General features: G+C 71.9%; 33 protein-coding genes and 1 pseudogene. 21 read left to right on the plus strand and 13 right to left on the minus strand.

Annotated elements, in window-relative coordinates; translation table 11 throughout:
- Positions 1 to 242: 242 nt before the first annotated feature.
- From ABT106_RS13815 to ABT106_RS13840, 6 genes are all read left to right on the plus strand, one after another.
- Complete coding sequence (locus ABT106_RS13815) at positions 243 to 1,544, plus strand: MFS transporter (RefSeq protein WP_351276296.1); 1,302 nt, start codon at positions 243 to 245, stop codon at positions 1,542 to 1,544.
- A gap of 3 nt (positions 1,545 to 1,547) precedes the next feature.
- The gene (locus ABT106_RS13820) at positions 1,548 to 2,057 is read left to right on the plus strand and encodes a MarR family winged helix-turn-helix transcriptional regulator (RefSeq protein WP_351276298.1); all 510 of its coding nucleotides are present in this window, start codon (positions 1,548 to 1,550) and stop codon (positions 2,055 to 2,057) included.
- 132 nt (positions 2,058 to 2,189) lie between these two features.
- Positions 2,190 to 2,519, plus strand: coding sequence for a DUF3817 domain-containing protein (locus tag ABT106_RS13825; protein ID WP_351276300.1), 330 nt, complete (start codon positions 2,190 to 2,192; stop codon positions 2,517 to 2,519).
- A 106-nt stretch (positions 2,520 to 2,625) separates the two neighbouring features.
- Positions 2,626 to 4,326 carry a coenzyme B12-dependent isobutyryl-CoA mutase large subunit gene (gene icmA, locus ABT106_RS13830; protein ID WP_351276302.1) on the plus strand — a complete coding sequence of 567 codons (1,701 nt, stop codon included), beginning with the start codon at positions 2,626 to 2,628 and terminating at the stop codon, positions 4,324 to 4,326.
- 184 nt (positions 4,327 to 4,510) lie between these two features.
- Entirely contained in the window at positions 4,511 to 5,824 is a 1,314-nt protein-coding gene (locus ABT106_RS13835) for an AAA family ATPase (protein ID WP_351276304.1), read from the plus strand.
- Positions 5,821 to 6,474 (plus strand): hypothetical protein, encoded by a 654-nt coding sequence (locus ABT106_RS13840; protein ID WP_351276306.1) that lies wholly within the window; start codon positions 5,821 to 5,823, stop codon positions 6,472 to 6,474. The genes ABT106_RS13835 and ABT106_RS13840 overlap by 4 nt, the downstream gene beginning before the upstream one ends.
- Positions 6,475 to 6,524: 50 nt before the next feature.
- On the opposite strand, the gene ABT106_RS13845 is transcribed toward ABT106_RS13840, so the two are convergent.
- Entirely contained in the window at positions 6,525 to 7,175 is a 651-nt protein-coding gene (locus tag ABT106_RS13845; RefSeq protein ID WP_351276308.1) for a TetR/AcrR family transcriptional regulator, read from the minus strand.
- 237 nt (positions 7,176 to 7,412) lie between these two features.
- Here ABT106_RS13845 and ABT106_RS13850 point away from each other — a divergent pair, with 237 nt between their 5' ends.
- The 5 genes from ABT106_RS13850 (at position 7,413) to ABT106_RS13870 (ending at position 12,157) form a co-directional block, all read left to right on the plus strand.
- Entirely contained in the window at positions 7,413 to 8,414 is a 1,002-nt protein-coding gene (locus tag ABT106_RS13850) for a tetratricopeptide repeat protein (protein WP_351276310.1), read from the plus strand.
- A gap of 640 nt (positions 8,415 to 9,054) precedes the next feature.
- Positions 9,055 to 9,705, plus strand: a complete 651-nt coding sequence (locus tag ABT106_RS13855) for a DUF6230 family protein (protein WP_351276312.1) — start codon at positions 9,055 to 9,057, stop codon at positions 9,703 to 9,705.
- Between the two features lie 103 nt (positions 9,706 to 9,808).
- Entirely contained in the window at positions 9,809 to 10,399 is a 591-nt protein-coding gene (locus ABT106_RS13860) for a DUF6114 domain-containing protein (protein ID WP_351276314.1), read from the plus strand.
- Positions 10,389 to 11,744 carry a hypothetical protein gene (locus tag ABT106_RS13865; RefSeq protein WP_351276316.1) on the plus strand — a complete coding sequence of 452 codons (1,356 nt, stop codon included), beginning with the start codon at positions 10,389 to 10,391 and terminating at the stop codon, positions 11,742 to 11,744. Before ABT106_RS13860 ends, ABT106_RS13865 begins: the two co-directional genes overlap by 11 nt.
- Before the next feature lie 218 nt (positions 11,745 to 11,962).
- Entirely contained in the window at positions 11,963 to 12,157 is a 195-nt protein-coding gene (locus ABT106_RS13870; RefSeq protein ID WP_351276318.1) for a hypothetical protein, read from the plus strand.
- 111 nt (positions 12,158 to 12,268) lie between these two features.
- On the opposite strand, the gene pyk is transcribed toward ABT106_RS13870, so the two are convergent.
- From pyk to pta, 3 genes are all read right to left on the minus strand, one after another.
- Positions 12,269 to 13,699: a pyruvate kinase gene (pyk, locus tag ABT106_RS13875; RefSeq protein WP_351276320.1), complete on the minus strand. Its 1,431-nt coding sequence runs from the start codon at positions 13,697 to 13,699 to the stop codon at positions 12,269 to 12,271.
- Between the two features lie 62 nt (positions 13,700 to 13,761).
- Positions 13,762 to 14,976 (minus strand): acetate kinase, encoded by a 1,215-nt coding sequence (locus ABT106_RS13880; RefSeq protein WP_351276322.1) that lies wholly within the window; start codon positions 14,974 to 14,976, stop codon positions 13,762 to 13,764.
- 96 nt (positions 14,977 to 15,072) lie between these two features.
- Positions 15,073 to 17,157 carry a phosphate acetyltransferase gene (gene pta, locus ABT106_RS13885; protein WP_351276324.1) on the minus strand — a complete coding sequence of 695 codons (2,085 nt, stop codon included), beginning with the start codon at positions 17,155 to 17,157 and terminating at the stop codon, positions 15,073 to 15,075.
- A gap of 369 nt (positions 17,158 to 17,526) precedes the next feature.
- Here pta and ABT106_RS13890 point away from each other — a divergent pair, with 369 nt between their 5' ends.
- The gene (locus tag ABT106_RS13890) at positions 17,527 to 18,552 is read left to right on the plus strand and encodes an ATP-dependent 6-phosphofructokinase (RefSeq protein WP_351276326.1); all 1,026 of its coding nucleotides are present in this window, start codon (positions 17,527 to 17,529) and stop codon (positions 18,550 to 18,552) included.
- A gap of 142 nt (positions 18,553 to 18,694) precedes the next feature.
- On the opposite strand, the gene ABT106_RS13895 is transcribed toward ABT106_RS13890, so the two are convergent.
- A complete protein-coding gene (locus ABT106_RS13895; protein ID WP_502979351.1) occupies positions 18,695 to 19,387 on the minus strand; it encodes a helix-turn-helix domain-containing protein in 693 nt (230 codons plus the stop codon).
- A gap of 236 nt (positions 19,388 to 19,623) precedes the next feature.
- On the opposite strand from ABT106_RS13895, the gene ABT106_RS13900 reads away from it, so the two are divergent.
- Together ABT106_RS13900 and ABT106_RS13905 are read left to right on the plus strand one after the other, a co-directional pair.
- Complete coding sequence (locus ABT106_RS13900; RefSeq protein WP_351276330.1) at positions 19,624 to 20,031, plus strand: MerR family transcriptional regulator; 408 nt, start codon at positions 19,624 to 19,626, stop codon at positions 20,029 to 20,031.
- Positions 20,032 to 20,089: 58 nt separating this feature from the next.
- The gene (locus tag ABT106_RS13905) at positions 20,090 to 20,452 is read left to right on the plus strand and encodes a thioredoxin family protein (RefSeq protein WP_351276332.1); all 363 of its coding nucleotides are present in this window, start codon (positions 20,090 to 20,092) and stop codon (positions 20,450 to 20,452) included.
- Here the strand turns inward: ABT106_RS13905 and glgB are convergent.
- From glgB to ABT106_RS13925, 4 genes are all read right to left on the minus strand, one after another.
- Positions 20,436 to 22,730, minus strand: coding sequence for a 1,4-alpha-glucan branching enzyme (glgB, locus tag ABT106_RS13910; protein ID WP_351276334.1), 2,295 nt, complete (start codon positions 22,728 to 22,730; stop codon positions 20,436 to 20,438). The genes ABT106_RS13905 and glgB overlap by 17 nt on opposite strands.
- Positions 22,727 to 24,172: a maltokinase N-terminal cap-like domain-containing protein gene (locus tag ABT106_RS13915; RefSeq protein ID WP_351276336.1), complete on the minus strand. Its 1,446-nt coding sequence runs from the start codon at positions 24,170 to 24,172 to the stop codon at positions 22,727 to 22,729. Before ABT106_RS13915 ends, glgB begins: the two co-directional genes overlap by 4 nt.
- A gap of 174 nt (positions 24,173 to 24,346) precedes the next feature.
- Positions 24,347 to 26,068 carry a maltose alpha-D-glucosyltransferase gene (treS, locus tag ABT106_RS13920; RefSeq protein WP_351276338.1) on the minus strand — a complete coding sequence of 574 codons (1,722 nt, stop codon included), beginning with the start codon at positions 26,066 to 26,068 and terminating at the stop codon, positions 24,347 to 24,349.
- Positions 26,065 to 28,059, minus strand: coding sequence for an alpha-1,4-glucan--maltose-1-phosphate maltosyltransferase (locus ABT106_RS13925; protein ID WP_351276340.1), 1,995 nt, complete (start codon positions 28,057 to 28,059; stop codon positions 26,065 to 26,067). The genes treS and ABT106_RS13925 overlap by 4 nt, the downstream gene beginning before the upstream one ends.
- A 787-nt stretch (positions 28,060 to 28,846) precedes the next feature.
- On the opposite strand from ABT106_RS13925, the gene glgP reads away from it, so the two are divergent.
- Positions 28,847 to 31,483 (plus strand): alpha-glucan family phosphorylase, encoded by a 2,637-nt coding sequence (gene glgP / locus ABT106_RS13930; protein WP_351276342.1) that lies wholly within the window; start codon positions 28,847 to 28,849, stop codon positions 31,481 to 31,483.
- Positions 31,484 to 31,537: 54 nt separating this feature from the next.
- Here glgP and ABT106_RS13935 read toward each other — a convergent pair whose 3' ends face one another.
- Positions 31,538 to 32,575: an Lrp/AsnC family transcriptional regulator gene (locus ABT106_RS13935; protein ID WP_351276344.1), complete on the minus strand. Its 1,038-nt coding sequence runs from the start codon at positions 32,573 to 32,575 to the stop codon at positions 31,538 to 31,540.
- A gap of 155 nt (positions 32,576 to 32,730) precedes the next feature.
- Here ABT106_RS13935 and ABT106_RS13940 point away from each other — a divergent pair, with 155 nt between their 5' ends.
- From ABT106_RS13940 to ABT106_RS13950, 3 genes are all read left to right on the plus strand, one after another.
- Positions 32,731 to 34,269 carry an MFS transporter gene (locus ABT106_RS13940; protein ID WP_351276346.1) on the plus strand — a complete coding sequence of 513 codons (1,539 nt, stop codon included), beginning with the start codon at positions 32,731 to 32,733 and terminating at the stop codon, positions 34,267 to 34,269.
- 185 nt (positions 34,270 to 34,454) lie between these two features.
- On the plus strand, positions 34,455 to 34,583 hold the full coding sequence (locus ABT106_RS13945) for a hypothetical protein (RefSeq protein ID WP_351276348.1): 129 nt from the start codon (positions 34,455 to 34,457) through the stop codon (positions 34,581 to 34,583).
- A 93-nt stretch (positions 34,584 to 34,676) separates the two neighbouring features.
- Positions 34,677 to 34,910: a hypothetical protein gene (locus tag ABT106_RS13950; RefSeq protein ID WP_351276350.1), complete on the plus strand. Its 234-nt coding sequence runs from the start codon at positions 34,677 to 34,679 to the stop codon at positions 34,908 to 34,910.
- A gap of 19 nt (positions 34,911 to 34,929) precedes the next feature.
- On the opposite strand, the gene ABT106_RS13955 is transcribed toward ABT106_RS13950, so the two are convergent.
- Together ABT106_RS13955 and ABT106_RS13960 are read right to left on the minus strand one after the other, a co-directional pair.
- The gene (locus tag ABT106_RS13955; RefSeq protein WP_351276352.1) at positions 34,930 to 36,435 is read right to left on the minus strand and encodes a nitronate monooxygenase; all 1,506 of its coding nucleotides are present in this window, start codon (positions 36,433 to 36,435) and stop codon (positions 34,930 to 34,932) included.
- Between the two features lie 234 nt (positions 36,436 to 36,669).
- The gene (locus ABT106_RS13960; RefSeq protein WP_351276354.1) at positions 36,670 to 38,937 is read right to left on the minus strand and encodes a M4 family metallopeptidase; all 2,268 of its coding nucleotides are present in this window, start codon (positions 38,935 to 38,937) and stop codon (positions 36,670 to 36,672) included.
- Between the two features lie 382 nt (positions 38,938 to 39,319).
- Here ABT106_RS13960 and ABT106_RS13965 point away from each other — a divergent pair, with 382 nt between their 5' ends.
- The gene (locus ABT106_RS13965; RefSeq protein WP_351276356.1) at positions 39,320 to 40,795 is read left to right on the plus strand and encodes a sugar transferase; all 1,476 of its coding nucleotides are present in this window, start codon (positions 39,320 to 39,322) and stop codon (positions 40,793 to 40,795) included.
- An 18-nt stretch (positions 40,796 to 40,813) separates the two neighbouring features.
- Here the strand turns inward: ABT106_RS13965 and ABT106_RS13970 are convergent, their stop codons facing one another.
- Complete coding sequence (locus ABT106_RS13970; protein ID WP_351276358.1) at positions 40,814 to 41,758, minus strand: GDP-L-fucose synthase family protein; 945 nt, start codon at positions 41,756 to 41,758, stop codon at positions 40,814 to 40,816.
- Positions 41,759 to 41,996: 238 nt separating this feature from the next.
- On the opposite strand from ABT106_RS13970, the gene gmd reads away from it, so the two are divergent.
- Both gmd and ABT106_RS13980 read left to right on the plus strand, forming a co-directional pair.
- Positions 41,997 to 43,010 (plus strand): GDP-mannose 4,6-dehydratase, encoded by a 1,014-nt coding sequence (gene gmd, locus ABT106_RS13975; RefSeq protein WP_351276360.1) that lies wholly within the window; start codon positions 41,997 to 41,999, stop codon positions 43,008 to 43,010.
- Between the two features lie 247 nt (positions 43,011 to 43,257).
- Positions 43,258 to 44,849, plus strand: a pseudogene (locus tag ABT106_RS13980) (LamG domain-containing protein); the annotation flags it as partial.

A 44,849-nucleotide genomic window follows, 5' to 3' on the forward strand; every position in this document is an offset into this window, starting at 1 on the left:
CTGCCGCCCGTCGCTACTTATTCGGGGCGGGCGGCCCGGCCAGGGCGGCCCGGGGGGGCGTTGACCGGGACGGGCCTCCGCTTCGGGCCGCCGTACCGGCGCGGATCCGCCTCCCGCTCCTCGCAACCGCCCCGCCCAGGGCGCCGCCCCGCCCGCGGCCCTGCCGGGGGCGGGGGAGGGCCGTGGATTCGGGCCAGGGCGAATCGATACCGCCGCCACGCCGGGCCGGACAGGCTGCCGCCATGTCCACCCTCACCCCGGACGCCGGTCCGGCCCCCGACCCGGCCGACCCGATCGACCCGGCGCCCGCCGGATACCGGTCCGTCTTCCGGGTCCGGGAGTTCCGGCCCGTCTTCGCCGCACACCTGATGTCCGTGCTCGGCATCGTCGTCGCCGAGATCTCCCTCACCGTCCTCGTCTACCGCGCCACCGGCTCCCCGCTGATGAGCGCGCTCACCTTCGCCCTCGGCTTTCTCCCCTACGCCCTCGGCGGCACCCTCCTCGCCGGGATCGCCGACCGTCTCCCCGCCCGCCGGGTGCTCGTCGGGTGTGACCTGGTCTGCGCGGCCTGCGCCGCCGCCATGGCCCTGCCCGGCACCCCCGTCGCCCTGCTCCTCGCGCTCCGCTGCGCCATGGCCTTCGTCGCGCCGCTGTTCCAGGGCACGCGCAGCGCCTCCCTCGCCGACATCCTCGGCTCCGGTGACCCCTTCGTCCTCGGCCGCTCGCTCCTGCGCATGGTGGCCCAGAGCGCCCAGCTCATCGGCTTCGGCCTCGGCGGCCTGCTCCTCACCGTGCTGGCGCCGCGCGGCGCCATCGCCCTCACGGCCGCCGGGTTCCTCGGCTCCGCGCTCCTGCTGGGGCTCGGCACCCGCGCCCGTCCCGCCCGCGCCCCCGCCGCCCGCACCGCGCCGCTCGCCGGTCTGCGCGCCGTCCTCGGGAACCGCCGGCTGCGCGCGCTCACCCTGCTGTTCTGGCTGCCGCCCGCCTTCGTCGTGGTCCCCGAGGCGCTCCTCGCCCCGTACGCCCACGACATCGGCGCCGGCACCGTCGTGCTCGGGCTGCTGATGTGCGCGCTGCCCGTCGGCACCATCGCCGGGGAGCTCTGGGCCGGGGCCGCGCTCAGCGCCCGAACGCGTTCGCGGATCGTGGCCCCGCTCGCCGCCGTGGCGCCGCTGCCGCTCCTCGTGTACGCCGTCCGCCCGGGCCCGTACGCCGTGTTCGCCGCCCTGCTGCTCGCCGGGCTGGCCCAGGCCCACACCCTCGGCCTCGACCAGTGGTACGTGGACGCCGTCCCCGACGAGCTGCGCGGCCGCGCGATGACCCTGCTCGGCGCCGGCCTGATGACGGTCCAGGGCGTCGGCATGGCGCTCGCCGGTCTCGCCGCCGAGTTCCTCCCGGCGCACGCCGTCGTCGCCGGCTCCGGGGGCCTCGGCGCGGCCGTCGTCCTGCTCCTGCTCGCCGAACTCCGGGCGGCGGCCCCGCAGGAGAAAGGGCCGAATCATGAGACGGGGCCCGTCGTCAAATGGCCGCCCGGTAGGGTCTGAGGCGTGCCCAAGCCGCTCAGCCTTCCCTTCGACCCCATCGCCCGCGCCGACGAGCTCTGGCAGCAACGCTGGGGTCCGGTGCCCTCGATGGCCGCGATCACCTCGATCATGCGGGCGCAGCAGATCCTGCTCGGCGAGGTGGACGCGGTGGTCAAGCCGTACGGGCTGACCTTCGCCCGGTACGAGGCGCTGGTGCTGCTCACCTTCTCCAAGGCCGGCGAGCTGCCGATGTCGAAGATCGGCGAGCGCCTGATGGTCCACCCGACGTCGGTGACGAACACCGTCGACCGGCTGGTCAGGTCCGGGCTCGTCGACAAGCGGCCCAACCCGAACGACGGCCGCGGCACCCTCGCCTCCATCACGGACAAGGGCCGCGAGGTCGTCGAGGCCGCGACCAGGGACCTGATGGAGGTCGACTTCGGCCTCGGGGCGTACGACGCCGAGGAGTGCGGGGAGATCTTCGCGCTGCTCCGCCCCCTGCGGGTCGCGGCCGCGGACTTCGACGAGCGGTAGCGTGCGCGTCGAGCTCAGGCGCCGTGGTCCCGGCCCAAGCGGGGCTGATCCCACCCTCCAGGTGCAGAGCACCGGGAGCATCACGTGCTCCCCGCGTCCGCGGGGACATTCTCGCCGGTTACGCTCGTCCTCATGAACCGAAGCGTGCTGACCCGGTACCGCGTCATGGCCTACGTGACCGCGGCCATGCTCCTGATCCTCTGTGCCTGCATGGTGGCGAAGTACGGCTTCGATACCGGCGCCGATCTGACCTTCGTGGTGTCCCAGGCCCACGGCGTGCTCTTCATGATCTACCTGGCCTTCGCGTTCGATCTGAGCTCCAAGGCCAAGTGGTCCTTCGGCAAGATGCTCTGGATCATGATCAGCGGCACCATCCCGCTGGCCGCCTTCTTCGTCGAGCGCACGGTCCGCGCCGAGGTCGAGCCGCTGATCGCCGACCGGATGGCCCCCGCCGGCGCGTAGCCGGAACCCGTACCGCCGCCGCCGAGGCGCAATCGCAACCACCCCCGGGCGACTCTCCGGGGGTTTGCCATCGACATTTACTAGGACGTCCTAGTAAATTGGAGGCATGGACGCTGACGCCATCGAGGAGGGCCGCCGCCGCTGGCAGGCCCGTTATGACAAGGCCCGCAAGCGCGACGCCGATTTCACCACGCTCTCCGGCGATGAGGTCGACCCGGTCTACGGGCCACGGCCCGGCGACGCGTACGAGGGCTTCGAGCGCATCGGGTGGCCGGGTGAGTATCCGTACACCCGCGGCCTGCACGCCACCGGCTACCGGGGGCGGACCTGGACCATCCGGCAGTTCGCCGGGTTCGGGAACGCCGAGCAGACCAATGAGCGCTACAAGATGATCCTGGCCGCGGGCGGCGGCGGACTCTCCGTCGCCTTCGACATGCCCACCCTCATGGGGCGGGACTCCGACGACCCCCGCGCCCTGGGCGAGGTCGGGCACTGCGGGGTCGCCATCGACTCCGCCGCCGACATGGAGGTCCTGTTCAAGGACATCCCGCTCGGCGACGTCACGACCTCCATGACGATCTCCGGACCCGCCGTCCCCGCCTTCTGCATGTACCTGGTCGCCGCCGAGCGGCAGGGCGTCGACCCCGCCCTCCTCAACGGCACGCTCCAGACCGACATCTTCAAGGAGTACATCGCCCAGAAGGAGTGGCTCTTCGAACCCGAGCCGCACCTGCGCCTCATCGGCGACCTGATGGAGTACTGCGCGAAGGGCATCCCCGCCTACAAGCCGCTCTCCGTCTCCGGCTACCACATCCGCGAGGCCGGGGCCACGGCCTCGCAGGAGCTGGCGTACACCCTCGCCGACGGCTTCGGGTACGTGGAGCTGGGCCTCTCCCGCGGCATGGACGTGGACCACTTCGCACCCGGGCTCTCCTTCTTCTTCGACGCCCACCTCGACTTCTTCGAGGAGATCGCCAAGTTCCGCGCAGCCCGCCGCATCTGGGCCCGCTGGATGAAGGAGGTCTACGGCGCCAAGAGCGACAAGTCCATGTGGCTGCGCTTCCACACCCAGACCGCCGGTGTCTCGCTCACCGCGCAGCAGCCCTACAACAACGTCGTGCGCACCGCCGTGGAAGCCCTCTCGGCCATCCTCGGCGGTACCAACTCCCTGCACACCAACGCCCTCGACGAGACCCTCGCGCTGCCGAGCGAGCAGGCCGCCGAGATCGCCCTGCGCACCCAGCAGGTGCTGATGGAGGAGACCGGCGTCGCCAACGTGGCGGACCCGCTGGGCGGTTCCTGGTACGTCGAGCAGCTCACCGACCGCATCGAGGCCGACGCGGAGAAGATCTTCGACCAGATCAAGGAGCGCGGGCTGCGCGCCCACCCGGACGGGCAGCACCCGATCGGCCCGATCACCTCGGGCATCCTGCGCGGCATCGAGGACGGCTGGTTCACCGGCGAGATCGCCGAATCCGCCTTCCAGTTCCAGCGGTCGCTGGAGAAGGGCGACAAGCGGGTCGTCGGTGTCAACGTGCACCACGGCTCGGTCACCGGCGACCTGGAGATCCTCCGGGTCAGCCATGAGGTGGAGACCGTCCAGGTGCGCGAACTGGCGGCGCGCAAGGGCCGGCGCGACGACGCGAAGGTGATGTCGGCGCTGGACACCATGCTGGCCGCCGCCCGGGACGGGTCGAACATGATCCCGGCCATGCTGGACGCCGTACGGGCCGAGGCCACCCTCGGCGAGATCTGCAACGTGCTGCGCGAGGAGTGGGGCACCTACGCCGAGCCCCCCGGCTTCTGACCCCCGGCCTCCGCCCCCGCGCCGCCCCTCCGGGCCGCGCATCACGGCCGGCCGCGGCGCCCGCACGGGGGCGCGGCGGCCGGCCGCCGCGCGCGGCCCGCCCGATGGTCCGCCGACCGGCCGACCCGCGGGGCAGCCCTTAGGGTGACAGGGCACGCGCGACGCCAGAGGAGCAGAGCAGAGGATGATCACCCAGATTCGGATCGACGGTTTCAAGTCGTTCCGCGACTTCTCCCTCGACGTGCCTGCGACGCTCGTCATGCTCGGGCCGAACGGCGCCGGGAAGTCGAACCTCTTCGACGCGCTGCGCCTGGTCGCCGGCACCGCCGATCGCGGCTTCGAGGCGACGGTCCGCGAGGATCCCCGGCTGTCCCCCGGCGGGCTGTTCCACCGCGGCGGTGCCGGGACCGCCCACACCCTGGCCGTCACCGTCGGCACACTGGTCGCCTCCCAGGACGGCCCGCTCCCGGTCCGGATCCGTCTGCGCGTGGGCCGTACCCCCGGCGGGCAGGCGGCCGTGCTCGCGAAGAGCGCCCTCTGGATCAGCAGGCTGGAAGACGACGGCTGGATGGCGAACACGGGACTGGACGAGGAGGCGCGGTCCGCCGTCCGGGAAGCGAGATCGGCGTTCCTCGACCGGGTGGGCGGCCCTGACTACCTGACCTTCAAGGGCATGTTGGGTACCCCCTGGGACCCCCGTGACCCGTACCTCCTCGGCGAGGGCGCCGCGGAGGAAGGAGAGCGGTACGCCGAGGACTTCGCGGCCGCGCCGGGGGAGGAGCTGCGGGCGCTGATGGCACGGGAGTGCGCGTCCTGGCACCCCTTGGTCCTGGAGCCCACGGCGTTGCGCACCCCCACGGCGGCTCTCGCCACCGGCAGGATCAGCCCGGACGGTGCCAACCTGGCAGCGGTCCTGCACCGTGTCAGGGAGGAGTCCCCGCCCCACTGGAGGCGGTTCGTCGCCGACCTGGCCGCGCTCGTCGACGGAGTGCGGGACGTCCGCCCGCTGCACGACCAGCGCCGGGACGAGTACGACTTCGAGGTCGAGTTCAGCCATACCGGCTGGATCAGCCCGCCCGCCCTCTCCGACGGGACCCTTCGGATGATCGCGCTGCTCGCCGCGGCCGCAGACCCGCTCTGGCCCGGCGGAATGTGCGTGGAGGAGATCGAGAACGGGATGCACCCCGGGCACGTCGCCGATCTCGTCCGCAGGCTCAGGCGGGGTACGGGCGTGACACCGGGAACCCCCACCCCCTACCGGCAGCTGATCGCCACCACGCACTCCCCGGCGCTCCTGGCGGCCCTGCGCGACGACGTCTCCGGCAGCCTCGTCTTCATGGAGCAGGCCGACCACGTGGATCCGCACGAGAAGACCGTCACCCGCACGACGGTCGCCCGTCCGCTCCGGGCCTACGATCCGGAGCGGAACCCGGGGGAGACGGTCTCGCCGGAGCAGGTGGAGCGGCTGCTGAGGAACCTCGGCCGGAGGACCCCGTGACCCGTTACCGGCCGCTGCAGCCCGGGCTGCTCGTCGAGGGCAGTGACGGGCCCTACCTGTCGAGCCTGGTCAAGCGCCAGCTCGACCGGCTCATCCAGGAGCACAGCGGGCAGACAGTCGAGGTCCTGCGGTGCGAGGTGTCAGCCGTACGGACGAACGGCAAGCCGCAGGACGTGCTCCTCGCGGCCGGGGAACTGGCCCGGGACTGCGATGTGGTGTTCGTCCACGGCGACGAGGACGCCCACGCCGAACGGCTCAAACTGGTGGCGGAGATGGAGCGCAGACGAGAGGTGTCCACGGCACGGGAGGGTGTCGCCGTCCCCCTCGTCCCCGTCCTGATGACCGAGGCGTGGATGCTGGCCGACCGCGACGCGCTGCGGCGCCTCGTCGGGAGCGCGGCCCTCAAGGGCTACCCGTACGCCGCATCAGCGCAGTTGGAGGGCCGGGTGGCGATGTCGGGCGGCAAGGACAAGCTCACCCCCAAGCAGGTCTGGAAGGCGCTCCTCGGCGCCGAGGGCCGCGAGGTGCTGAGCGACGGTGCGGAACTGCTCGTCCTGCATACGGACCTCGACGTCCTGGAGCAGTTGCCCTCGTACCGGAAGTGGTGCGCGGACACCGTGCAGGCCCTGCGGACCCTGCACTTCCTCTAGTGCCGTGACAGTGCCGTGACCGCAGGACGGACCGCGCGGGCGTCCGCGGGTCAGGACGGGGGCGCGCCCAGGAGGCCGTGCATCAGCAGGGCGGTGAAGGTGGCCACCCAGCACTCGTCCACCGGCTCGGAGCTCACCAGGGCCCGGTGGACCACCGTGCCCGCGATCACGTCGAAGATCAGGTCCGTGGTGTGGCCGGTGAGGACCTCGTCCTCCTCGTAGGGGAGTTCGCCCCGGGCCTGGGCCCGCTCGCGCCCCAGTACGACGAGACGTTTCTGCCGGTCCACGATCGCCGACCGGATCCGGTCGCGCAGCGCCTCGTCACGGGTGGACTCGGCGACCACCGCCATCAGCGCCGTACGGGCCTCCGGGCGTCGCAGCAGGTCCGCGAACTGCAGGACCACGTACCCGATGTCGGCTTCCAGGGACCCCCGGTCGGGCAGTTCGAGCGCGTCGAACAGCTCCGCGACCGCGTCCACGACCAGTTCGTTCTTGCCCGCCCAGCGCCGGTACAGGGTGGTCTTGGCGACCCCGGCCCGCGCCGAGACGTCGCTCATCGTCAGCTTCGACCACCCCAGGTCGACCAGTGCGTCCCGGGTCGCCGCGAGGATCGCGGTGTCGGCGGCGGCGCTGCGGGGGCGGCCGGTGCGGCCGTGCGTCGCGCCGGTGGCGGTGTCGTGGCCGGAGCTGGGGTTGCGCATGGCCGAGACCATACCCGCCAGTAGCCAAGGGGTCCGGTGCCCTCGCGGTGTGGTTCAGATCACGCGGACCCTGGCGCCGGGAGGAGTTACGCTACGGGTCGTAGCGTAAGAGCGACAACCACGCGAAGAGCTACTGGCGCCAGGTGGGGACCCGGCGCCGCCCGCACGACATCGCGAGGATCGGCGAATTCACGCGATCTTTTTCGTCGGCGCGCGCACTCGGGGGAGGATGTACGCATGCAGCCCAGAAACATGTCCATGAGCGGCGTCGTCGACCTCGCCGCGGTGAAGGCGGCCGGCGAGGCCAAAGCCAAGGCCGAGCAGGCCCGCGCCGAATCGGCCCGTCAGGCCGGCCAGGACGGTGGCACCGGCCCCGCCGCAGGCGCCCTGCCGCCGTCCGCGCTCGTCTTCGACGTAGACGAGGCCGGATTCGAACGCGACGTCATCCAGCTCTCCGCCGAGGTTCCGGTCGTCCTCGACTTCTGGGCCGAGTGGTGCGAACCGTGCAAGCAGCTCAGCCCGCTCCTGGAGCGGCTGATCGCCGAGGCCAACGGCCGGCTCGTGCTCGCCAAGGTCGACGTCGACGCCAACCAGACGCTGATGCAGCAGTTCGGCATCCAGGGCATTCCGGCCGTCTTCGCCGTCGTCGCCGGCCAGGCACTGCCGCTGTTCCAGGGCGCGGCCCCCGAGCAGCAGATCCGCGAGACCCTCGCCCAGCTGGTGCAGGTCGCCGAGGAGCGCTTCGGGATCATCGGCGTCGAGGTCGACCCGAACGCCGAGGGCGCGGCCCCGGAGCCCGCCGAGGCCGGGATCCCGGCCGGCCCGTACGACGCCCTGCTGGAGGCGGCCGTCGTCGCGCTCGACGCGGGTGACCTGGGCGGCGCGGTGCAGGCGTACAAGAACGTGCTCTCCGACGACCCCGGCAACACCGAGGCCAAGCTGGGCCTCGCCCAGGCCGAACTCCTCGTACGGGTCCAGGACATGAACCCGCAGGCGGTGCGCGCCGCGGCCGCCGGGAACCCGCGCGACCCGGCGGCGCAGATCGCCGCGGCCGACCTCGACCTGGTCGGCGGGCACGTCGAGGACGCCTTCGGGCGGCTGGTGGACACCGTACGGGTGACGTTCGGTGAGGACCGGGACGCCGTACGCCTGCGGCTGCTGGAGCTGTTCGAGGTCATCGGCGCGGACGACCCCAGGGTGTCCGCGGCCCGTACGGCGCTGGCGCGGGTGCTCTTCTAGCCGGGCCCCCGGGACCTGCTCTCCGGCGGGCCGAGACCTGCTCCCGGGTGGGTCGGAAAGCGCTTCCAGGTGCCGGTGGTCCACCGGTGATTTGTTGTCATGGAGATAAACAGCGGCCGCGTTTTACCAAAACTTGGTAATCGCGGCTGCTGTTACTCGCAGTAAGTCGAACCCCGCGAACTGTCCGGGGTGTTCGCTCTTCCCCCGTTTTGTCGTGGCCTTTGGTGACACCCTGTGTTGCTGCCCGGCGGCGGCGGGCAGACCCCCGGTTATCTGGCCGTTACCCGCCAGTAACGAACCCCCTTGTGCCCCGGCCGGGAATGGACCACGATCGGCGACGCTCGGTCCTTCCCGCAGAGCCGCTCATCCGGAGCCGCGGTGGAGGGTCCCCACCGAGCCGGTCGGTGGCAGTGGCACCGTCCGTGGGACAGGGGGGTCCCTGCCGTACGGCAGGGCCTGTCCTCCAGGTTGCGCGAACGCGTGGCCCAGTGGTTGTCGCTCGGGGGTGATCGCCGGTGTTCCGGACGCGGCTCTGCCGCGGCCCGGCCGCCTGCGCTCCTTCCCGAGGACGTAGCACTTCTCCCATCCCAGGACGGGCACGGCCCGGACCGGAGATGTACGTCCGAGAAGGAGGAACGACATGAGTTCTCAGGTTCGTGGCGGTACCAGATGGAAGCGCTTCGCGCTCGTCATGGTCCCGAGCATCGCGGCCACGGCCGCGGTCGGTGTGGGTCTGGCGCAGGGTGCCCTCGCGGCGTCCTTCAGCGTCTCGGGCCAGGACTTCAAGGTTTCGGCCGACTCACTTGTCGGCGAGAACCTGATCCAGTACGGCAGCATCTCGAAGGGCGCCGTGATCGGCCAGCCCGGCAAGGAGACCGGTCATCCGGTCACCATTTCCGGCTTCAGCCGGGCCGAGATCACCAACATGTGCCAGTCCCTGGTGACGCCCACCCCGCTCGGCAACATCACGTTGCAGCTGCGGACGGGCCACAAGGGCGAGGCGGCCGTCGCCAAGAACATCTACCTCGACGTCGCCGAGCTGGACGCGGACGCCACGTTCACGGACCTCGACATCGGCGTCGCGGTCGGCGACGGGACCCACACCACCAAGCCGAAGCCCGGCACGGTGGCCGACGGTGCGCTGTTCTCGCAGCGGGCCAAGACCGCGACGCTGACCGACGTGAAGCAGAAGGCCTGGGCGACGACGGCGGGTACCTTCACGCTGCCGGACCTCAAGCTGCGTCTGCTCAGCGGCGACAAGCCGTGCTACCAGGACTCCGACGTCAACTAGTCGGGCCTTCGGTTTGTGACCGGGAGGGCGGGCGGCTCTCGTCGCCGGCCCTCCCGGGTGCCACACAGTTTTCCGTACCACCGTTTCCAGGGAGCTGTTGTCCATGAACGCCGAGGCCCCGGTTCGCTCCGAAGGCGACCATTGGCTCACCGTGGTCCGCCACCGCTTCCGCGACTGGAGGGGAAACCGCCCCTTCTGGGCCGGACTCCTCATCGTCTTCGGGGGCTTCCCGATCGCGTACTTCCCTTACGCGGACCTCCGGTTGGGCAACGTCACCCTCGCCATGGCGACCACCGCCGGCGCGGGTTCGCTGATCATCGGCGTCCTGCTGATGACGCTGGGGTTCACGCTCTGGTTCCAGCAGAACATGCGGGTCTTCGCCGGGGTCGCCTCGATCCTGCTGGGCCTGGTGTCCCTGCCGGTCTCCAACCTCGGCGGCTTCTTCATCGGCTTCCTCTTCTCCCTGCTGGGCGGTGCCCTCGCGCTCTCCTGGGCGCCCGGCAAGCCGGCCGAGGCGGACGGGTCAGACGAGGCAGACGGGTCGGACGAGCCGAAGGAAGGCGCGGTCGTGGACAAGGGTGATGCGCTCGCGGACGGACCGTACCTGGCCGTTCCCGGTCCCCGGGGCACGGAAACGACGTACGCGACAGAGACGACTGCCCACGCCGATGGCGGGAGGAACAGTGCGGGGTGACGAGACGCGCCGGGGTGTGACCCCGAACGCGGAGTCCCGTGAAGTAAGGGGCCCGCGACACGCGGCGCCCAGGAAGTCGCTGCTGACCAAGTTCCAGATACCCGTAGGCAAGACGATGGCGCTGGCGGCCATGCCGACCGCCGTGTTCGTCGGGATGGGCATGGCGCCGAAGCTGGCGCTGGCCGACGAGAAGGACATTCCCTTCGCGCCCGGACCGTGCGTGACACAGTCCGACGAACCCGCGGAGTCGGCTTCCCCGAGCCCGTCGAAGTCGCCTTCACCGAGTGCGAGCACCTCGCCCACCGCGACCCCGTCGCCCGGTGCGAGCGTGGCGCCCAAGCCCGGTACCACGCCCTCGGCGCCGAAGCCGGAGTCCAAGCCGGCCGAGGAACCGAAGGCCGGAAAGCAGAGCTCCCCGGCGGCCACCCCGTCCACGGGCGCGAGTGCCTCACCGTCCGCCTCCAAGACCCCGAACCCGCTCGACCCGCTGGGCGTCGGCGACAAGGTCAAGGAGTTCTTCGACGAGCTAGGCAAGCCCCTCAAGGACGCGCAGAAGCCGGTCACCCCGGCGCCCTCCACGTCCACGGCGCCCACCCCCGACCCGTCGGCGGACGCGATCCGCGAGGCGGCGAAGGCGGCCGGCGCGAAGGTCGAGGAACTGCCCCAGGCCGTCAAGGACACCACGACGAAGCCGAAGGACGAGACGGGCAAGGCGACCGCCAAGGACAAGGCGGACCAGGAAAAGGCCGCCAAGGACAAGGCAGACCAGGAGAAGAAGGAGAAGGAGGACGAGGACAAGACCTCGCCGTCCCCCTCTCCCTCGGCCTCGGCGAGCAAGGACGCGAACGGGAAGGAACCCTTCCCCTGCCCGACCCTCGACGCCAAGGCCCTGGCCGACGCCAAGCTGGAGCCGGGCATCCCGCTCCTGCCGGACCAGCCCTGGTACCTCGACAGCTCCTTGCTGACCCTCTACGGCCTGGACTACCACGGCATCGTCGAGGTGAAGACGGGGAGCGGCAAGATCAAGAAGGTCCTCAAGTTCACCGCGGACTCGCTGGACATCAAGGACCTGTACCAGACGGTGGGCAAGGAGGGGAACGTCGCGCACCTGAAGTCCCGTCCCGGCTCCACGTCCAAGATCCGCGGTGGCACGGTGACGATGTACACCGAGAGCCTCAAGGGGAACCTGTTCGGACTGATCCCGATCGAGTTCACCCCGAACAGCCCGCCGCCCCTGAACGTCCCCTTCGCGTTCTTCACGAACGTCAAGGTCGTCCAGGCCGGCCAGTTCGGCGGCACCCTCACGGTCCCGGGCCTCAAGAACTACATCGGCCCGCCGGAGTAACCAGGCCCACCAGGCCAACCAGCCGGCCCCGAATCGAGTGACCCGTCCCTTCAAGCAGGGGGCGGGTCATTCACTTGTGCGGCCAACACTATTGATCTTTACGGGAGTGAAGTCGGCCAACGGGGCGGCGGAGGCCGACGCGGCCACCGCGAACACGGTCGCGACCAAGGATCTGGGAGTCGGCCACGGCCGGGCACTCCTACGCAGCGGTGTACGGAGTGGTTCCTGCGCTGCGCCGGGTTGTCGCTGAGGTCGATCCCGACCTCGGGTTCCGGCTGCTGCTGCGGGTGCTCAAGTCCTATTCCGTGGTGATCGACCCCGAGCGGGTCGAGGCGTACCGTGCGCTGGCGACGCCGCTGGGGTTGGAGAAGGCAGTCGTAGACGATGCCGATTTCAATGTCCGGCGTGACTGATCCCGCCTGAGCGGCGGCCGGAAAACCCGGGGGCGGCGCCCCGGATCCTCCGTGGATCCGGGGCGCCGCCCTCGGGCTCTGTGCGGCGGAGTCGGGCGGGTGCGGGCCGGGTCAGGCGGTCGCGGCGCCGCCCAGGTGGTGGACGCGGACCATGTTGGTCGTGCCCGGGACGCCGGGGGGCGAGCCGGCCGTGATGATCATGGTGTCGCCCTGGTTGTGGCGGTTGAGCTTGAGCAGCTCCGCGTCCACGAGGTCGACCATCGCGTCGGTGTTGTCCACGTGCGGGACGACGTACGACTCGACGCCCCAGCTCAGCGTGAGCTGGTTGCGGGTGCCCTGGTCGGTGGTGAAGGCCAGGATCGGCTGGGACGCGCGGTAGCGCGAGAGCCGGCGGGCGGTGTCACCGGACTGCGTGAAGGCGACCAGCGACTTCGCGTCCAGGAAGTCCGCGATCTCGCACGCGGCGCGGGCGACGGCGCCGCCCTGCGTACGGGGCTTCTTGCCCGGGACCAGCGGCTGCAGGCCCTTGGAGAGGAGCTCCTCCTCGGCCGCCGTGACGATCTTCGACATCGTCTTGACGGTCTCGATCGGGTACGCGCCCACGGAGGACTCGGCGGACAGCATGACCGCGTCCGCGCCGTCGAGGATCGCGTTGGCGACGTCGGACGCCTCCGCGCGCGTCGGGCGGGAGTTGGTGATCATCGACTCCATCATCTGGGTCGCGACGATCACCGGCTTGGCGTTGCGGCGGCACATCTCGATGAGCCGCTTCTGGACCATCGGGACCTTTTCGAGCGGGTACTCGACGGCCAGGTCGCCACGGGCCACCATCACCGCGTCGAAGGCGTCGACGACGGCCTCCATGTTCGCGACGGCCTGCGGCTTCTCGACCTTGGCGATGACGGGGACCCGGCGGCCGACCTCGTCCATCACCTTGTGGACGTCCTTGACGTCGTCGGCGTCGCGGACGAACGACAGCGCGACCATGTCGCAGCCCATCCGCAGGGCGAAGCGGAGGTCGTCGACGTCCTTCTCCGACAGCGCGGGGACGTTGACGGCGGCACCCGGCAGGTTGATGCCCTTGTGGTCCGAGATGACACCGCCCTCGATGACGATGGTCTTGACGCGCGAGCCGTCGACCCCGGTCACCCGGAGCTCGACGTTGCCGTCGTTGATCAGGACCTGGTCGCCCTTGGAGACGTCACCCGGCAGGCCCTTGTAGGTGGTACCGCAGATGGACTTGTCACCCGGGACGTCCTCGGTGGTGATGGTGAACTCGTCACCGCGCACCAGCTCGACGGGGCCCTCGGCGAAGGTCTCCAGACGGATCTTCGGGCCCTGGAGGTCGGCGAGGACGCCCACGGCGCGGCCGGTGTCCTCGGACACCTTCCGGACGCGGTCGTACCGCTCCTGGTGTTCTGCCTGGGAACCGTGGCTGAAGTTGAATCGGGCCACGTTCATACCTGCCTCGATGAGCAGCTTCAGCTGGTCATACGAGTCGACGGCGGGGCCCAGGGTGCAGACGATTTTGGAACGGCGCATGGAGCGGATCCTATCGGTTTGTTTCGCAGCGGAATATTCCGTCTGGCGGAAAGTCCAAGTGACTACTGAGTAACCAGCGCGTACGCCTGGGTGGCGATCTCCAGTTCCTCATCCGTCGGGACCACGGCCACGGCCACCCGCGCGTACTCCGCCGAGACCAGCCGGGGCTCCGGGGAGCGCGCGGCGTTGGCTTCGAGGTCCAGCGCGAGGCCCAGCTCGGCCAGGCCGTCCACCGCAGCTTCGCGGACCTGGTGGGCGTTCTCGCCGACCCCGGCCGTGAACGCCACCGCGTCCACCCGGCCGAGCACCGCCGAATAGGCCCCGATGTACTTCTTCAGGCGGTGGACGTACGCCGCGAAGGCCAGGGCCGCCGCCTCGTCGCCCTCGCCCGCCCGCCGCAGCACCTCGCGCATGTCGTTGTCCCCGCACATGCCCAGCAGACCGCTCTTCTTGTTCAGGAGCGAATCGATCTCATCCACCGAGAGGCCGCCCACCCGCGCCAGGTGGAAGACCACCGCCGGGTCCAGGTCTCCGGAACGCGTCCCCATGACCAGGCCCTCCAGCGGGGTCAGGCCCATCGAGGTCTCCACGCAGACCCCGCCCCGGACCGCCGACGCGGAGGCGCCGTTGCCCAGGTGCAGCACGATCACGTTGACCTCCTCCGGCGCCTTGCCGAGCAGCCCGGCCGTCGCCCGCGAGACGTACGCGTGGGAGGTGCCGTGGAAGCCGTACCGCCGGATGGAGTACTTGTCGGCGGTCGCGGCGTCGATCGCGTACCGGGCCGCGTACTCCGGGATCGTCGCGTGGAAGGCGGTGTCGAAGACGGCCACCTGGGGGAGGTCCGCGCGCAGCTCCCGCGCCACCTCGATGCCCGTCACGTTCGCCGGGTTGTGCAGCGGGGCCAGCGGGATCAGGCTGCGGATCTCCGCCAGCACCGCGTCGTCGATCACGGTCGGCCGGGTGAACTTCGTACCGCCGTGCACCACCCGGTGGCCGACGGCGGCCAGTTCCGGGGAGTCCAGCCCCAGCCCGTCGGCCGCCAGCTCCGCCGCCACGGCCCGCAGCGCGGCACCGTGGTCGGCGATCGGCCCGAGCTGCTCGCGCTGGCCGCCGGCGGCGCCGGGGCCGGTCAGCGGCTCGTGGACGAGACGGGAGGTCTCCTCCCCGATCCGCTCCACCAGGCCGACGGCGAGGCGGGACCGGTCCGCCATGTCGAGGAGCTGGTACTTGACCGACGAGGAGCCGGAGTTGAGGACGAGTACGCGCGATGCGGTCACGGTGGGGTCTTTCCTTGTCGCGGGCGGAGGCGGACGGAGGCGGACGGAGGGGAATGCGGCGGCGCCGCGGGCGGCGCGCGGCGGACGGAGGGGAGGTCAGGCCGTGGGCGCCGGTGCGCCCTGCGCCTGGATGGCGGTGATGGCCACGGTGGTGACGATGTCCTGCACCAGCGCGCCGCGCGAGAGGTCGTTGACCGGCTTGCGCAGCCCCTGGAGCACCGGGCCGACCGCGACGGCGCCCGCCGAGCGCTGCACGGCCTTGTAGGTGTTGTTGCCCGTATTGAGGTCGGGGAAGATCAGTACGGTCGCCCGCCCGGCCACCTCGGACCCGGGCAGCTTGGTCGCGGCGACCGAGGGCTCCACGGCCGCGTCGTACTGGATCGGACCCTCGATCAACAGGTCCGGGCGCTGGGCCCGGACGAGTTCGGTGGCCTTGCGGACCTTGTCGACGTCCGCGCCCGAGCCCGAGGTGCCGGTCGAGTACGAGAGCATCGCGATCCGCGGTTCGACGCCGAAGGCGGCGGCGGTGGCGGCCGACTGGACGGCGATGTCCGCGAGCTGCTCGGCGTCGGGGTCCGGGTTGACCGCGCAGTCCCCGTAGACGAGGACGCGGTCGGCCAGGCACATGAAGAACACCGAGGAGACGATGGACGCCTCCGGCTTCGTCTTGATGATCTCGAAGGCGGGGCGGATGGTCGCGGCGGTGGAGTGCACCGCCCCGGAGACCATGCCGTCGGCGAGGCCCTCTTGCACCATCAGCGTGCCGAAGTAGTTCACGTCGGTGACCACGTCGTGGGCGAGCTCGACGGTCATGCCCTTGTGGGCGCGGGCCTCGGCGTAATAGGCGGCGAACCGTTCCCGCAACGGGGACTTCGCCGGGTCGATGAGCTGCGCGGCCGAGATGTCGATGCCGAGGTCGGCGGCCTTCTTCAGGATCGCCGGCTCCTCGCCCAGCAGGGTCAGGTCGCAGACCCCCCGGCGCAGCACCACGTCCGCGGCGCGCAGCACGCGCTCCTCGGTCCCCTCGGGCAGGACCACGCGGCGCCGCTCGGAGCGGGCCCGCTCCAGCAGCTCGTGCTCGAACATCATCGGGGTGACGCGTTCCGAGCGGGCCACCGACAGCAGGTCGCGCAGTTCGGCGGTGTCCACGTGCCGCTCGAAGAGGCCGAGCGCCGTCTCCAGCTTGCGCGGGGTGGCCGAGTTCAACCGGCTCTGCAGCGAGAAGAGTTCGGCCGCGGTGGGGAAGCTGTTCCCGGCGACCGAGACGACGGGGGTGCCCGGGGCCAGCTTGGAGGCCAGCGTCAGGATGTCCGGGCCCGGGCGCTCGTTCAGGGTCAGCAGCACCCCGGCGATCGGCGGGGTGCCGGAGGTGTGCGCCGCGAGGGCGCCGATGACCAGGTCGGAGCGGTCCCCGGGGGTGACGACCAGGCAGCCGGGGGTCAGGGCGTTCAGGAAGTTCGGCAGCATGGCGCCGCCGAAGACGAAGTCCAGCGCGTCGCGGGCGAGCCCGGCCTCGTCACCGAGGAGCACCTCGCCGCCGAGCGCCCGGGTGATCTGGGCGACGGTCGGGGCCGACAGGGACTTGTCGTCCGGCAGCACGTAGCAGGGGACCGGGAGGCGGGCGGCCAGCCGCTCGGCGATCGGCTCGCGGTCCTCGGCGGCCACCCGGTTGACGATCATCGCGACGACGTGGCAGCCCAGCGACTCGTACGCGCGGTAGGCGTTGCGGGCCTCGGAGCGGACGGCCTCGGCGGCGTGCCGGGTGCCGCCCACCACGGGGACGACGACCGCGCCCAGCTCGTTGGCGAGGCGGGCGTTGAGCGCCAGCTCGTCGGGCAGGTTGGTGTCGGCGTAGTCGGTGCCGAGGACCAGCATGACCTCGTAGTTCCGGGCCACCCGGTGGTAGCGGTCCACCAGCTGCGACACCAGCTCGTCGGTGCCCTTCTCGGCCAGGATGGCCGAAGCCTGCTGGTACTCCATGCCGTAGGCCGTCGAAGCGTCCTGCTCGATCCGGTAGCGGGCCTTGAGGAGGTCGAAGAGCCGGTCGGGGCTGTCGTGGAGCAGGGGGCGGTAGACGCCCACCCGGCCCGTCTGCCGGGTCAGCAGCTCCATGATCCCCAGCTCGACGACCTGACGGCCGTCCCCCCGCTCGATACCGGTCACGTACACGCTGCGCGTCACGCGTGCTCTCCGTCCATGTCAGTGGCTGGTCCGTCCGAAAGCGCGGGCGCGAGCGGATGCGGATGCTGGTGCGGGCGCCGCCCCACCGCGGCGGCCGGCGAGCGGGTCGAGCGGGTCCAGGGCGTGATTGACCCGGTTGGTAAGGGCTTGCCCCCTTGACAATACCTCTGCGGATGGATAGGGCGCCCGCCAGGCAAAAGGGCTGCCCAGAGGGGTCGAAAGGCCCCCGGACCGGAGTGGCACACAGCGCGCCGTACCCCCCGGACGTGGAACAATCGGACACGCTTCACCCATACGCCCTTCATATGTACGGCCGTCCGCCCGCACGCGGAAGGCACTGGTACGACCAGGAGCAGGAGACACAGCACGATGCGTATCGGAGTTCTCACCGCAGGCGGCGACTGTCCGGGCCTCAACGCTGTCATCCGGTCGGTCGTACACCGCGCCGCAGTCGGGCACGGGGACGAGGTCATCGGCTTCGAGGACGGTTTCAAGGGCCTCCTCGACGGCAACTTCCGCCCCCTCGACATCAACGCCGTCAGCGGCATCCTCGCCCGCGGCGGCACCATCCTCGGTTCGGCCCGCATGGAGCGCGCCCGCCTTCACGAGGCCGCCGAGAACGCGCAGGAACTGGCCACGCGCTACGGCATCGACGCCCTCATCCCGATCGGCGGCGAGGGCACCTTGACCGCCGCCCGGATGCTGTCGGACGCGGGGATGCCGGTCGTCGGCGTACCGAAGACCATCGACAACGACATCTCCTCCACCGACCGCACCTTCGGCTTCGACACCGCCGTCATGGTCGCCACGGAGGCCATCGACCGCCTCAAGACCACCGCCGAGTCGCACCAGCGCGTGATGGTCGTCGAGGTCATGGGCCGCCACGCCGGCTGGATCGCGCTGGAGTCCGGCATGGCCGGCGGCGCCCACGGGATCTGTCTGCCGGAGCGCCACTTCGAGGTGGACGCCCTGGTGAAGATGGTGGAGGAGCGCTTCGCCCGCGGCAAGAAGTTCGCCGTGATCTGCGTCGCCGAGGGCGCGCACCCGGCCGAGGGCTCCATGCCGTACGAGAAGGGCGCGATCGACCAGTACGGTCACGAGCGCTTCGCCGGCATCGGCAACCGCCTCGCCGTCGAGCTGGAACGGCGCCTGGGCAAGGAGGCGCGCCCGGTCATCCTCGGCCACGTCCAGCGCGGCGGCACGCCGACCGCCTACGACCGCGTCCTCGCGACCCGCTTCGGCTGGCACGCGGTGGAGGCCGTCCACCGCGGCGAGTTCGGCAACATGACCGCGCTGCGCGGAACCGACATCGTGATGGCCCCGCTGGCCCACGCGGTCACCGAGCTGAAGACCGTGCCCGAGGAGCGGATGTACGAGGCCGAGTCGGTGTTCTAGGCGCGGCCCGGCCCCGGTCTGCCGCGGCGCGGGACCGTCCGGGACCTCCGGCCCCACTTGCGCGACCGAACGGCCCCGGTCCGCTCCCTCGTGGGACGGGCCGGGGCCGTTCGCCGCAGCGCCGGGACCGCCCGGATGTGTCCTACGCCGCACGCCCCGCGAGGTCCCAGAACCGCCCGACGATCTCGGCCAGGAACTCCCGGCCCGCGTCGCCCGCCCCGGCCGAGCCCCCGGCGCCGCCCCAGCTCAGGGTCGCCACCATCCGTGACTGGTAGTCCCCGTGCAGCCGCTCCAGTACCTGTTCCAGGTGGGCCCGGGGGATCGGCAGCATCTTGGACAGCGGCTTCACGTACGCCTGCCAGCGGGTGGTGACCGCGCTGCGCAGGACCTCGGCGAGCTCCTCGTCCTTGCCCGTGGCCGTCACGAACTGGGCCAGCGTCAGCCCCAGCACCATCGCGAGGGCCGCGGACTGCCGCTCGTTGCCCTTCCAGCGTCCGGTGTCCTCCATCTTCTGGTACGCGTTCGCGTCGAGGCCGACCCGCCGGGCCAGCTCCTCGGCGGCCAGCCCCCTGGACATCCGGTGTTCGCGAAGGCTGACCGGTTCCGCGATCAGCTCCCCGGGGGAACACCACAGGACACCGGCGAGAGCCGTCAGCTCGGCGGAGGTGGGCGAAATCTCGCCACGTTCCCAGGCCATCACGGTCTCGGGCGCGACAAGCAGTCCGTACTGGGCGCGCAGGCCATAGGCGACGTGGCCGGGCGCCATGCCCAGGGCCGCGCGGAGACGACGCGCGGCGGGGGCATTGAAAGGTGGGCTGGAGTGCACACGGCACACCGTAGAAGTGGCCAGGCCGCTGCGCCTACAGACCAAACAAACAAGCCCATAACTCGTAGGAACGTCCTAGGGAGTTAAGGGCATTCGTCGGTTTTCTCAGCGACTGTCCGGTATCCGGTACAGCGGAAGATCCACTGCCACCACAAGGTTTCAGCCAGAACCCGTCGGCGCAAGTCCCGTGACGCCTTCCACCCGGCCCTTGCCCTGACGTCGGCGTCAAGGAATACGGTCGGCCCATGCGCATCGGCGAACTGGCGGAGCGGGCCGGGACCAGCACCCGGACCCTGCGGTACTACGAGTCACGGGGCCTGCTGACCGCCCGGCGGGCCGGCAACGGCTACCGCACCTACGACGAGGACGACCTGCGGCTGCTGCGCGAGATCCGCACCCTCCAGGACTTCGGATTCGAGCTGGAGGAGACGCGGCCCTTCGTGGACTGCCTGCGCGCCGGGCACCCCGCCGGGGACTCCTGCCCCGCCTCGCTCGCCGTCTACCGGCGCAAGCTCGCCGAGCTGGACGCCCTGATCGGCCGGCTGGGCGGCGTACGGGACCAGGTGGCCCGCCAGCTGGCGACGGCCGACCGGGCTGCCCCCGGGCCCGGTACGGACGGGCCGCCGGCCCCGCGCTGCGAGATGACCGGATGACGGATGCGGATGACCGGATGACCGGATGACGACGACGAACAGGAAAGAGGGACCCGGCATGAGGGCTCACGGCGTGGACCAGGTGACCGACGAGGGCTTCGACGCCCAGGTGCTCGGCGAGCGGGGCAGGCTCGTCCTCGTGGAGTTCACGGCGGACTGGTGCGGCCCCTGCCGCCAGCTCGCCCCCGTGCTCTCCGCGATAGCCGCAGAGGAGGCGGACCGGCTCAAGGTGGTGCAGATCGACGCGGACACCAATCCCGCGACCCTCGCGCGGTACGGGGTGCTGTCCATGCCGACCCTGATCGTCTTCCGGAACGGCGAGCCCGTACGCCAGATGGTCGGGGCCCGGGCCAAGCGCAAGCTGCTCCTGGAACTGGAGGAGCACCTGGCCGGGGCCCCCGCCGCTAGTGCCGTGGCCTGAACCAGACCGTCGCCAGCGGCGGCAGGGTCAGCCGCAGGCTGGCCGCCCGCCCCTGGGCCGGCACCGGTTCCGGGCGCAACGGCGCCGTGTGGTGGATGCCGCTGCCCCCGTATCGCTGCATGTCGGTGTTGAGGACCTCCTGCCACAGCGGGACCTCCTGCGGCACGCCGATCCGGTACCCGTGCCGGACCACCGGGGAGAAGTTCGACACCGCCAGCAGCTGCGAGCCGTCCTGCGCGTACCGCAGGAAGGCGAAGACGTTGTCCTCGGCGGCGTCGGACTCCACCCAGGCGAAGCCCTCCGGGACGCTGTCGCGCTCCCACAGCGCGGGCGCAGCCGCGTACGTGTGGTTCAGGTCGCCCACCAGGCGGCGCACCCCCTGGTGGTCCTCGGCCGCCGGGTAGGAGCTGTCGAGCAGCCACCAGTCCGGCCCGTACATCTCCGACCACTCCGACCCCTGGGCGAACTCCTGCCCCATGAAGAGCAGTTGCTTGCCCGGGTGGGCCCACATGAACCCCAGGTACGCCCGGTGCGCGGCCCGCTTCTGCCACCAGTCCTCGCCGGGCATCTTCGACACCAGCGACGCCTTGCCGTGCACGACCTCGTCGTGCGAGATCGGCAGGACGTAGTTCTCGCTGAACGCGTAGACCATCCCGAAGGTCATGTCGTGGTGGTGGTACTTGCGGTGCACCGGCTCCTTCGACATGTACCGCAGGGTGTCGTTCATCCAGCCCATGTTCCACTTCAGCCCGAAGCCGAGCCCGCCCGCGTCGGTGGGCCGGGTCACCCCCTCCCAGGCCGTGGACTCCTCCGCGATCGTCACCACGCCCGGGCAGCGCCGGTACACCGTGGCGTTCATCTCCTGGAGCAGCGCCACCGCGTCGAGGTTCTCCCGCCCGCCGTGCTCGTTGGGCGCCCACTCGCCCTCGGTGCGCGAGTAGTCGAGGTACAGCATCGAGGCCACCGCGTCCACGCGCAGTCCGTCGACGTGGAACTCCTCGCACCAGTACACGGCGTTCGCGACGAGGAAGTTGCGGACCTCCTTGCGGCCGTAGTCGAACTCCAGCGTCCCCCAGTCCGGGTGGGCGGCCCGCCTCGGGTCGTGGTGCTCGTACAGGGGCCGGCCGTCGAACTCGGCGAGCGCCCAGTCGTCGCGCGGGAAGTGCGCCGGCACCCAGTCGACGATCACCCCGATCCCGGCCTGGTGCAGCGCGTCCACCAGGAAGCGGAAGTCGTCCGGCGATCCCATCCGGGAGGTCGGCGCGTAGAACCCGGTGACCTGGTAGCCCCACGAGCCGCCGAAGGGGTGCTCGGCGACCGGCATCAGCTCCACGTGCGTGAAGCCGAGCTCCTTCACGTACGCCGGGAGCTGCTCCGCGAGCTGCCGGTAGGAGAGCCCCGGCCGCCAGGACGCCAGGTGCACCTCGTAGACCGAGAACGGCGCCTGGTGCGGCGGCCGCGCGCCGCGCCCGGCCATCCACCGCGCGTCGTTCCACTCGTACGCCGAGACCGTGACGACGGAGGCGTTGGCCGGCGGGACCTCCGCCGCCCGGGCCATCGGGTCGGCGCGCAGGGTGTGGCTGCCGTCGGGCCGCGTGATGTCGTACTTGTACAGCGTCCCGGCGCCGACGCCCGGCAGGAACAGCTCCCACACACCGGTGGAGCCGAGCGAGCGCATCGGATAGGCGACCGAGTCCCAGTACGAGAAGTCCCCGGCGACGCGGACGCCCTGGGCGTTCGGCGCCCACACCGTGAAGCGGGTGCCGGCCACCCCCTGGTGCTCCATCGGCCGGGAGCCCAGCGCCGTCCAGAGCTCCTCGTGCCGGCCCTCGCCGATCAGGTGCAGGTCCAGCTCGCCCAGCGCCGGCAGGAACCGGTACGGGTCGTGGACCTCGATCTCGTCGCCGTCGTACGCCACCAGCAGCCGGTAGTCCGGCACCTCGGCGAGCGGCAGCAGCCCCGAGAACAGCCCGTCCCCGTCGTCGAAGAGCTCGGCCCGCAGCCCCTTGGCGACGATCGTGACCGCCTTGGCGTAGGGGCGCAGCACCCGGAAGGAGACGCCGCCGCGCTGCGCACGGGCGCCCAGCACCCCGTGCGGGTCGTGGTGGCGGCCCTCCAGCAGGCGGCCCCGGTCCCCGGCGCCCCGGGCGGGCGCCGGCCGGACCCCGTGCGCGGGGGCGGCCCGGCGGGCGCGGGGGGTGCGGGGCTTTCTCGCGGCCGGGGCCAAGGCCCCGGATTCGTCGCGGACGGTCGGTGACGGCTGTCGTGCGGCGCTCACGCGAGCGGCCTCCTCGGGGGCTTCTGATGGGGGTGCGGGGAGAGGGAGCCCGGTGCGGCCGGGGTCGGCGGCACGCGGTGGGCGGGGCGGACGGGCTCCGAGAGCCGCCGGATCGCGGCCATCGGGACGTGCAGCCAGTCGGGGCGGTGCCGGAACTCGTAGCGGGCCTCGTACACCGCCTTGTCGGTCTCGTACGCCCGCAGCAGCACCGGGTCCTCCCGGGGGTCGCGGCCGGTGGTGCGGGCGTAGCCCTCGCAGAAGGCGGCCCGGCAGTCGTCCGCCCAGGCGGGGGCGAACGGCCGGTGCGAGCGGGCGGCGTAGTCGAAGGAGCGCAGTATCCCGGCGATGTCGCGCACCGCCGGTTCGGGACGGCGCCGGTCGGCCAGCGGCCGGGCCGGCTCGCCTTCGAAGTCGATCAACGACCACGAGCCGTCGAGGGTGCGCAGGGTCTGCCCCAGATGGAGGTCCCCGTGGATCCGCTGGGCCGACACCCCCGCCCCCCGGGAGGCGGCCAGGGCGTCGAAGGCACCCCGCAGCCCCGCCTCGAACGTCCGCAGCGCGGGCACCTCCCGGGCGGTGGCGGCCAGCCGCGCCGTCATCCCGGCGGCCAGCCGGGCGGTCTGCTCCGGGCCGAGCGCGACGGTCGGCAGCGCCGCCGCGAGCGCGCTGTGGACCTCGGCGGTGGCCCGGCCGAGCGCGTGCGCCTCGGTGGTGAAGTCGGCTCCGGCGGCGAGCCGGCGCAGCGCGAGCTGCCAGCCGTCGTCGGAGCCGCGCAGGTACGGCTGCAGGACGCCCAGGGTCAGCGGCTCGCTGCCGGGCAGCTCGGCCTCGTACCAGGCGACCGGCGCCGGGACGCGGGCACAGCCGGCGGCGGCCAGCGCTCTGGGCAGCTCAAGGTCCGGATTGACCCCGGGGCCGACCCGGCGGAACACCTTCAGGATGTACGAATCCCCGTAGATCAGCGAGGAGTTGGTCTGCTCGCCGGACAGCGGACGGGGCGTCAGCCCGGCCGGGATCGGCGCGTCCGGGTCCCGGTCGAAGCGGAGCGGTCCGAGCGCGCCGGGGGAGCGCAATCGTTCCAGCAGCATGGAGGCGAGCCGGGGATCGCCCAGCGCCTCGTAGACCGCCCTGCCCGCGTACGGGCCCTCCTCGGCGTGGCCGATCAGCGCGGGCGCGAGCGCGGGCGGCAGGGACGGGCGTACGCCCAGCAGCAGTTGGTAGCAGTCCCCGTCCACGTCGAGGAGCAGGTGCAGCAGCCCGGGGGTGGACCCCGGGGGGAGCAGCTCGGCGGCCGATACGGCCCTGAGCCTGGTGATGGACCGGCCCTTGCCCGCGAACCAGCGCTGCGCGGGCAGCCAGGCCCTGAGCATCGGTTCCAGCGGGCCGATCCCGGTGGCCCGGTCGGCCGTCAGCCGACTCCGGGCGGATGCTGCCTCCGACATGGCGTCGCGTCCTTTCCCCGGGCCGTCACAGAATGCGCAGAGTGTCCCGGATGTGCGGCAGTTGCTTCTCCCGTATGTGCGAGTGTCGGGTCAGGATGATCCGTACAGGGGCGGGCGATTGACCCATTCGCGTGCCGCCCGCCCCGTTCTCGGGCCCGGTTCGCCTGTGGCCGGCTACTGCTCGGCGCGCAGTTCGGTGCGTGTCTCGTTGCGGAGGCGGAACCAGTAGAAGCCGTGTCCCGCCAGGGTCAGCAGGTACGGCCATTCGCCGATCGGCGGGAACCGCACGTCACCCGTGAGCTCCACCGGGACCCGTCCGTTGAACGAGCGCAGATCCAGTTCGGTGGGCTGCGCGAAGCGCGAGAAATTGTGCACGCACAGCACCAGGTCGTCCCCGTGTTCACGGAGGAATGCCAGGACCGCCGGGTTCGACGACGGCAGTTCCGTGTACGAGCCCAGTCCGAAGGCGGGGTTTGCCTTGCGGACCTCGATCATCCGGCGGGTCCAGTGCAACAGCGACGAGGGCGAGGCCATGGCCGCCTCGACGTTGGTGACCTGGTACCCGTGGACCGGGTCCATGATGACCGGCAGGTTCAGCCTGCCCGGATCGCAGGAGGAGAAACCGGCGTTCCGGTCCGGGGTCCACTGCATGGGCGTGCGCACGCCGTCGCGGTCGCCGAGCCAGATGTTGTCGCCCATGCCGATCTCGTCGCCGTAGTACAGCACCGGGGAGCCCGGCAGCGACAGGAGCAGGGCGGTGAACAGCTCCATCTGGTTGCGGTCGTTGTCCAGGAGCGGGGCGAGCCGGCGCCGGATGCCGATGTTGGCCCGCATCCGCGGGTCCTTGGCGTACTCGGCGTACATGTAGTCGCGCTCTTCGTCCGTGACCATTTCGAGCGTCAGCTCGTCGTGGTTGCGCAGGAAGATGCCCCACTGGCAGCGCTCCGGGATGGCCGGGGTCTTGGCCAGGATCTCGGAGACCGGGTAGCGGGACTCCCGCCGCACGGCCATGAAGATGCGCGGCATGACGGGGAAGTGGAACGCCATGTGGCACTCGTCCCCGCCCTTGGAGAAGTCGCCGAAGTAGTCGACGACGTCCTCGGGCCACTGGTTGGCCTCGGCGAGCAGCACGGTGTCCGGGTAGTGCGCGTCGATCTCGGCGCGGACGGCCTTGAGGAGGGTGTGGGTGCGCGGCAGGTTCTCGCAGTTGGTGCCCTCCTCGGCGTACAGGTAGGGCACGGCGTCGAGGCGGAAGCCGTCGATGCCGAGGTCCAGCCAGAACCGGAGCGCCGAGACGATCTCCTCGACCACGGCCGGGTTCTCGTAGTTGAGGTCCGGCTGGTGCGAGAAGAAGCGGTGCCAGTAGTACTGCTTGCGTACGGGGTCGTACGTCCAGTTCGAGGTCTCGGTGTCGACGAAGATGATGCGGGCGTCCTGGTACTGCTTGTCGTTGTCGGCCCACATGTAGTAGTCGCCGTACGGACCCTCGGGGTCCTTGCGGGACTGCTGGAACCACTCGTGCTGGTCGCTCGTGTGGTTCATGACGAAGTCGATGATCACCCGCATGCCGCGCTGGTGCGCGGCGTCCACGAACTCGACGAAGTCGGCGAGGTCGCCGAATTCGGGGAGCACCGAGGTGTAGTCGGAGACGTCGTAGCCTCCGTCGCGGAGGGGTGAGGCGAAGAAGGGCGGGAGCCAGAGGCAGTCGACGCCGAGCCACTGGAGGTAGTCCAGCTTGGCGGTGAGCCCCTTGAGGTCTCCCACGCCGTCGCCGTTGCTGTCGTGGAAGGAGCGGACGAGGACTTCGTAGAACACCGCCCGTTTGAACCAGTCGGGATCGCGGTCCTTGGCGGGGGTGTCCTCGAAGGTGTCGTGGACGGGATCGTTGATCATCATGTGGTGGGTGACCCTCCGGTGGGCGGGGACGGTCGCAGAGCGGCCAGCACGTGCGCGGGCGTACGGCCCGGCTCTAGGCGCACGTAGTTCGCCCTGCCCCAGTGATAGGTCTCGCCGGTGAGCTCGTCGCGCACAGCGAGGGACCCGTGCCAGTCGAGGCCGAGTACCGGCATGTCCAACGAGACCGTCGCCTCCTGGGTGTGGTGCGGATCGAGGTTGACGACCACCAGTACGGAATTGGCTCCCGCGTGCTTCGAATAGGCGATCACCTGTTCGTTGTCGGTCGAATGGAAGTGGATGTCGCGCAGCTGCTGGAGTGCGGGGTTGTTGCGGCGCACCCGGTTCAGCGCGGTGATCAGCGGGGCGATGCTGCTGCCGTCGCGGTCCGCGGCCGCCCAGTCGCGTGGCCGGAACTCGTACTTCTCGGAGTTCAGGTACTCCTCGCTGCCCGCCCGCACCGGGGTGCCCTCGCAGAGCTCGTACCCGGCGTAGACGCCCCAGGCGGGGGAGAGGGTGGCGGCGAGGATCGCCCGTACCTCGAAGGCCGGGCGGCCGCCGTGCTGAAGGTACGCGTGGAGGATGTCGGGGGTGTTGACGAAGAAATTCGGCCGCATGACGGAGGCCGACCGGGTCCCCGACAGCTCGGTCAGGTACTCGGTGAGCTCGGCCTTGGTGTTGCGCCAGGTGAAGTACGTGTACGACTGCTGGAAGCCGACCGCCGCGAGCGCGCGCATCATCGCCGGGCGGGTGAATGCCTCGGCAAGGAAGATCACATCCGGGTCCGACTTGTTGATGTCCGCGATCACCTTCTGCCAGAAGACGACAGGCTTGGTGTGCGGGTTGTCGACGCGGAAGATCCGGACGCCGTGCTCCATCCAGTGCCGCAGGATCCGCACCGTCTCCCGGACGATGCCGGCCATGTCGGTGTCGAAGTGGACCGGGTAGATGTCCTGGTACTTCTTCGGCGGGTTCTCGGCGTACGCGATCGTCCCGTCGGCGCGGTGGCGGAACCACTCCGGGTGCTTCTCCACCCAGGGGTGGTCGGGGGAGCACTGGAGGGCGAAGTCCAGCGCGATCTCCAGCTCCAGTTCGCGGGCGCGTGCCACGAAGGCGTCGAAGTCCTCCATGGTGCCGAGGTCGGGGTGGACGGCATCGTGCCCGCCCTCCGTGGAGCCGATCGCCCACGGCACACCCGGATCCCAACTCCCTGCCGACAGCGTGTTGTTGGGGCCCTTGCGGTACGTGGACCCGATCGGGTGGATCGGCGGCAGGTACACCACGTCGAAGCCCATGCCGGCGACCGCGGGCAGCCGCTCGGCGGCCGTGCGGAAGGTCCCGCTGACCGGAGCCGCGCCCGGTTCGAGCACGGCTCCCTCCGAGCGGGGGAACATCTCGTACCAGGAGCCGAAGAGGGCCCGCTTGCGCTCGACCAGCAGGGCGAGCGGCTTCGCGGCGGTCACCAGCTCGCGGTACGGGCGCTTGGCGAGCGCGGCGTCCACGGCGGGGCCGAGGGCGGCCGCGTACCGCTCGGCGGCGGGCCGGTCCTCGTCCCGCAGGACGTCGGCGGCGGCCAGCACGGCCAGGCGGCCGTCCCGCTTGGGCATCTTGGCGCCGGCCCGGGCGAGCAGCTCGGCGCCCTCCAGCAGCACCAGCCCGGTGTCGATCCCGGCGGGGATCTTGATCGCCGCGTGGGCCCGCCAGGTGGCCACCGGGTCGCTCCACGCCTCGACGGTGTACGTCCACCTCCCCTCGACCTCGGCGGACACCCGGGCCCCCCACCGGTCGGTGCCGGGGGCCAGCTCGCGCAGGGGCACGGGGGGCCGCAGCCGCCCGCTCGGATCTCTGAGGACGACGTGGGCTGCCACGGCGTCGTGTCCCTCGCGGAACACGGTGGCCGAGATCTCGAAGACCTCGTCCACCACCGCCTTGGCGGGTCTGGCGCCGCAGTCGACGGCGGGGCGGACGTCCAGCACGGGAATGCGACCGATCATGATGGGATCACCTGGGGGCAGTTCGCAGGGCTTGGTGACGACAGGCCAGCCGGTATCACGGCTGGTAGTGCACGCTCTGTTCGCTCTGTTTCTAGCCGCTCGGAAGACGGCTGGGCTGCGGGCATGGCCGCTCCTGTCCGCGTTCACTCGGGTGGCGGGGAGAGGGTGGGGGCGGGTGCGCCGTGCGGGTACCACACGTACCCGGGGAGCCCTTCCCACTCTGACCCCGCCCAACCCGGGCGGTCGGTTAACTACTCGTACGTAGTGAGCACCGGCTGTACCGGGCCCCGGCCCGCGCCCTCCGAGGCTCCGTCAGCTCACGGAAGGCCGGAGGATGGACGCCGGGACACCGCCTGTCAGACCCGTCCCACGGGTCCCGCGTGCGGGCGGGGGCCGGACCTGCGATCACCGCTCTCACGGACACGGTCGTGGGCCCCTCCTCCCGGACCCTGCTGCCTGGAGCCGCGGGCGGCGCGAGCGGCGCACGCGGCGGGCGGGGGCATCGGGGGCGGAGGCGGCCTTGCGGGCCCGCGTGGCCGGCGTACGGCCGTACCGTCGCGACGACACCCTGGTCTCCTCCTCGGTTTCCCCCGTGGGTGCCGCGCATTCGCCCCCGCCCCAACTCGGCCGGTTCCCGACGCCGGTCCGGCGTCGGCGGGGCGGGGGCGCCATGGCCGAGGCGGCATGGCCGGGAGGCGTTCGGATCGCTAGCCTTCCCGGGGTGATGCGCGGGTGCACAGCGTGGTGCGGCCGCTCCGATCCGCAATCCCCTGCGAAGGTGGAACGTGTGAAGGCTATCCGTCGGTTCACCGTGCGCCCCGTCCTCCCGGAGACCCTGCTGCCGCTCACCGACCTCGCGCGCAACCTGCGCTGGTCGTGGCATGCCGAGACCCGCGAACTCTTCCAATCCGTCGACCCCGAGGGCTGGCAGGCCGCCGGCGGCGACCCCGTCCGGCTGCTCGGCGCCGTCTCCGCGGCCCGGCTCGCGGAACTGGCGGCCGACCGCCGGTTCCTGCGGCGCCTCGCCGTCGTCGCCGCCGACCTCGACGACTACGTCAACGGCGGGAGGTGGTACCAGGGGCAGGAGGCCGCGGGCGGTCTGCCCGCCGGGATCGCCTACTTCTCCCCCGAGTTCGGGATCACCGCCGCCCTGCCCCAGTACTCCGGCGGCCTCGGCATCCTCGCCGGGGACCACCTCAAGGCCGCCAGCGACCTCGGCGTTCCGCTCATCGGCGTGGGACTGCTCTACCGCCACGGCTACTTCCGCCAGTCGCTCTCCCGCGACGGCTGGCAGCAGGAGCACTACCCCGTACTCGACCCCAACGAGCTCCCCCTCGACCTGCTGCGCCAGGAGGACGGCTCCCCGGCCCGGGTCTCGCTGACCCTCCCCGGCGGCCGCGCCCTGCACGCGCACATCTGGCAGGCCCGCGTCGGCCGCGTACCGCTGCTGCTCCTCGACTCCGACGTCGAGGACAACGACGTGGCGGCCCGCGAGGTGACCGACCGGCTCTACGGCGGCGGCAGCGACCACCGCCTGCTCCAGGAGATGCTGCTCGGCATCGGCGGCGTGCGCGCGGTGCGCGCCTACTGCGCGATCAGCGGCCACCCCGACCCCGAGGTCTTCCACACCAACGAGGGCCACGCGGGCTTCCTCGGGCTCGAGCGCATAAGGGAACTGGAGCGCGAGCGGGGCCTCGGTTTCGACGCCGCCGTCGAGGCGGTGCGCGCGGGGACCGTGTTCACCACGCACACCCCCGTCCCCGCGGGCATCGACCGCTTCGAGCGGGGCCTGGTCGCCCGGCACTTCGGGGACGGCGGGGAACTGCCCGGCGTACCGGTCGAGCGGATCCTGGAACTGGGCGCCGAGTCGTACCCCGGCGGCGACCCCGGGGTGTTCAACATGGCGGTCATGGGGCTGCGCCTGGCCCAGCGGGCCAACGGGGTGTCCACCCTGCACGGCGCGGTCAGCCGGGAGATGTTCGCCGGCCTGTGGCCCGGATTCGACCCGGCCGACGTCCCCATCACCTCGGTCACGAACGGGGTGCACGCCCCGACCTGGGTGGCCCCCGAGGTGGTCCGGCTCGGTGCCCGGCAGATCGGCGCCGGCCGCACCGAGGACGCCCTGTCCGTCGGCGGCTCGGCCCGCTGGGACGCCGTCGCCGACATCCCCGACCAGGACGTGTGGGACCTGCGCCGGGTGCTGCGCGAGCAACTGGTCCAGGAGGTGCGCGACCGGCTGCGGGCCTCGTGGCTCCAGCGCGGCGCGGCCGAGGCCGAGCTGGGCTGGGTGGATTCCGTGCTCGACCCGGATGTGCTCACCATCGGCTTCGCCCGGCGCGTGCCCTCGTACAAGCGCCTGACGCTGATGCTGCGCGACCCGGACCGGCTGCGCAGGCTGCTGCTGGACCCGGAGCGGCCCGTGCAGATCGTCGTCGCGGGCAAGGCGCACCCGGCCGACGACGGCGGGAAGCGCCTGGTCCAGGAGCTGGTGCGGTTCTCGGACGACCCGCGGGTGCGCCACCGGATCGTGTTCCTGCCCGACTACGGCATGGCCATGGCGCAGAAGCTGTACCCGGGCTGCGACGTGTGGCTCAACAACCCGCTGCGCCCGCTGGAGGCCTGCGGCACGAGCGGGATGAAGGCCGCGCTGAACGGCTGCCTCAACCTGTCCGTCCTGGACGGCTGGTGGGACGAGTGGTTCGAGCCGGACTTCGGCTGGGCCATCCCGACCGCCGACGGCCTCGGCGCGGACGAGGACCGGCGCGACCACCTGGAGGCCAATGCCCTCTACGACTTGATCGAGGGCCGGGTCGCGCCCCGGTTCTACGACCGGGTCGGGCGCGGCGGGCTCCCGGTGCGCTGGATCGAGATGGTCCGCCGCACGCTGGTGTCGCTCGGGCCGAAGGTGCTGGCGGGCCGGATGGTGCGGGAGTACGTGGAGCGGCTGTACGCGCCGGCCGCGCTCGCCCACCGGGCGCTGACCCCGGACGCGGCGCGGGACCTCGCCTGGTGGAAGGGGCGGGCCCGGGCGGCCTGGCCGCGGGTGGCCGTCGAGCACGTGGAGGCCGTCGCCGCGGCTCCCGTGAACGGGACCGCCGAACTCGGCGCCACGCTCACCCTGCGCGTGCGGGTGGCGCTGGACGCGCTCACGCCCGAGGACGTGGAGGTGCAGGCCGTCGCGGGGCGGGTGGACCCGCAGGACGTGATCCGCGACGGGCGGGCCTTCCCGCTCAAGCCGGCCGCCGGCCCCGACCTGGAGGGCCGCTGGGTGTACGAGGGCCCGCTCGCCCTCGACCGTACGGGTCCCTTCGGCTACACCGTGCGGATCCTGCCCACGCATCCGCTGCTGGCCGTCCCGGCCGAACTGGGACTGGTCGCCGGACCGGTGGACACCGACGCGGGGGGCGGCGTACTGCTGCGCTGACCCGGCCCGGCCGGCTCCCCCCGGGGAGCCGGCGGTTCAGGGGGCGGGCGGGGTTCAGGGGGCGGGCGGCGGGTCGACCAGCCGCCCGTCCTCCACGAGCATCCCGGCCCGCTTGATGTTCCGCAGGGTCGGGATCAGCTCGACCTGCTGGATGCCGGGCACCGCGCCGATCCGCTCGGTGAGGTACGTGTAGAGGGCGTCGGTGTCCCGGCACACCACCACCGCCATCAGGGAGGCCGCCCCGGTCACGGCCGCCGCGAACGGCACCTCCGGATGGCTGCCGATCGCGGCCCCCACCTCCGCCAGCCGGGCCGGCGGGACCGTCAGGACCAAGGTGGCCTCCGCCTCGTAGCCGAGGTGGGCCGGGACGATCTCCACGTCGAAGAAGACCGCCCCCGCCTCCCGCAGCCGCTCCAGGCGCCGCCGCGCGGTGGACTCCGAGAGGCCGGTGGCGCGGGCCAGCTCCGGATACCCGGCGCGGCCGTCCTGGCCGAGCACCGCGAGCAGGGCGAGTTCCGTGTCGTCCAGGGCGTACCGCTCCGGGCCGGGCTCCACCGGCGGCCGCTCCAGGGCGGCGATCTGGTCCGGGCGCAGCACGTCCAGGCCGGCCCACGCCTCCGGCCCGCCGAAGAACTTCCGCAGGATGGTGTGGGCGGCGATGCCGGTCACCCGGCGGGTGCGCGGCAGCTTCTCCAGCAGCAGGATGTCCCGGTCCTGGCGGGTGCGCGCCCGGGTCATGCACTGGATCTCCGTACCGCCCGAGTTCAGGGTCACCCACGCGATGTCCGGGCGGCGGGCCAGGGCCTCCGCCACCGGCAGCGCCGCGTCCGGGGCGCACTGGACGCGCAGCCAGGACTCGAACAGGCCGACCCGGCGGCCCAGCGGCAGGGCGACCACGCGCACCAGGCCGGTCGTGCGCAGCCGGCGGTAGCGGCGCACGACGGTCTGGTCGGAGACCTCCAGCACCTGCGCGAGCCGTGCGAAGGAGGCCCGGCCGTCGAGCGTCAGGGCCTGGATGAGGGCGCGGTCGAGCTCGTCCAGCGGGCCGCCGTGCGGGGCCGGGTGCGGGGTCGGGGGCGGCGTCGGATGCATGGTTTCCATCATTCCAGACGCCTGCGCCACCGGAATCCGGCAGCGCGAACACGCTGGTTAAGGGGTGCGGCCGGTGCGCTGAGACCTTGAAGGGGTCGCCGGACCGATCCGAGGCCCGCCGCCACCACCCCCGCACCCCCAGAAGGGTCCCCGCCATGCGCAAATGGCTGCCGTTGACCGCGGTCTGCCTCGGGGCGTTCATGCTGCTCGTGGACGTCACGATCGTCACCGTCGCCCTGCCGGACATGTCCGCCGACATGGACACCGGCTTCGCCGGCCTCCAGTGGGTCATGGACGTCTACGCCCTGGCCCTGGCCGCCCTCCTGCTCGGGGCGGGTTCGCTCGCCGACCGGATCGGGCGCCGCCGCGTCTACCTCGGCGGGCTCGGCCTGTTCGCCGCGGCCTCGCTGGCCTGCGGCCTGGCCACCGGCCCGGCCGAGCTGATCGCCTTCCGCGCCCTCCAGGGCATCGGCGGCGCCGCCATGTTCGCCACCACGATGGCCCTGCTCAGCGGGGCGTACCAGGGCCGCGACCGCGGCGTGGCCTTCGGCGTCTGGGGCGCGGTCAACGGCGCCGCGGCGGCGGCCGGACCGATCGTCGGCGGGCTGCTCACCGAGCAGTTCGGCTGGCGCTGGATCTTCTTCATCAACCTGCCGCTGTGCGCGCTGGCCGTCTGGGTCACCCTCAAGGCCGTCGCCGAATCGCGCGACCCGCACGCCAAGGGGCTGGACCTGCCCGGCATGACCACCTTCACCGCCGGGGCCGCGGCCGTCACGTACGCCATGATCCGCGTCGGCGAGAACGGCTGGAGCTCGCCCGCCACCCTGGTGCTCCTCGCCCTGGGCGCGGCCGCCTTCGGGGCGTTCGTCCTCGTCGAGCTGCGCAGCTCCCGTCCGATGCTGGACCTCTCCCTCTTCCGCAGCCGCACCTTCGTCGCCGTCATGGCCGCCGGACTGCTGCTGTCCGGGGCGGCGTTCTCGTACCTGATGTACGTCTCCCTGTGGCTGCAGTCCGCCGAGGGGATGAGCCCGGTGGGGGCGGGCCTGGTGCTGGTGCCGCTGAGCGCCGCCGCCTTCCTGGTCTCCGCGGTGGCCGGGCGGCTGCTGCACGGCGCCCCTGCGCGGCTGACCATCGGCGGCGGACTGCTGCTGATCGGCGTCGGCGCGCTGCTCCAGGGCTGGATGCTGGACGCGGGCGACGGCTGGTCCGCCCTGGTCCCGGGGCTGCTGATCACCGGGGCCGGGGTGGGTACGGCGACCCCGGCGCTGGCCGCCACCGCGATGGGCGCGGTGGCCCCGGCCCGCGCGGGCATGGCGGGCGGCGCCCTGAACACCGCGCGCCAGCTCGGCACGGCGCTCGGCATCGCCGTGCTCGGCGCGGTCTTCCATGCCGGGCTGCGCTCCGGCCTGGGCGAGGCCGGCCACGGGTTGTCGGAGCCGCTGGCCTCCGGCGGGGCCGGGCAGCTGCTCGCCGCCGCTCCGGCGGGCGCGGCGCACGAGACCCTGGCGGGCCTGGTGGACGCGGCCTTCGCGAGCGGGCTGCGGGAGACGTTCCTGGCCTCGGGGGTGATGGGCCTGGCGGGCGCGCTGGCGGTGTTCCTGCTGATCCGCCGCCCGGCCGCGGTGCCGCCGTCGGCCGGTACGGTCCCGCCGGCCCGTACGGCGGGCGCTCCGGCACCGGCGCCGAGGCAGTGACGAAGGGGCCGTGAGGCCGGGGTCCCGCCGCACGGCCTGCGGCGGGCCCCGCCCTCACGGGTGAACCTTCGAACGCACTGTGCATGGCGAACCGGTCCAGCGGCCCGGTCCGCTCCTACGCTGCCCGCGGACGCCACCGGACCCGGCGTCCCGGCAACCGCGGAACCCGAGGAACGGACCACCCCATGCGTCTTCGCACCACCGCCGTCGTGTTCGCCGGCGCCCTCGCCCTCGTCCTGCCCCCCGCCGGCCCGGCGTCGGCCGACGACGGCGGCCGGAACCTCGGCGTACTGGACTACCGGTACAGCGAATAGGACGGCGACGACCGCAGGGGGCGGATCCGCCCCGCGGACAACGACACCTGCTACCTGCTGACCGGGACCTCCCGGCGGGGGCCGGCCGTCGAGGTGCGCAACGACACGGAGTCGCTGGCGCTGCTCTTCGACAACGCCGGCTGCGCGGGCAAGGCGGCGAAGGTGCTGAAGCCGGGCGAGCGGGCGCGGAACGTGGAGGTCGTGGCGGCCTTCTTCCGGCCGGCCGACGGCCACGACCACGGCCGTCCGGGCGGCGGCCGCGACGAACAGGTCCGCGAGGACGCGGAGGAGGGCTTCCTGGCCACGGTCTCGCGCCGCACCGGCTGACCGGGAGCGCCCCGGCGCGTCAGCCCGTCCGGTCCGGCGGCGCGGCGCCGCCCCCGGCCCCCGCCGCCAGCCACCGCACCACGTCCGCCGCCGTGTACGGCCCGGCGCCGGGGGAGAGCCGCGGCAGGAACGACAGGTCCTGGCCGATGGTCACGAGCGGGGGTTCCACCCGCCCCCCGGGCCGCCGCTGGGCCAGCCCGATCGTGGCGAGCAGGCCGTTGCACAGGCACCGCCGGCCCTTCGCGTCGGCGGGGTCCCCGCCCTTGCGCACGTACGCCGCCACCGGCTCGGCCGCGCACCGGTAGGCCAGACCGCGCGGGCCGCGCACCGGCGTACGGAGGAAGCCCAGGTCGCAGACCCGGCGCCGGGCCTCGGCGACCTCGGGGTCGGAGACCGTACCCGGCAGTTCCGCCACCTTGAAGGGGAACGAGGTGGGCGAGGCGTCGGGGTCGTTGCGGACGGTGAGGGTGCCCGAGCGCGCCCGGTCCAGCAGCTCCCGGCGCAGGGGGCGGGCCATCCCCGACTCCTCGCACAGGGCGAAGGCGCTGCCGACCTGGACCCCGGCCGCCCCCTGGGCCCGGGCGGCGGCGACCGCCTCGGGGCTCGCCTGGCCGCCGGCGAGCCAGAACGGCAGCCCGAGCGCCGCCATCCTGGCGAGGTCCGGCCGGTCGCGGGGCCCGTAGACCGGCTCGCCCCGCTCGTCGAGCCGCATCGGCCCGCGCGGCGGGGCGCTGTGGCCGCCGGCCCCGCTGGTCTCGATCACGAAGCCGTCGGGGCGGGTCGCCTCGTCGCGGGCCAGGTAGGCCGCGAGCACCGGCAGCGACACGATGGCCAGTACCTCCGGGCGGCGCAGCGGGCCCGGGAGGTGCCCCGCCAGCAGGGCCGCGGGGTCGAAGAGCTGGTCGAGCGGTTCTTCCGAGCCCTCTACGGAGATCCGGGTGACGCAGCGTTCGTAGCGCGCCAGCCGTGTGGCGAGGGCAGGGATCTGGCCGGGGACTCCCGCGCCCACGAGCACGTGGTCGACGCCTGCCAGGATCGCGCCGAACAGGGCGGGGGCGGTGGCCAGCTGGATCTTCTCCAGGTAGTTGACGCCGACGAGGCCATCGTGTCCCTCCTTCGCGAGCCACACCTCGGCGAAGTTGCCGAGGACGGTGAGGATTTCGGCCTGGGCCCCGCCGGTGGCGCGCAGCCGCGGCGCGGTCCGCAGGGGCGTGCCCGCGTCGAGACCGCCCTCGCGGAAGTAGCGGTCGAGCGCGGTCCGCGCGAGGTCGGGGTGCGGGAAGGCGGCCAGGGCGCGGCGGGCGTGTCCGCCCGGGTCGCCGGTCTGCAGGACGCGGGCCAGGACGACGTCCAGCGCGGTTCCGGAGACCACTCCGAGCTGGCCCTCCAGGGACACCGCCCTGGCCAGCCGCCAGCCGGAGACCCCGACGCCCATGCCGCCCTGGATCAGCCAGGGCCGCCGCGGGGCGGGGACGGTCGCGGGGGCGGGCGGCGCGGGGGTCCGCGGCACAGGAGTCTGCGGCATGGGGCACGTCCTCGGAATCACCCGGACCTACGGTTCCGTAGGTTCGCTGGACTCCACTATCCCCCCGCCGCGGCCGCGCGCACGGCGCCGAAGGTCCCGGCCGTCAGGGCAGCAGGTCCCGTGGCGGCGGGGGCACATGGGACAGGGCCGCCCGGGGAGGTTTCCTCCCGGGCGGCCCCGTGTCTAACGGTGCGGCTCGCGCCGCTCAGCGGCTGGTCGTCCGGCCCCGGAGGGTCAGAAGGTGAGCTTCCAGCTGTCGATCTTGCCGATGTCCGCGCTGGCCAGGTCCGCGACCCGCAGCTTCCAGACACCGTTCGCGACCTCGGAGGAGGCGTTCACGGTGAAGGACTGGACGATGTTGTCCGCGCTGCCGCCGGTGCGGTTGCGCAGGTTGTAGAGGGTGCCGTCCGGGGCGACGAGGTCGACCTTCAGGTCACCGACGTAGGTGTGCAGGATGTTCACGTCCACCTTGAGCGTGCTCGGGGCGTTGCCCGAGCGGTTCACGGTGATCGGGGAGTCGACCGTCGCGTTGTCGGCGATGGCGTAGTCGGTCGTGTTCTCGAAGACGCTCGGCTGGCTGGTGCCGACGGTCCAGGTGAAGGACGCCGTACCCGTCTTGCTCGCCGAGTCGGTCACCGTGACGGTCACGTTGGACGTGCCCGCGGTGGTGGCCGTGCCCGAGATCAGGCCGGTGGAGGAGTTGATCGACAGACCGGCCGGCAGGCCGCTCGCCGCGTAGCTCAGCGCGCCCGGGTTGGTGCTGGTGGCCTGGACCTGCAGGCTCGCCGCGCCACCCACCTGGGTGTTCTGGTTGGCGATCGGGCTGACCGTGACGCCGGAGACGATCCGGGGACCGACGTTGACGCCGGCCCAGGCGTTGGCCACGTTGTTGTAGATGGTCGAGCCCTGGCCGTACAGGTCGGCCGCGGCCTTCAGGGTCTGGACGCGGGCGTCCGCGTAGTTGGTGTTCGACTTGAAGTAGCCGACCGTCAGCGCGCGGAACCAGATCTTCGAGGCGGCGTCGCGGCCGATCGCGGTGACCGGCAGGCCGTCGGAGGTCGGCGAGTCGTAGCTCACGCCGTTGACGACCTTGGCGCCCGAACCCTCGGAGGCCAGGTAGTACCAGTGGTTCGCCGGACCCGAGGAGTAGTGGACGTCGATGGAGCCGATGCCCGAGTACCACGCGTCCTTGGACGAGCCGTCCTTGCTCGGCTTGTCCATGTAGCGCAGCGGGGTGCCGTTGCCGCGGATGTCGATCTTCTCGCCGACGTTGTAGTCGCCGAGGTCCTGCGGGTTGTTGGCGTAGAACTCGACGGCCGCCGCCATGATGTCGGAGGTCGCCTCGTTGAGGCCGCCGGGCTCGCCGCTGTAGGTCATGTTGCCGGTGACCGAGGTCAGACCGTGCGTCATCTCGTGCGCGGCCACGTCGGTGGAGGTGAGCGGCTTGGCGTTGCCGTCACCGTCGCCGTACGTCATGCAGAAGCAGGAGTCCTGCCAGAAGGCGTTCACGTAGTTGTTGCCGTAGTGGACCCGGGTGTACGGGGCCACGCCGTCGTTGCGCAGGCCGTTGCGGCCGTGCACGTTCTTGTAGTAGTCCCACGTGACCGCGGCGCCGTAGTGCGCGTCGGCGCCGGCCGTCTCCAGGTTCGCCGGCAGGCCGTTGCCCCAGACGTCGTCCGGGCCGGAGAAGAGCGTGCCGGTGCCCGAGGACCCCCGGTTGAGGTTGTACGTCTTGTGGTTGCCGCGGGCCGCGTCGGTCAGGTTGTACGTGCTGCCCGACTGCGTGGTCCCGAGCGTCACCTGGCCGCTGTACATGGTGTTTCCGGTGCCGGTCTCGACGGCCTGCCACTCGGTGATCTTGGCGCCGGTCCTGGCGTTGGTCACCACGTGCAGCTCGTTCGGCGTCCCGTCGTGCTGGAGGCCGCCGACGACCGTCTCGAACGCGAGGACCGGAACGCCCTCGGCCGCCCAGATCACCTTGCGGGCGCCCTTGGACGCCTTGGCCTCCTTGGAGCCCTCGGCGTTGGCGGCTGCGACCGCCTGGCCCTCGGCGGCGGCCGGGGTGACCGTGGCGGTGGTGTCCGCGACCTTGATCTCGTGCTGGGTCGCCTTGGTCACGCTCTGGGTGACGCCGCCCTTGGCGTGGACGGTGAGGTCACCGCCGAGCACCGGAAGGCCGTCGTAGGTGCGCTCGTACGAGGTGTGCGTGGTTCCGTCCGCGTCCTTGACGACGTCGCGGACGACCAGCTTCTCGCCGCTGCCGAGGCCGAGGGCCCTGGCGGCCTGCGCGGTGGTGGAGTTGGCCTCGGCGAGGAGCGTCGCACGCTCCGAAGCGCTGAGTTTGACGTTCGCCGCGCCCGGGTTGGGCTGGGCGGCCGTACGTGCCTGTGACGCGGTGGCGTCGGCGGTGGCGGTGCCGGTCTGTATACCGACGGCGAGCAGGGCTGCCGCGGCTACGAGCGCGCCGGCCGCTGTGGCACGCCTCTGGGGGGTGGACCTCAACGCAGACTCCTTCTGCAAGGGGGGTTCCGGACGGCTGGGTGGGCCTCCGGGCAGATCAGGGCTGGTGCGATGAACGGTCGAAGAGTGCCACTTACAGCACGCGATGTCAGGGCCGCGTCAAAAGGTTGGCTGGAAACGGTTCGTTGTCCGAAGTGACGTATCCGGTATCCGGACCATTCACCTTTGTGTGCCGTGAAAGGCGTCCGGCATTCGGAACGGTTGGTACCGGTTGCTAACGCTTGGGCAACAAGAGGTCTCGTTGACGCAAACGGCATTTACCGTACGGGCGTTTGTCGTACTGTTTCCCGGTGCGGTAGATGTCCGTTGCCAGGGGAAGCCATGGACACCCGTCACTGTCATAGACCACGTGCCAGGGGGGCCCATGAGGCATGTCCATTTTCCTGCGCAAAGAGTGGCCAGGACGGCCAAGGAGTCCGCTGCGCCCGTACGGCGGCTCGGTGACAAGGCCCGCTGGTACCTGCCCGCAGCAGTCTCCGCCGACGTCCTGGGCGCGGCGGTTCCCGTCGGACTCGTCTTCGCGGCCGCCGAGCAGGTCCGGCCGCTCTACTGCGCCCTCGGCGCCGCGCTCGCCTGGACCGGGGTGCAGGCGTTGCGCCGCCGCTACACCGCCCGTTCGCTCGGAGAATCGCGCGGAGTCCTGCCGGTCGTACACGACTGGCTGATTCTCATCGGCGTACTCGCCGTGGCGCGCGTGGTGACCGAGGAGGACACCCCCAGGCTGTCCGCCCTCGGAGCCCTGCTGCCCGCGCTGCTCGTCACCGTCGCCTGCCACAAACTGACCTACCACCACCTCTCCGCCGCCCGCCGGGAGGCCCAGGCCGTCAGCCGGGTCCTCGTGGTGGGGGAGCCCGACGCGGCCGAGGACGTCATCGCCCACCTGGCCGCGCGCACCGACCACCCGTACGTCGTCGTCGGCATGGTCCCGGTCGGCGCCGGCGACCTCGCCAGCGGAGTCCCGGTCGCCGCCCGCCTCGGCGAGACGATGCCGCAGGCCGCCCGCGGGGACTCCTGCGCGGTGCTCGGCGCCGTCCGCAGCCATCACGCCGACCTGGTCCTCGTCGCCCCCGGAGCGCGCTTCGCGGGGGAGCGACTGCGCCGCGTGGCCTGGGCCCTGCATGACGCGGGCCTGGAACTCGCGGTCTTCCCCGGCCTGGTGGAGGTCTCCGTCAAGCGGCTGGAGACCCTGTCCGCCGGCGGGCTGGCCATGCTGCGGGTCGTCCCGCCGGTCAGCAGGGGCGTGCAGACCGTCCTGAAGTCCGCCCTGGACCGGGCCGGCGCCGCGATCGGGCTGCTGCTGCTCTCCCCGTTCTTCCTGGGGATCATCCTGTCGATCCGCGTCGGCTCGCGCGGCCCGGCCTTCTACCGCCAGCGGCGCATCGGCCGCGACGGCGCCCCGTTCGTCATGTGGAAGTTCCGCACGATGGTCGTGGACGCCGACGCGCGCAAGGCCGACCTGGCCGGGGCGAACGAGAACGACGGCCTGATGTTCAAGATGCGCCGCGACCCCCGGGTCACCCGCGTCGGACGGCTGCTGCGCCGCACCTCCATGGACGAACTGCCCCAGCTGTTCAACGTGCTCACCGGCCACATGTCGCTGGTCGGGCCGCGCCCCCCGCTGCCGGAGGAGGTGGCGCAGTACGACGACGTCGAACTGCGCCGGCTCAGCGTGCGGCCCGGGATGACCGGGTTGTGGCAGATCAGCGGAAGGTCTGATCTGTCCTGGGATGAAACGATTCAGCTTGACCTGCAGTACGTCGACAACTGGTCCTTCACCAGTGACGTCGACGTCATGGGCCGCACGCTCCGCGCCGTCGTCGACGGTCGCGGGGCGTACTGAGGGGCCGATGCGTTGAGATCAGCCCTGCTCGCGCCACCACCGGTAGGTGGCGGCGATGCCGTCCCGCAGCGGGATGCCGGGCTTCCAGCCGAGCGAGGTCAGACGGGACACGTCCAGCAGCTTGCGCGGCGTCCCGTCCGGCTTGGAGGTGTCCCAGGCCAGGCGGCCCCGGAAGCCGGTCACCTCGGCGACCGTCTCGGCGAGCTCCTTGATGGTCAGGTCCTCGCCGCAGCCGATGTTGACCGGCTCGCTCCCGTCGTAGCCGTTCAGCAGCACCGTGCACGCGGCGGCCAGGTCGTCGACGTGCAGGAACTCCCGGCGGGGGGTGCCGGAGCCCCACAGGGTGACCTCGTCGCGGCCCTCGGCCGCGGCCTCGTGGAAGCGCCGGACGAGGGCCGGCAGGACGTGCGAGGACTCCAGGTCGAAGTTGTCGCCCGGGCCGTAGAGGTTCGTCGGCATGGCCGAGATGAACGAGGCCCCGTACTGCTTGCGGTACGACTGGACCTGGACGATGCCGGCGATCTTCGCGAGGGCATACGCCTCGTTGGTCGGCTCCAGCGGGCCGGTCAGCAGGGCGTCCTCGCTGATCGGCTGCGGAGCCAGCTTCGGGTAGATGCAGGAGGACCCGAGGAACAGCAGGCGGTTCACCCCGGCGGCGTGCGCCCCGGCGATGACGCTCAGCTGGATCTTGAGGTTGTCCTCCAGGAACTGCACCGGATACGTGCTGTTGGCCATGATGCCGCCCACCTTGGCGGCGGCCAGCACGACCGCGTCCGGACGGACGTCCTTCAGGTACGCCCCGGTCGCGGCGGCGTCGCGCAGATCGAGATCGGCGCGACCCCGGGTGAGCACCTCGTGGCCGTCGGCGGTCAGGCGGCGGGCGACCGCGGAGCCCACGAGGCCGCGGTGGCCCGCGACGAAGACGCGGGCGTTCGGGGGCAGGAGCGGCAGCGAACTTGTCATACCGCCGATGATGCCAGTCCGCTCCCGCCCGGCTCCGCCCGGTCCACGTCCCGGCCCCCGCCCGCCGCGGGCTCCAATCCACTGCAAAGCCAGCCGGAACGGGCGTGTACGGTACCCATCCAGCCCCCGGGCGGCGGCCCTGCGCGCGGCGCGCCCCCTGCCGGGGCGGCCCGCCGCAGACACCCCGAGGCACAGCCTCACCATGACGAACAGCACCGACCACCACCAAGGGGAACCCATGGGCAAGACCGCACTGATCACCGGCGTCACCGGGCAGGACGGCTCGTACCTCGCTGAGCTCCTGCTTTCCAAGGGCTACACGGTGCACGGGCTCGTGCGGCGCTCCTCCAGCTTCAACACGGAGCGGATCGACCACATCTACCAGGACCCCCAGACCGCCAACCGGTCCTTCGTCCTGCACCACGCGGACCTCTCCGACGGCGTCGCCCTGGTGAACCTGCTGCGCGAGATACAGCCCGACGAGGTCTACAACCTGGGCGCCCAGTCCCACGTCCGCGTCTCCTTCGACGCGCCCCTCTACACGGGCGACGTCACCGGCCTCGGCGCGCTGCGGCTGCTGGAGGCGATCCGGGCCAGCGGGATCGACACCCGCATCTACCAGGCGTCGTCCTCCGAGATGTTCGGCGCCACCCCGCCCCCGCAGAACGAGGGCACGCCGTTCCACCCGCGCAGCCCGTACGGCGCCGCCAAGGTCTTCGCGTACTGGACCACGGTGAACTACCGCGAGGCATACGGCATGTTCGCCGTCAACGGGATCCTCTTCAACCACGAGTCCCCGCGCCGCGGCGAGACCTTCGTGACCCGCAAGATCACCCGCGCGGTCGCCCGGATCAAGGCCGGACTCCAGGAGAAGCTCTACCTCGGCAACCTCGACGCCGTCCGCGACTGGGGCTACGCCCCGGAGTACGTGGACGCCATGTGGCGGATGCTCCAGCAGGACGAGGCCACCGACTACGTCGTCGCCACCGGCGTGGCCGCCTCCGTGCGCGAGTTCGTCGAAGCCTCCTTCACCCACGCCGGTCTCGACTGGAACGAGCACGTGCGCTACGACCCCAAGTACGAGCGCCCCAGCGAGGTCGACGCCCTCATCGGGGACGCCTCCAAGGCCAACGAGCTGCTCGGCTGGAAGCCGACGGTCCTGGTCGCGGAACTGGCCAAGATCATGGTCGACGCCGACATCCGCCAGGTCGAGGACCAGCTCGCGGGCGTGACGGTCCGCATCGACCGCTGAGGTCGCGCACTTCCCCTACGATTTGCCGTGTTCCGGTCACGCGCGTCGCTCTGCGCGGGCGTGACCGGGGCAAACCTGCCGTATGTCCGTAGTGCGCCCTCCGTACTGAACCCGGTTGATTCCAAGTTGGTATGCAATGGGTCAAGGGAGGTGACCGGGCCCTTGCGTGAGCCCTAGTCTGCGCCCAGTACATATGGCTGTTCGGATAGTTTCAGCCATCAAACCGGGCGATTGCCCTGGGGGGCTCATGCGTAGATCCAGAGGGCTGACTGCTGCCCTCGTCCTGTCACTGGCCGGTGCCGGCACCGGCATCGGCCTGGTGCTGATGCCTCAGGCGTCCGCCATCACACAGCCGGTGGCATTCACCGCCGACAACCTGCCGACCTGGCAGACGAACGGCGTCGTCTGGGCGATGGCCCAGACCAACGGCACCGTCTTCGCCGGCGGAACCTTCTCCGCCGTCCGCCCGCCCGAGGGGGCGTCGAGCGGCACCGAGCAGGACGCCGTGAACTTCGTCGCGCTCGACGCGGCGACGGGCAACCCCACTTCCTGCAAGCTCTCCTTCACCATCGGCGAGGGCAGCGCGACCGTGCGCTCGCTGGTCGTCTCGAAGGACGAGAAGACCCTGTACGCGGGCGGCTACTTCGGCGCCGTCAACGGCACCCCGGTCTCCAGCGTCGCCGCGATCGACATCGCGACCTGCACCCCCAGGGCCTCGTTCCACCCGGGCTTCACCGCCACCGTGCGCTCCCTCGCCCTCACGGACGACACCCTGTACGCGGCCGGCGACTTCTTCACCGTCGAGGGCCAGACCCGCGAGCGGTTCGCCGCCGTCGACGCCGGCTCCGGCGGGCTGAAGACCTTCAAGGCCGACGCGGACGAGCCCGGCCGCGCGGTCGAGGTCACCCCGGACGGCAAGAACGTGCTGCTGGGCGGCGACTTCTTCTCCGTCAACGGGTCCAACACGCACGCGCTGGCCGTGGTCGACTCCACCACCGGCGCGGTCACCAAGACCTACAGCAACATCCCGTCGAACTCGGTCGTCAAGGACATCTCCACCGACGGCACCGGCTTCTACACGGGCAACGAGGGCTCCGGCGGCGGCGTCTTCGACGGCCGCATCGGCCTGAAGCTGAGCGACTTCACCGAGAAGTGGCGCGACCGCTGCCTCGGCGCGACCCAGTTCGTGCTGCCCTACGAGGGAGTGCTCTACAGCTCCTCGCACGCGCACGACTGCTCCACCGAGCAGGAGTACCCCGACGGCAAGCGTCACTTCCTGCTGGCCCAGCCGACCAACCACGAGGGTGCCGCCCCCGCGCCCGTGGACGGCTTCGTGCGCGGCCCGGCGAAGCTCGGCTGGCACCCCACGGCCAACGACGGCATGGAACTGACCGAGGGCATCGGCCCGCGCGTCATGGCCGTGTCCGAGAAGAACGACGTCAAGTACATGTGGGTCGGCGGTGAGTTCACCCTCATCAACGGCAAGCCGCAGTGGGGCCTGACCCGCTTCGCCTCCACCGGCGACGTCGGAGCGCCCACGACCCCGGTCGCCAGCGCCGGCAGCGTCAAGCCCGGCGAGGCCCAGGTCCGCTGGCGCACCAGCTACGACGCGGACGACAGCAAGCTGACGTACCGCGTCTACCGCAACGGCTCGGCCTCCCCGATCCACACCATGACCGCCGACTCCCTGGAGTGGCAGCGTCCCCAGGCCTCCTGGAACGACACCACGGTCAAGGCCGGCCAGTCCTACACCTACCGCGTGACCGCGACCGACGCCGCCGGCAACACCAGCGCGCTGTCGGCCACCGTCTCGGTGACGGTCCCGGTCTCGGTCCAGTC

Origin of the sequence: Streptomyces sp. NPDC002044 (assembly GCF_040296725.1) — a bacterium.
Taxonomy (GTDB): Bacteria; Actinomycetota; Actinomycetes; order Streptomycetales; family Streptomycetaceae; genus Streptomyces; species Streptomyces antarcticus.

Coding starts and splice junctions, on each gene's coding strand:
- gmd (WP_351276360.1), top strand. CDS start 41,997: ATGGGCAAGACCGCACTGATCACCGGCGTCACCGGGCAGGACGGCTCG.
- ABT106_RS13905 (WP_351276332.1), top strand. CDS start 20,090: ATGAGGGCTCACGGCGTGGACCAGGTGACCGACGAGGGCTTCGACGCC.
- ABT106_RS13890 (WP_351276326.1), top strand. CDS start 17,527: ATGCGTATCGGAGTTCTCACCGCAGGCGGCGACTGTCCGGGCCTCAAC.
- ABT106_RS13945 (WP_351276348.1), top strand. CDS start 34,455: ATGCGTCTTCGCACCACCGCCGTCGTGTTCGCCGGCGCCCTCGCCCTC.
- ABT106_RS13825 (WP_351276300.1), top strand. CDS start 2,190: ATGAACCGAAGCGTGCTGACCCGGTACCGCGTCATGGCCTACGTGACC.
- treS (WP_351276338.1), bottom strand. CDS start 26,068: ATGATGATCAACGATCCCGTCCACGACACCTTCGAGGACACCCCCGCC.
- ABT106_RS13940 (WP_351276346.1), top strand. CDS start 32,731: ATGCGCAAATGGCTGCCGTTGACCGCGGTCTGCCTCGGGGCGTTCATG.
- pyk (WP_351276320.1), bottom strand. CDS start 13,699: ATGCGCCGTTCCAAAATCGTCTGCACCCTGGGCCCCGCCGTCGACTCG.
- ABT106_RS13845 (WP_351276308.1), bottom strand. CDS start 7,175: ATGCGCAACCCCAGCTCCGGCCACGACACCGCCACCGGCGCGACGCAC.
- ABT106_RS13970 (WP_351276358.1), bottom strand. CDS start 41,758: ATGACAAGTTCGCTGCCGCTCCTGCCCCCGAACGCCCGCGTCTTCGTC.
- ABT106_RS13935 (WP_351276344.1), bottom strand. CDS start 32,575: ATGCATCCGACGCCGCCCCCGACCCCGCACCCGGCCCCGCACGGCGGC.
- ABT106_RS13955 (WP_351276352.1), bottom strand. CDS start 36,435: ATGCCGCAGACTCCTGTGCCGCGGACCCCCGCGCCGCCCGCCCCCGCG.
- ABT106_RS13835 (WP_351276304.1), top strand. CDS start 4,511: ATGATCACCCAGATTCGGATCGACGGTTTCAAGTCGTTCCGCGACTTC.
- ABT106_RS13850 (WP_351276310.1), top strand. CDS start 7,413: ATGCAGCCCAGAAACATGTCCATGAGCGGCGTCGTCGACCTCGCCGCG.
- ABT106_RS13965 (WP_351276356.1), top strand. CDS start 39,320: ATGAGGCATGTCCATTTTCCTGCGCAAAGAGTGGCCAGGACGGCCAAG.
- ABT106_RS13855 (WP_351276312.1), top strand. CDS start 9,055: ATGAGTTCTCAGGTTCGTGGCGGTACCAGATGGAAGCGCTTCGCGCTC.
- ABT106_RS13925 (WP_351276340.1), bottom strand. CDS start 28,059: ATGATCGGTCGCATTCCCGTGCTGGACGTCCGCCCCGCCGTCGACTGC.
- ABT106_RS13860 (WP_351276314.1), top strand. CDS start 9,809: ATGAACGCCGAGGCCCCGGTTCGCTCCGAAGGCGACCATTGGCTCACC.
- ABT106_RS13900 (WP_351276330.1), top strand. CDS start 19,624: ATGCGCATCGGCGAACTGGCGGAGCGGGCCGGGACCAGCACCCGGACC.
- icmA (WP_351276302.1), top strand. CDS start 2,626: ATGGACGCTGACGCCATCGAGGAGGGCCGCCGCCGCTGGCAGGCCCGT.
- ABT106_RS13815 (WP_351276296.1), top strand. CDS start 243: ATGTCCACCCTCACCCCGGACGCCGGTCCGGCCCCCGACCCGGCCGAC.
- ABT106_RS13915 (WP_351276336.1), bottom strand. CDS start 24,172: ATGTCGGAGGCAGCATCCGCCCGGAGTCGGCTGACGGCCGACCGGGCC.